This window comes from Candidatus Dependentiae bacterium (genome assembly GCA_026389065.1).
Taxonomy (GTDB): domain Bacteria; phylum Babelota; class Babeliae; order Babelales; family Chromulinivoraceae; genus JACPFN01.
The window spans coordinates 1-57,671 of sequence record JAPLIP010000033.1; the positions used below are offsets into that span (position 1 = coordinate 1).

The 57,671-nt window shown below is 36.3% G+C and carries 53 protein-coding genes and 1 other RNA gene (1 of these 54 running past the window's edge); 29 read left to right on the forward strand and 25 right to left on the reverse strand.

Annotated features, from left to right (window positions below; translation table 11 throughout):
* Window positions 1–44 precede the first annotated feature (44 nt).
* An RNA gene (gene rnpB / locus NTU89_01520) (RNase P RNA component class A) lies at window positions 45–419 on the forward strand.
* Between the two features lie 42 nt (window positions 420–461).
* Window positions 462–1,190 (forward strand): PASTA domain-containing protein, encoded by a 729-nt coding sequence (locus tag NTU89_01525; GenBank protein ID MCX5923224.1) that lies wholly within the window; start codon window positions 462–464, stop codon window positions 1,188–1,190.
* A gap of 3 nt (window positions 1,191–1,193) precedes the next feature.
* On the opposite strand, the gene uppS is transcribed toward NTU89_01525, so the two are convergent.
* Window positions 1,194–1,862 carry a polyprenyl diphosphate synthase gene (gene uppS, locus NTU89_01530; GenBank protein ID MCX5923225.1) on the reverse strand — a complete coding sequence of 223 codons (669 nt, stop codon included), beginning with the start codon at window positions 1,860–1,862 and terminating at the stop codon, window positions 1,194–1,196.
* Entirely contained in the window at window positions 1,859–2,503 is a 645-nt protein-coding gene (locus NTU89_01535) for a hypothetical protein (protein MCX5923226.1), read from the reverse strand. Before NTU89_01535 ends, uppS begins: the two co-directional genes overlap by 4 nt.
* A gap of 96 nt (window positions 2,504–2,599) precedes the next feature.
* Between NTU89_01535 and NTU89_01540 the strand changes: the two genes are divergently transcribed.
* The 4 genes from NTU89_01540 to NTU89_01555 all read left to right on the forward strand — a co-directional run bounded on the left by NTU89_01540 (window position 2,600) and on the right by NTU89_01555 (window position 7,129).
* Window positions 2,600–3,259 carry an HAD family phosphatase gene (locus tag NTU89_01540; protein MCX5923227.1) on the forward strand — a complete coding sequence of 220 codons (660 nt, stop codon included), beginning with the start codon at window positions 2,600–2,602 and terminating at the stop codon, window positions 3,257–3,259.
* Window positions 3,260–3,341: 82 nt separating this feature from the next.
* The gene (locus tag NTU89_01545) at window positions 3,342–4,712 is read left to right on the forward strand and encodes a hypothetical protein (protein MCX5923228.1); all 1,371 of its coding nucleotides are present in this window, start codon (window positions 3,342–3,344) and stop codon (window positions 4,710–4,712) included.
* 77 nt (window positions 4,713–4,789) lie between these two features.
* Entirely contained in the window at window positions 4,790–6,178 is a 1,389-nt protein-coding gene (locus NTU89_01550) for a hypothetical protein (protein MCX5923229.1), read from the forward strand.
* Window positions 6,179–6,190: 12 nt separating this feature from the next.
* Window positions 6,191–7,129: a zinc ABC transporter substrate-binding protein gene (locus NTU89_01555; GenBank protein MCX5923230.1), complete on the forward strand. Its 939-nt coding sequence runs from the start codon at window positions 6,191–6,193 to the stop codon at window positions 7,127–7,129.
* A gap of 2 nt (window positions 7,130–7,131) precedes the next feature.
* On the opposite strand, the gene NTU89_01560 is transcribed toward NTU89_01555, so the two are convergent.
* A complete protein-coding gene (locus tag NTU89_01560) occupies window positions 7,132–8,664 on the reverse strand; it encodes a hypothetical protein (GenBank protein ID MCX5923231.1) in 1,533 nt (510 codons plus the stop codon).
* A 288-nt stretch (window positions 8,665–8,952) separates the two neighbouring features.
* Between NTU89_01560 and NTU89_01565 the strand changes: the two genes are divergently transcribed.
* The 4 genes from NTU89_01565 to NTU89_01580 are packed head-to-tail and all read left to right on the forward strand — an operon-like array spanning window position 8,953 to window position 12,096.
* Entirely contained in the window at window positions 8,953–9,384 is a 432-nt protein-coding gene (locus NTU89_01565) for a hypothetical protein (GenBank protein ID MCX5923232.1), read from the forward strand.
* A 14-nt stretch (window positions 9,385–9,398) separates the two neighbouring features.
* A complete protein-coding gene (locus NTU89_01570) occupies window positions 9,399–10,145 on the forward strand; it encodes a metal ABC transporter ATP-binding protein (protein MCX5923233.1) in 747 nt (248 codons plus the stop codon).
* Window positions 10,146–10,150: 5 nt separating this feature from the next.
* Complete coding sequence (locus tag NTU89_01575) at window positions 10,151–11,254, forward strand: metal ABC transporter permease (protein MCX5923234.1); 1,104 nt, start codon at window positions 10,151–10,153, stop codon at window positions 11,252–11,254.
* Window positions 11,251–12,096 (forward strand): metal ABC transporter permease, encoded by an 846-nt coding sequence (locus tag NTU89_01580; protein MCX5923235.1) that lies wholly within the window; start codon window positions 11,251–11,253, stop codon window positions 12,094–12,096. Before NTU89_01575 ends, NTU89_01580 begins: the two co-directional genes overlap by 4 nt.
* Before the next feature lie 6 nt (window positions 12,097–12,102).
* Here NTU89_01580 and rsmA read toward each other — a convergent pair whose 3' ends face one another.
* From rsmA to NTU89_01595, 3 genes are read right to left on the reverse strand one after another with little or no spacing between them, the layout of a single operon-like run.
* Entirely contained in the window at window positions 12,103–12,897 is a 795-nt protein-coding gene (gene rsmA, locus NTU89_01585) for a 16S rRNA (adenine(1518)-N(6)/adenine(1519)-N(6))-dimethyltransferase RsmA (protein MCX5923236.1), read from the reverse strand.
* Window positions 12,898–12,900: 3 nt separating this feature from the next.
* Window positions 12,901–13,950, reverse strand: a complete 1,050-nt coding sequence (locus NTU89_01590) for a rod shape-determining protein (GenBank protein ID MCX5923237.1) — start codon at window positions 13,948–13,950, stop codon at window positions 12,901–12,903.
* 37 nt (window positions 13,951–13,987) lie between these two features.
* Window positions 13,988–15,280 (reverse strand): hypothetical protein, encoded by a 1,293-nt coding sequence (locus tag NTU89_01595; GenBank protein ID MCX5923238.1) that lies wholly within the window; start codon window positions 15,278–15,280, stop codon window positions 13,988–13,990.
* Between the two features lie 246 nt (window positions 15,281–15,526).
* Here NTU89_01595 and NTU89_01600 point away from each other — a divergent pair, with 246 nt between their 5' ends.
* Both NTU89_01600 and NTU89_01605 read left to right on the forward strand, forming a co-directional pair.
* Window positions 15,527–16,603 (forward strand): NTP transferase domain-containing protein, encoded by a 1,077-nt coding sequence (locus tag NTU89_01600; protein ID MCX5923239.1) that lies wholly within the window; start codon window positions 15,527–15,529, stop codon window positions 16,601–16,603.
* A 15-nt stretch (window positions 16,604–16,618) separates the two neighbouring features.
* On the forward strand, window positions 16,619–17,869 hold the full coding sequence (locus NTU89_01605; protein MCX5923240.1) for an exonuclease SbcCD subunit D: 1,251 nt from the start codon (window positions 16,619–16,621) through the stop codon (window positions 17,867–17,869).
* On the opposite strand, the gene NTU89_01610 is transcribed toward NTU89_01605, so the two are convergent.
* The 10 genes from NTU89_01610 to rlmB all read right to left on the reverse strand — a co-directional run bounded on the left by NTU89_01610 (window position 17,866) and on the right by rlmB (window position 28,710).
* A complete protein-coding gene (locus tag NTU89_01610) occupies window positions 17,866–18,858 on the reverse strand; it encodes a hypothetical protein (protein MCX5923241.1) in 993 nt (330 codons plus the stop codon). The two genes, NTU89_01605 and NTU89_01610, sit on opposite strands and share 4 nt — an antisense overlap.
* 5 nt (window positions 18,859–18,863) lie before the next feature.
* Window positions 18,864–19,877: a hypothetical protein gene (locus NTU89_01615; protein ID MCX5923242.1), complete on the reverse strand. Its 1,014-nt coding sequence runs from the start codon at window positions 19,875–19,877 to the stop codon at window positions 18,864–18,866.
* Between the two features lie 124 nt (window positions 19,878–20,001).
* Entirely contained in the window at window positions 20,002–20,532 is a 531-nt protein-coding gene (locus NTU89_01620; protein ID MCX5923243.1) for a pentapeptide repeat-containing protein, read from the reverse strand.
* A gap of 132 nt (window positions 20,533–20,664) precedes the next feature.
* Complete coding sequence (secA, locus tag NTU89_01625) at window positions 20,665–23,205, reverse strand: preprotein translocase subunit SecA (GenBank protein ID MCX5923244.1); 2,541 nt, start codon at window positions 23,203–23,205, stop codon at window positions 20,665–20,667.
* Between the two features lie 29 nt (window positions 23,206–23,234).
* Window positions 23,235–23,960, reverse strand: a complete 726-nt coding sequence (pgeF, locus tag NTU89_01630) for a peptidoglycan editing factor PgeF (protein ID MCX5923245.1) — start codon at window positions 23,958–23,960, stop codon at window positions 23,235–23,237.
* Window positions 23,957–25,150, reverse strand: coding sequence for a cell division protein FtsZ (gene ftsZ / locus NTU89_01635; GenBank protein MCX5923246.1), 1,194 nt, complete (start codon window positions 25,148–25,150; stop codon window positions 23,957–23,959). Before ftsZ ends, pgeF begins: the two co-directional genes overlap by 4 nt.
* A 20-nt stretch (window positions 25,151–25,170) precedes the next feature.
* Window positions 25,171–26,403 (reverse strand): cell division protein FtsA, encoded by a 1,233-nt coding sequence (gene ftsA / locus NTU89_01640; protein MCX5923247.1) that lies wholly within the window; start codon window positions 26,401–26,403, stop codon window positions 25,171–25,173.
* A 9-nt stretch (window positions 26,404–26,412) separates the two neighbouring features.
* Entirely contained in the window at window positions 26,413–27,096 is a 684-nt protein-coding gene (locus NTU89_01645) for a hypothetical protein (GenBank protein ID MCX5923248.1), read from the reverse strand.
* A gap of 143 nt (window positions 27,097–27,239) precedes the next feature.
* On the reverse strand, window positions 27,240–27,836 hold the full coding sequence (locus NTU89_01650) for a hypothetical protein (protein MCX5923249.1): 597 nt from the start codon (window positions 27,834–27,836) through the stop codon (window positions 27,240–27,242).
* 19 nt (window positions 27,837–27,855) lie between these two features.
* Window positions 27,856–28,710, reverse strand: a complete 855-nt coding sequence (rlmB, locus tag NTU89_01655) for a 23S rRNA (guanosine(2251)-2'-O)-methyltransferase RlmB (GenBank protein ID MCX5923250.1) — start codon at window positions 28,708–28,710, stop codon at window positions 27,856–27,858.
* A gap of 167 nt (window positions 28,711–28,877) precedes the next feature.
* On the opposite strand from rlmB, the gene alr reads away from it, so the two are divergent.
* Window positions 28,878–29,960, forward strand: coding sequence for an alanine racemase (gene alr, locus NTU89_01660; GenBank protein ID MCX5923251.1), 1,083 nt, complete (start codon window positions 28,878–28,880; stop codon window positions 29,958–29,960).
* A gap of 3 nt (window positions 29,961–29,963) precedes the next feature.
* Here the strand turns inward: alr and NTU89_01665 are convergent, their stop codons facing one another.
* The 3 genes from NTU89_01665 to pheT are packed head-to-tail and all read right to left on the reverse strand — an operon-like array spanning window position 29,964 to window position 33,428.
* A complete protein-coding gene (locus NTU89_01665) occupies window positions 29,964–30,650 on the reverse strand; it encodes a hypothetical protein (GenBank protein MCX5923252.1) in 687 nt (228 codons plus the stop codon).
* Complete coding sequence (gene lspA / locus NTU89_01670; GenBank protein ID MCX5923253.1) at window positions 30,650–31,126, reverse strand: signal peptidase II; 477 nt, start codon at window positions 31,124–31,126, stop codon at window positions 30,650–30,652. The genes NTU89_01665 and lspA overlap by 1 nt, the downstream gene beginning before the upstream one ends.
* A complete protein-coding gene (gene pheT, locus NTU89_01675) occupies window positions 31,110–33,428 on the reverse strand; it encodes a phenylalanine--tRNA ligase subunit beta (protein MCX5923254.1) in 2,319 nt (772 codons plus the stop codon). Before pheT ends, lspA begins: the two co-directional genes overlap by 17 nt.
* Before the next feature lie 160 nt (window positions 33,429–33,588).
* Between pheT and rpmG the strand changes: the two genes are divergently transcribed.
* The 3 genes from rpmG to murB all read left to right on the forward strand — a co-directional run bounded on the left by rpmG (window position 33,589) and on the right by murB (window position 35,751).
* Window positions 33,589–33,750 (forward strand): 50S ribosomal protein L33, encoded by a 162-nt coding sequence (gene rpmG / locus NTU89_01680; protein MCX5923255.1) that lies wholly within the window; start codon window positions 33,589–33,591, stop codon window positions 33,748–33,750.
* Between the two features lie 73 nt (window positions 33,751–33,823).
* Window positions 33,824–34,729, forward strand: coding sequence for a rhodanese-related sulfurtransferase (locus NTU89_01685; GenBank protein MCX5923256.1), 906 nt, complete (start codon window positions 33,824–33,826; stop codon window positions 34,727–34,729).
* Between the two features lie 44 nt (window positions 34,730–34,773).
* On the forward strand, window positions 34,774–35,751 hold the full coding sequence (gene murB / locus NTU89_01690) for a UDP-N-acetylmuramate dehydrogenase (GenBank protein ID MCX5923257.1): 978 nt from the start codon (window positions 34,774–34,776) through the stop codon (window positions 35,749–35,751).
* Between the two features lie 3 nt (window positions 35,752–35,754).
* On the opposite strand, the gene NTU89_01695 is transcribed toward murB, so the two are convergent.
* Window positions 35,755–36,420 (reverse strand): hypothetical protein, encoded by a 666-nt coding sequence (locus NTU89_01695; protein MCX5923258.1) that lies wholly within the window; start codon window positions 36,418–36,420, stop codon window positions 35,755–35,757.
* Window positions 36,421–36,503: 83 nt separating this feature from the next.
* Window positions 36,504–37,457 carry a hypothetical protein gene (locus NTU89_01700; protein MCX5923259.1) on the reverse strand — a complete coding sequence of 318 codons (954 nt, stop codon included), beginning with the start codon at window positions 37,455–37,457 and terminating at the stop codon, window positions 36,504–36,506.
* Between the two features lie 147 nt (window positions 37,458–37,604).
* Here NTU89_01700 and tgt point away from each other — a divergent pair, with 147 nt between their 5' ends.
* The 5 genes from tgt to NTU89_01725 all read left to right on the forward strand — a co-directional run bounded on the left by tgt (window position 37,605) and on the right by NTU89_01725 (window position 42,688).
* Window positions 37,605–38,738 carry a tRNA guanosine(34) transglycosylase Tgt gene (gene tgt / locus NTU89_01705; GenBank protein ID MCX5923260.1) on the forward strand — a complete coding sequence of 378 codons (1,134 nt, stop codon included), beginning with the start codon at window positions 37,605–37,607 and terminating at the stop codon, window positions 38,736–38,738.
* A gap of 1 nt (window position 38,739) precedes the next feature.
* Window positions 38,740–39,477: an RNA methyltransferase gene (locus NTU89_01710; protein MCX5923261.1), complete on the forward strand. Its 738-nt coding sequence runs from the start codon at window positions 38,740–38,742 to the stop codon at window positions 39,475–39,477.
* A gap of 36 nt (window positions 39,478–39,513) precedes the next feature.
* Window positions 39,514–40,818, forward strand: coding sequence for an APC family permease (locus tag NTU89_01715; GenBank protein MCX5923262.1), 1,305 nt, complete (start codon window positions 39,514–39,516; stop codon window positions 40,816–40,818).
* Between the two features lie 74 nt (window positions 40,819–40,892).
* Entirely contained in the window at window positions 40,893–41,591 is a 699-nt protein-coding gene (locus NTU89_01720; protein MCX5923263.1) for a hypothetical protein, read from the forward strand.
* Between the two features lie 197 nt (window positions 41,592–41,788).
* The gene (locus tag NTU89_01725) at window positions 41,789–42,688 is read left to right on the forward strand and encodes a hypothetical protein (protein MCX5923264.1); all 900 of its coding nucleotides are present in this window, start codon (window positions 41,789–41,791) and stop codon (window positions 42,686–42,688) included.
* Window positions 42,689–42,700: 12 nt separating this feature from the next.
* On the opposite strand, the gene mraY is transcribed toward NTU89_01725, so the two are convergent.
* A complete protein-coding gene (mraY, locus tag NTU89_01730) occupies window positions 42,701–43,765 on the reverse strand; it encodes a phospho-N-acetylmuramoyl-pentapeptide-transferase (protein ID MCX5923265.1) in 1,065 nt (354 codons plus the stop codon).
* 199 nt (window positions 43,766–43,964) lie between these two features.
* On the opposite strand from mraY, the gene NTU89_01735 reads away from it, so the two are divergent.
* The 8 genes from NTU89_01735 (at window position 43,965) to NTU89_01770 (ending at window position 54,526) form a co-directional block, all read left to right on the forward strand.
* Window positions 43,965–44,351 (forward strand): hypothetical protein, encoded by a 387-nt coding sequence (locus NTU89_01735; GenBank protein MCX5923266.1) that lies wholly within the window; start codon window positions 43,965–43,967, stop codon window positions 44,349–44,351.
* A 188-nt stretch (window positions 44,352–44,539) separates the two neighbouring features.
* Entirely contained in the window at window positions 44,540–46,363 is a 1,824-nt protein-coding gene (gene mnmG / locus NTU89_01740) for a tRNA uridine-5-carboxymethylaminomethyl(34) synthesis enzyme MnmG (protein MCX5923267.1), read from the forward strand.
* Window positions 46,350–48,224, forward strand: a complete 1,875-nt coding sequence (locus tag NTU89_01745; GenBank protein ID MCX5923268.1) for an ABC-F family ATP-binding cassette domain-containing protein — start codon at window positions 46,350–46,352, stop codon at window positions 48,222–48,224. The genes mnmG and NTU89_01745 overlap by 14 nt, the downstream gene beginning before the upstream one ends.
* Before the next feature lie 22 nt (window positions 48,225–48,246).
* Window positions 48,247–49,047, forward strand: a complete 801-nt coding sequence (gene lgt, locus NTU89_01750) for a prolipoprotein diacylglyceryl transferase (protein MCX5923269.1) — start codon at window positions 48,247–48,249, stop codon at window positions 49,045–49,047.
* Window positions 49,034–50,797: a DNA primase gene (gene dnaG, locus NTU89_01755; protein MCX5923270.1), complete on the forward strand. Its 1,764-nt coding sequence runs from the start codon at window positions 49,034–49,036 to the stop codon at window positions 50,795–50,797. Before lgt ends, dnaG begins: the two co-directional genes overlap by 14 nt.
* Window positions 50,794–52,680 (forward strand): RNA polymerase sigma factor RpoD, encoded by a 1,887-nt coding sequence (gene rpoD, locus NTU89_01760; protein ID MCX5923271.1) that lies wholly within the window; start codon window positions 50,794–50,796, stop codon window positions 52,678–52,680. Before dnaG ends, rpoD begins: the two co-directional genes overlap by 4 nt.
* A gap of 138 nt (window positions 52,681–52,818) precedes the next feature.
* Complete coding sequence (locus NTU89_01765; GenBank protein ID MCX5923272.1) at window positions 52,819–54,138, forward strand: hemolysin family protein; 1,320 nt, start codon at window positions 52,819–52,821, stop codon at window positions 54,136–54,138.
* Window positions 54,139–54,169: 31 nt separating this feature from the next.
* A complete protein-coding gene (locus NTU89_01770) occupies window positions 54,170–54,526 on the forward strand; it encodes a hypothetical protein (GenBank protein MCX5923273.1) in 357 nt (118 codons plus the stop codon).
* A gap of 67 nt (window positions 54,527–54,593) precedes the next feature.
* Here NTU89_01770 and NTU89_01775 read toward each other — a convergent pair whose 3' ends face one another.
* The 3 genes from NTU89_01775 to NTU89_01785 form a co-directional block, all read right to left on the reverse strand.
* A complete protein-coding gene (locus NTU89_01775; protein ID MCX5923274.1) occupies window positions 54,594–54,839 on the reverse strand; it encodes a hypothetical protein in 246 nt (81 codons plus the stop codon).
* Between the two features lie 6 nt (window positions 54,840–54,845).
* Window positions 54,846–56,405, reverse strand: coding sequence for a hypothetical protein (locus tag NTU89_01780; protein ID MCX5923275.1), 1,560 nt, complete (start codon window positions 56,403–56,405; stop codon window positions 54,846–54,848).
* A 59-nt stretch (window positions 56,406–56,464) separates the two neighbouring features.
* The coding region annotated (locus tag NTU89_01785; GenBank protein ID MCX5923276.1) for a hypothetical protein crosses the window boundary (this coding region is incomplete at its 5' end): on the reverse strand, window positions 56,465–57,671 show 1,207 of its 2,365 nt. The annotated region continues 1,158 nt past the right edge of the window.

Sequence of the window (57,671 nt, forward strand, 5' to 3'; positions counted from 1 at the left end):
AATGGCTTTTTGATTTAACATATCGATTATGCTAAACTAAAAATATGGCAGACAAGGCAATCGCTTGTAAATTTATTTTTATTAATTTATTTATGAGAGGAAAGTCCGGACTCCTTTCAAGCATGGTGCCTGCGCAGGCCCTTAAAAGCTTAACTCAGGGAAATTTGAAAAAGTTGACGGAAAGTGCCACAGAAAATAACCGCCATTATTTGTAAAAGTGATGGTAAGGGTGAAAATGTGTGGTAAGAGCACACAGATCAATGTAGTAATGCATTGGTATAGGCAAACCCCACCAGGAGCAAGACAAAGTAAGCAAGCAGGTCGCTTGATACCGTACTTGCGGGTATGTCGCATAGATAAATGGTTGCCACTGCACAGAAATGTGCAGAACAGAATCCGGCTTATTGTCTGCCATTTTTAATTTAAAAACTATCTAAAAAATTAAGATATTATTGAAAATTATGAAAATATTTAAAAAAATTAGTGATGTTTTAAAATATCTAGTTCCAATAATTCCATTTATCTGTTTCTTTTTAGGCTACGTGCTCAGCAACCTACTTGTTGGAAACCAAACATATAAAACTCCAGAACTCATTGGCTTATCGCTACATCAAGCAATTGAAAAAACTTCGCCATATCAAATAACCATACAGCTCATTGCAGAAAAAGAATGTCAGGGAGCTCCACAAGGAACAATAATAAGCCAAAAGCCTTCTCCCGGGCGATCGATTAAATCACATCAATCAATTTTAGTCATTACTACAAAACTTCCACCAGCCGCAAAAGCTCCAAATGTTCTTGGAAAATCTTATGGAGAAATTGAAAAAATACAAAAAGCTCAACATTTAAAATTTAAAACATATGGCATAAATTATAACGCACCAAAGGGTGTATGCGTTGGGCAAATACCACAACCATCGCAATCAGTCGTTGATAAAAAAATGATTTTATATACGGCTCAAGAAAAACAAAATAAATATATTATGCCAACACTGACAGATAAAGAAGTTGTTGAAGTTGTAGAATTCCTAAAAAGTCATTCTTTAACGGTATCAGTCTTTTGTCAAAATCAAAAAATTACAGAGCCTTACTCAAACGACATGACCATAATTGCACAAAAGCCTCTTGCTGGTTCAATTATTAACCTGCAAGACAATGCAACCATTCAATTAGAAGTTTGTAAAAAATAAAAGTTATTTACCGAAATTTTTCTTTGCTAAAACAGATTTAGCTATTGTTTCATGAAGCAACTGCTTGGTCAGATCTGGCCACAAACAATCTAAAAACTCAATCTCTGAGTATGCCGCTTGAAATAATAAAAAATTACTCAGACGCTTTACGCCCCCAGTGCGAATAATCAATTCAGGATCAGGAATATCTCCCATCCACATATGCTTTTTAAACAAATCTATGGTTACTTCTTCTGGCTGCAGTCGAATTAATTCTTGAACCGCAGCAATAATTTCTTGCTGAGATCCATAACTGAGTAAAAAATTACACTGTAAGTTTTTACATTCTGCCGTAGCTCGCTCAATTTCATCACATGAATTTTTAGTTTCTTGGGGCAAAACGGATCTATCGCCAACAAATTTAATTTTTACACCTTCTTTAACAAACTCTTTAATTCTAGATCTTGCTTCATCGATAAGCGCAAAAAGATAAGAGATTTCTTCTTGAGACCGTTTAAAGTTTTCAAGTGAAAAAGTGTACAAAGAAACATAAGATATTTTTTGTTCAATGCAGTATTTTATGACGATTTCAACAGTTTTTGCGCCTTGACGATGCCCAAGCCAAGGAAACATTCCGCGAGATTTTGCCCATCTACGATTTCCATCCATAATTAATGCAAGATGTGAAATCATAAAGGACCCGTTTGCACAAAGCTTTGATGCTTTTTAAGTGATTTAAAATAAGACCCCAAACAGACTACCAAATAATTACAAATGAGTATTCCACCAGCAATCAAAAGTCTTTCTATAAAAACAACAGGGATAAGCCCAATCCAAACACAAGCTGGAATTGATGCGGTGTACAGCCAAACAACTGATCCTACAGCGTGAGCAACAAATGAAGCGCTCAGCGCCCGAGACCAAGGTAAGTCTCTGACAAAAAATAATGCCATAGGAATAATCCAATACAAAGAATAAACCCATGCAACTCGGCCAACTTCATGATATGAAAATAAAACCATACAGGTTGCAGGCAAAATAATCGACGTTGCCCATTCTTTTTTTTGAAACGCTCTGCTAGAAAAAAACAACGGAAGCCGATGAAAAGCAAATCGGATTATTCCATAAAGTGATAAAACTTTCATAGAAAACATTTTTTTAGAAACACAAAGTAGCCAAACCCATCCTAAGCCAAATTGATCTGCAATCACTGGAGCTATCATGGATGACCACGAAAACGTGCAATTGATCGATCCAACAATTAAATTAAAAGGTAAGAAATGAGCCAAAACCACCAAAAAAGCAACTGGAATTATTTTTAGATTGTTTTTCATAAATTTTTACTTATTTTTATGATAATCTGATATACAACAGTCATAATTGTACCTTGATCTATAATCATTGTACAGCTACGTAAAAAGGATTTTTTAATGAAATACAAAGCAATCATTTTCGATATGGATGGCACTATCATAACCACCGAGTCTGCATGGGAAAGCGCTACAAAAGAAATGCTCAAATCAAAAGCAAACTTAAGCGAAAAAGAATGCATGGCTATTTTGCCAATGCTTAAAGGCGCATCACTTTACTCAACATGTGCATTTGTAAAAGATACGTTCAATACCAAAGAAACGCTTGAAGAATTGATTGCAGAAAAAGAAAGCCTTGCATTTAAACGATTCAAAGCTGAAGCGCGACTCATCGAAGGATTTGATCGTTTTCATAAAAAGCTTTGCGATTTAAATTTAAAAACAGCAATCGCAACAAACGCGAACCAAAGATCTCTTGATAGAATTTTACAGCACATTCCGCTTGATAACTTTTTTAAGCATCATATTTATTCAATCGATATCGTTAATAAAGCTGCAAAGCCAAAACCAGATATTTATCTTCATGCTGCAAACATGTTAGAAATAGACCCTCAAGATTGTATCGCTATTGAAGATTCTGCTCATGGAATCACTGCTGCAAAAGCTGCTGGAATGTTTTGCATTGGAATCAACACCGGAATGGATCGCAACGCTATTTCTCATGCTGATCATATAATTGAAGCATATGACGATTTGGAAATTGAATCATTTATACAGTAACTTGAAAACGACAACATGCATGCTATGATGACCAATATATTTTAGAATCTTTATACTTCAACAATTTAGGCAAGTGATATTTATGATCGATCAATACTTATTATTTAGCGTTCTTTTCGGTATGGCTTTTTTTTATCTAGCTCTTGGTGTCTGGTCTGCGCTTGGCGTAAGAACACTGCAAAGTTATTTTTTGGCAGATAGAAGCCTTGGAGTTTTTAAGTTAACCTTTGCTCTTGTTGCAAGCCAACTTGGCAGTGGAATGATTTTAGGAACTGCGCATAGAGCATACCATATTGGATTTTGGGGGATTTTATACACCCTGGGAATGAGTCTTGGTTTTATTATTTTAGGACTCGGCCTTGCATCACGCATGAGATCTTTAAATATCAGCACCACGGCTGAACTATTTGAAACCCATTATGGATCATATAAATTACGGCTTTTAGCCTCAGCGCTTTCAATTTTAAGCTTATCGGGAATACTTCTTGCTCAAATTATTGCATCAAAAACTTTATTTCTGGGCTTAAAAATTACCGATCCTTACGTTTTAATAAGCTGCTGGATGTTTCTTATTTTTTACAGCATGCTTGGCGGCCTGCATTCAATTGTAATTATAGACATTTTACAAGTTATCTTTATCTTTTCTGTTTTTGTATTTTTATTTTTTACCTCACTGCCATCTTCACCCCGAGCACTTATAAACATTGCAAAATTAACACTTGTTCAAAATCATTTCTTTGATGTAAAAACAGACTTATATGCATTTTTACCACTGCTTTTTATACCAACTCTTTTTTCACTTATTGAACAAGATCTTGCTCAAAAATTCTTTGCAGCAAAAACAAAGGCCACTGCAACTATTTCTGCATTTTTAGCGGCATTATTTTTAATTGGTTTTTCATGCATTCCTATATTTTTTGGAATTTTAGCACGTATCAAACATGTCATTGTTCCGCAAGGAGCAAGTCCACTCATTTCTATACTTTTTTTAGTATCAAGCAAACTATTTTTCCTACTTGTCATATGCGGAATAATTGCAGCAATTAGCTCAACAGCAAGCTCATTGCTTTGTGCGATTAGTTCAAACGTTGTTCAGGATTTTAGTAAATTCCTGCCCCTAGAAAAAGGCAAACTTTTTACGACAAGGTTGATTTCTTTTTTCATTGGATCAACGGCTCTTATTATTTCTTTTTTCATAGAAAGTGACGTTCTTTTGATTTTGGAAAATAGTTATCGCATCTCTGTCATCTGTCTTTTTGTGCCAACAATGATTGCTTATTTTGCTCGATCACTAAATCCTTTGACCGCATGGAGCTCGATACTGTGTGGAGTCTTTGGACTTATAGGAGTGCAGTTTTTTGAGATGAGCGCGATAGCCAAAGACGTCATACCATTAACATTATCTTTTCTTGGTTATCTATGTGCGCAGATTGTTGTTTGGATAAAAAAATAAATATCTCTTTTAATAAGCAATGCAAGCTATGTATATTTACAAAAATTATTACAAACATTATAAAAAGCAGGCTTAATATGACTATAACGAAATTATGTTTAGGGCTTTTACTTTTTACAAACATTAGTCTTTTCGCGCAAGAAGAGCTAGATAAGACAAATAAAGATATTTGGATAACGGTCCTTATTCATGGATCTTTTTCGCTCAGACCACACTTGACCATTAAAAACATGGTAAAAATGCTTACCGATACCATCGAAGAATCTGTATATTATCGCTCAACTGAAATTAATCGCCGAGATCCTTTTTTCTATAAAAATCAAGCGATGGCAGGACTCGGGCTACATCGAATCGACATAGAACACCCTCACAACAATGCCGCAGCGCCAATTCTTGCTGCATCATTTGAAGAAATTTCAAGACACATCGGCAACAATCCTTCTGATCAATATTATACTTTTGGATGGAGTGGGCTTATAAGCAATAAGTTACGATATCTTGAGTCAGCTTTCTTACACCAAGATCTTGAAAAATTAATTACAAAGCTAAAAAAAGAAGGGCTTAATCCAAAAATACGACTTATTGGTTACAGCCATGGTGGAAACCTAGCGCTACAGCTTGGAGCTTTGCACTCTACAAAGCCAAAGGCTCATCAATTTTTTGTCGATGAACTCATAATCTTTGGAACCCCAATCCAAATTGAAACAGACTTCTTAATAAATAGCCCTATTTTTAAAAAGGTCTATAACTTTTACTCACGATCTGACCGCGTTCAAATGCTTGATTTTTTTTCATTTAAAAGATTTTTCTCACACAAAAAATTTAATAAACGTCGTAATTTTAGATTACCAGACAAGCTTACGCAGATTAGAATTAAAATTACTGAATATGAACCAAAATCAAAAGACATAGAATTTGATAAATTACCAACCGATGAAAAAGATTTAAAACGATATTTTAACGAACTTAACTATGATCCTGGTCACTTTGAGCTGTGGTTTATGGGCTGGACTATTTTAACCTATAGAAAAACATTTCCGCTACAACCACTTCCAGTATTAACTTTTACGCCTATTTTTCTAAAGTACATTCAAGAAAATCCAAATATGCCTCGAGATATCGTTGCCCATATAAAGCCACAATTTAACACGATAGAATTTCTTCCGTATCGCATGAATAAAAAAACATTTAAAGCTACATACCCTTTCTTTGATCCGGTATTGTTAAAACACATGACACAGCATGCGTTAAAATTTATTCCAGATGATTACAACATCCAAATTTACAATCAAAAAGTGTATGGTGCTTTAAACATTGCAGAATATGAATGGAAAGAGATTCGACGACTTCTTTATCTTGAAAGAACAGACAAGCAAAAGCTTTCTGAGTCAATTAATCTTCATAAAAATGATCCGGTGTACGTTGGCCACCTTCCTGCGCCAATGAATCACCCAAATAAAAAATAATGGAAAAACTTTATGAGATTTAAACAACTTTTCGCACTACTCACCATTATTTTTTTAGCACTCACAGCCGCTTACTTTAAACTTGTCATTATCAAAAACCCAGATAAATCATCCAAGCCATTGGTGGTATGCACAACCACAATTATTGGAGATGGCATAAAACAAATCGCAGGCGACACTATTGATCTTGAGGTTTTAATGGGCCCTGGGGTAGATCCTCACCTGTACAAACCAATCGAACAAGATGTATTTAAAATCTCACAAGCACACATTATTTTTTATAATGGACTACACTTGGAAGCTCGAATGAGCCAACTATTTGAAAAAATGTCTTCACTCAAAATTACCGTTCCCATCAGTCAAGCAATGCCAGAAAAAGATTTAATAAAGTCTGCTGAGCATGACCAATTCGTAGATCCTCATGTGTGGTTTGATCCAATTTTGTGGTGTTACGCGATTGAAACCATTACGCACACGCTACAAAAACATTATCCAAAAAATCATGATTTATATGAGCAAAATAAAAAGGCCTACATAAAAAAAATTCATCAAACTTATGATATAACTAAAGCTCAAATGCTAAGCATTCCAAAAGAAAGACGAATTTTAATTACAGGCCACGATGCTTTTTCATACTTTGCAAAAGCTTATGACTTTAAGGTTATTAGTTTGCAAGGCATCAGTACCGCAAGCGAAGCTGGTACCCAAGATGTACAAACCCTTATTAATTTTATTTATCATCATCAAATACCAACAATTTTTGTAGAAACTTCTGTTCCATCTCGAAACATTCAAGCTCTGGCCCAAGGCGTACGATATCTTGGAATGGATGTGCAAATTGGTGATGAGCTTTTTTCTGATGCTCTTGGCTCACCTGGTACACTTCAAGGCACATACCTTGGAATGCTTCAATCAAATGTCGGAACAATCTACAAAGGCCTTAATAAATAAGCTTATTTTTCTTCTGATAAGCCTTCTGGTAAAAAATCGGCTAGTGTAAACTTTGAGAATTCTTCACAAAGGGATTCTTCCAGTTCACCTAATTTATCCACAGAATCTGAGCCATTTTTGTCCCTTAGATTTTGAGGATTTTCTTTTTTTTGATCCTCAATAAACTTGTTTAATATTTTCTTAGCACTGCGTTGAAAAGCATGACCCTTACACGCAGCTCCTTCACACTCTGCACGCTCTATGTATGGCTCATAATCTTCTTTTGAAAAATAACCTTTCTCTGTTGTGAAATAATGCCCATCTGTTTCGTGAGGTCCATAAGGAAATTGTCCTGGCTCATCAGCAACAGACCTTAAACAATCGGGGCAATCAAAATATCCAGCAGCTGCTGCATCAGCACCAGTTTCAGCTTTCATACGGTCTATCTTGGTAAGTTGATCCTTATACATATCATAGGTATTATAAATAAGCTGCATCTGTTCATCGAACTCTTTAAATCCAATTTCTCTCTCTCCATCGTAAACTGGAGATAAATTCTTCGTCCTCACTACAAGCGAAGGATGCAATCCATAAGGATCATGTTCCTGTCTTTTTTTTGCCCTTTCTGTAAGTCCTTTTAAATTCTCTTGAAGGCTTTCAGACTTATCGATAAGCACGCGTTGCTTTTTCAGCGCATCACTACTACCTATATGTCCATGAGACTGACAATAATGCTCAAGCTCATGACGTAATGTTGCGATCAAAACACTTTTGCTCCATTTACGATAATCATTCTTTATAATTATACAATCTAATGCCGGATTAAAATGCGCAGACGAGTTATCTCCAAGTATCCTGGATCCTGGTTTTTCTATCCTAACAGGCACATCCTGCATTATTCCTAAATCTTTTTTCATTCTCAAAACAACTTGATAAAGCTCTGGATCAACCGTTGCAACATCGTCTGTTTTGGCCCAAGTTTCTTCTCTTTTTTTAAGCATTTTTTCTTCTTTTTTGGCATTGTTTTTAGCTTCTTTTTCTTCTGCTGCCTTTTGTTCTTCACTGATAGAAGTTTCTTTTTGCTCTTCACCGATAGGATTTTCTTTTTCCTGCTCGGCTAATTGATCAACTTTTTCTTTTTCAGGCAAAGTCAGGCTATCTACCAATTCTTTATCGTCACGAGAAATGCTTTTTTGATATTTATCAAATCCTGCAACTCCAGCAGATAAAGCAATACCTGCAGCTGGATATTTAAATGTCTTGCCTTGGTACCATTTTGCCCTTGGATTTTCTTGTCCTCCTGCGCCAGATTCTGATTTTTGTTGATTGCCTTGCCCTTGATCAAGAGGCTTAGCTAAAGCAATCGATTTTGCATCATTTATAGCATTCTGGGTTGGCCAAGGCCTTGCAGAAAAAGCTCTCGAAGCGCCACTCATTGCAGCAACTGACTGAGCTGCCTTAGAGCCTGTTTTTGCAGTTAACTGTCGCATGCTAAACAGTGACCCATGGATGGCAACAAGTGCACATATTGAAATTGAAAATAGCTTTGAATTCATTTTGTTCCCCCTAAAATTAAAATACCATTGCTAGCAGGCTATCAAATCCGCCAAACTCAAAACAAGAGTTTTTAAAAGCGTATAAATTGAAATCCAATTGCAAATTATACGAAAGAGACCCAATGGGCCGATCTGATCGTTGCGACAGAGTCGTACAAATTTCAAAAACTAGAATTTTAAATTTTATTTTTTATAAATAAAGAACCTCTATTGCCTTAGGTTTCAAAAAAATTATAAAAAAGCTATAATCAACTATATAAATACTCATTTTTTACCTACGAAAAGATTATGAAAAATAGCACCATTTTTATTGTTTTTATGGCCACAATTGCAAGCTCAAAAATAACTCCCAGTGATACAAAAAATACACTTAAAAAACTTTTTTCTTTTAGCCTACAAAAATCAGAAGCTCCAAAAAGTGAACGCGAAAGACTTTTGAGCTTAACAAATGAAGATTTATATAACGAAAGAATGAAAATTGTAGCGCTTGAACGATCATGGTTGGTTGATATTGAGTATTGCAGTCGCAACACTAAAACAGCGACACCAACAATAACATCAACTGATATTTTTAAAGCTTATAATGCATATGAAAAGCTCGAGGCTGATTGGATAGATGCGCATGCAATGAATGCATCACTTAGAGAAGAAAATACGCCATCGAACAATAGTTTCTTTGCAAGCCTTATAAACTCTCCTTTATTTAAAAGCAAAAAATAGTCTGAAAATATATGATGGATCCAAAAAGAATTGCCATTTCTATAAAAGATCTTACCGTTGCTTACCATGAAAAGCCGGTAATTTGGGATCTTGATTTTTTTGTTCCTGAAAAAACTATTTTAGGAATTGTTGGACCAAATGGTAGTGGAAAAACAACGCTTCTTAAATCAATTTTAGGAATTATAAAACCAACCACTGGTTCTATAAAAATTTTTGATGATGCATATAATCGCAAAACTCATAATATTGCATACGTTCCACAAAAAAGTTCTGTTGATTGGTCATTTCCGATAAACGTTTTTGACGTTGTGTTAATGGGCCGATATGGCCACTTTTCATTTTTTAGTCGACCAAGCAGAAAAGATAAAGAAATTGCACAAAAGTCTTTAGAAATGGTAAACATGCAAGAATTTGCCTCAAGGCAAATTAGTCAACTTTCTGGTGGTCAGCAGCAACGAGTCTTTCTTGCCAGAGCGCTTGCTCAACAAGCAGACATTTTTATCTTAGACGAGCCTTTTGCTGGAATTGACATAGTAAGCGAAAAACTTATTTTGCAGATTTTACATGATCTCAAAAACGAAGGCAAAACAATAATTGTCGTGCACCATGATTTAACAACTGTAAAAAAATATTTTGACTGGACCTTTTTAATGAACATAAAACATATAGCGCTTGGGCCAACTCAAGATGTTTTAACCCGTGAAAACATTGCTCAAACATTCCAAACAAATAATCTTTTTAGCAACATAAGCGACATGTAATTTTTATGATTATCTTTGATCAAACGCTACTCATTATTCTTCTTGGAACAGGACTTCTTGGTATAAGTGCTGGAATTGTTGGCTGCTTTATTTTATTACAAGAAAAAAGCTTATTTGGTGACACGATTGCTCACGCAACTCTTCCTGGAATTTGCGGTATATTTTTACTTACAGAAAGTAAGCTGCCATGCATTATTATGATTGGTGGAATTTTTTCTGCCACAATTGGATCCATCGCAATAAATTATATTACAGCTCACAGCTCGCTTAAAAAAGATACTGCCCTTGGAATCGTTCTCGCTACATCTTTTGGACTTGGAACACTACTTTTAAGCAAAATACAAACAAGCCCAAACGCAAACCAAGCAGGAATTACCAAATACTTACTTGGAAATGCTTCAACAATGCTCAATAGCGATCTGTATTTTATAACTGGCGCAACGATCATAATTTTTCTGAGTTTAAAACTTTTTTGGAATGAATATAAAATATTTTTATTCAATAAGGATTATGGCGAAAGTATTGGCGTGCCAACCAAATGGATATCTTTTTTGCTTAGCATTATTACCATTATTACCATTGTTGTCGGGCTACAAACAGTTGGCGTAATTTTAATAAGCGCACTGCTCATAGCACCAGCCGGCGCAGCAAGACAATGGACAAACTCGTTATCAACTATGGTTTTTCTTAGTTCTTGCTTTGGACTTTTTTCTACCACTATCGGCACACTTTTAAGTAGCTCGATACCACATCTTCCAACTGGACCAACGATTGTAATCATTGCTTGCTCGATTACATTTATTTCTATGCTTTTTTCCCAAAATGGAATTATCACGACCATTATAAAACAAAAAATACAAACTAAAAAAATTAATGCATTAAAAATGCTTTCACATTTTATGCTTTTTAACGAAAGCAAAACTGATCCTTTCCATGCGCATGACCTGGCTGCACTTAAAGCTCTGGGGAAAAAGGGTACAAGCTCAACACTTACGTATCTGCAAAGCCATGGACTCATTGAGCCAACGCAGAAAAATTTTTGGAGGCTTACTCCAAACGGCTTAGAAACACTAAAAAATGAACTAATTATACCAAAGCAAAAACTATGAATATTATTTACCTACATCTTTTGATAACAGCAATGTTGGTCGCAGTTTCATGTGCCTTGCCAGGAACGTTTTTAATTTTACGCGGCACAAGCTTAATGAGCGATGCGCTAGGCCATGCTATTTTGCTTGGAATCGTTATTTCTTTTTTTGTAGTAAAAAATCTACACTCACCATTGATTTTTATTGGTGCAACGATCACGGGGCTTGCCATGATTGCACTCATAGAGCTTTTAATTTCCAGCAAGCGATTAAAACCTGATGCGATTATAGGAATCATTTTTCCACTTCTTTTTTCTATCGCAGTTGTTTTAATTAATTTATACGCAAGCAGTATTCATATCGATATAGACGCAGTACTTTTAGGCGAGCTGTCATTTTCACCATTTAATAGTTTAACGGCATATGGATACAATCTGGGACCATGCAGCATTTGGATTATGACATTAATTTTAGCTATAAATATCGCGACTATCGCACTGTTTTATCCAGCCCTAAAGATAACTACTTTTGATAAAGACTATGCAACTCTGCTTAATTATCATCCTGCTTGGATAAATTATGGGTTAATGACGATAACCTGTTTTACAATTATTGGCGCCTTTGAATGCGCCGGAGCAATTTTGGTTGTTGCATTTATGATTATTCCACCGGCAACAGCTTATCTTCTAACAAAACAATTATCACACATGATTATTATCAGTTGTCAGATTTCACTGATTGCAGCGGTCAGTGGTTGCATTGTCGCCAATCTATTAAATGCTTCGATTGCCGGATCAATTGCAACCATTAACGGTTTTATTTTTTTTATGACTCTAGCTTTAAAAGGCAGATTTAAATTCTAATTAAATCTAGGCATCAAGAATTTGCCAAATATTAAGCATTTCATCCATAGAAAGTTCTTCAGCTCTACGCTTGAGCGTTGCATCATCAAGTTTTTTTATATCAAAATGAGACTGAGCTAGATTGTTCCTAAGGGTTCTTCTTGGCTGACAAAAACATAATTTAATAAACTTCCAAAACTCTACATCGTTTGGAATTTCTTGGACTTCTTTTTTTGGCTTAAAATAAAGCAACCGAGAAAAAACATTAGGTGCTGGATAAAAAGCCTCAGGGGCAATTTTATCCAGCAATTTCCAATCAAAATAATGCTGAAAATATAATGAAGAATAACCATGGCCCCTGCCAGAAGTTTTTACAATTTTTTGTGCCACTTCTTCTTGAACCATAACCACACCCTCTAAAAACATTTCTCTGTTTTTTTGTAATAAATACAAAATAGGAAATGTTATTTGATAGGGAAGATTTGCCAAAAGAACCCATGGAGCTTGTGACTGCAGCTCATCCCATCTTTCATCCAAAACGTTATTTAACGTTATTGATAATCGATTATCAGAACCATATTTTTCTTGTACATGATTTGCCCACTGTTCATCAATTTCAAAAACTTGTAATTTCTTACAAGCTGTTTCTAAAATAGCGCCAGTCAAGATTCCTTCGCCGCACCCAATTTCCATAACAGAAATAGTGTCATTGAGCTTGACAGCATCAACCATTCGATCAACATAAAGTCGATTCTTTAAAAAATGCTGTCCGTATCTTTTTTTTAATTCTATGCCCTGTAGGTATGGCTTATTATAATTCATATATTAATCAATCAATGCGTCTTTAAAAAATTCAAGCTGTTCAAGTACTTTTCCAGCACCTTCAACAACGCAAAGTAATGGATTTTTTGCTATGCGCACTGGGATTCCTGTTTCTTTTGCAAGCAATTTATCAAGACCACGAAGTAAAGACCCTCCACCAGCCATGACAATGCCGCGATCAACCAAATCTGAAGATAATTCTGGCGGGGTATTTTCTAATGCAACACGAACAACATCAACAATATTTGATATTGTTTCAAGAAGTGCTTCAGTTACTTCTGCATCAGTAAGCGTAATTGTTTTTGGTACACCAGTTACCAAATCACGACCCTTTACTGGAAGAGACTGAGATTCTCCCACTTCATGCATAACTGTACCAATTTGCATTTTAATAACTTCACCAGTACGTTCACCGATCAACAAGTTATATTTTCTTTTGACATACGCAACAATTGCACGATCCATTGCATCACCACCGACACGAATTGATCTACAAAAAACAGCACCACTTAGCGTAATAACTGCTACTTCTGTTGTTCCACCACCAATATCTACAACCATGCTACAAAACGGTTCATGAATCGGTAATCCTGCTCCAATTGCAGCCGCCATAGGCTCCATAATTGTCATCGGCTTATCGCGAGCTCCTGCTTGCTTAGCAGAATCAATTACCGCACGACGCTCCACTTGAGTAATCCCTGATGGAACTGCAATGATCATACGAGGTGCAACTAATGTTCTGCGATTATTGTGAACTTTACGAATAAAATAACGAAGCATGCTTTCTGTTAATTCGAAGTCAGCAATAACTCCATCACGAATAGGACGACATGCTGTAATACTTTCCGGAGTCTTACCAAGCATTTCTTTTGCTGCTTTTCCCGCAGCAAGTACTTTTTTGGTGCTATTTTTAATAGCTACAACAGAAGGTTCGTCTAGAACAATTCCCTTGTTGCGAACATAAACAAGCGTATTTGCTGTTCCCAAATCAATTGCAATATCATTTGAAAATAAGCTAATCCAGTTACGCGCTGGTATAAAGCCTTTAAACATATCTTTGATCATCTTGGTCTCACATTAAAAATTAAATTTAGAAATTAAAGTTGCAGCCAATAGCCACTTTATTTGTTTGTGCAAATCCCCTTCCTGCCAAATGATTCATTGGTATATCCCACGTAAAATAAACAAGCGGATTATATTGCCATGATTTATCATGACCAATGTCATAAAATAAGCGAATGCTCGCATACTCCTGAATCCACCCTGAATAATAATTTAAATCTTTAACCCTTGGTTTAAGAGTAGAGTTTTTTATTTTTGGCATAAAAGAATCATGCCCATGAATCGTTATGGTGTATTTAGCCTGTATCCCAAAGCCTGCACGCAAATCTTCAAATACAAAATAAGGTGCTAAACTAAAAGTAGGCTCTTGATCTACATAAACAGAATCGACAACTGGCGCAAACAGTGGCTGCTCGTTTGCTTGCTTTCCAGTGCCATAAATAGGAAGACGCGCTTTAATTGTTTTATCTACTCTTTGAGTCAGTCTAGCCTGAACTCCAAATTTTAAATCATCTCGCAATTCAAATTCAACGCGAGGAGCAATGAACCAACCCCACGTTCCATAACCACCACCCAAGGGAACTGATGCTAGGTTGTGAATATTTTGACGAGTGCCGCAAGGAATAATAATTCCAAAATAAGAACCCCAATCTAATTTTTTAAATTTAAATCGATAATCATAAACATCGTAAATATTAAGATAGACAACCACATCACCAACACCAACTTCATGCATAGAAGTTCCAGTGATATCTAACTCTTGATACATTTTTTGCATAGTTTGAGTAAATAGAGCTTGGTTTCCAGGATTAGTTAAAAATAATTTTGAAATGGTTTCTGGAGTAGGAACAACTGAAACAGATGCGTTTAAATTCATAATGAAAGCAGAGCCACCAATACCTATGTGATCGGTAAGTGATGCATAACCCGAAAACGCAACACCTTGACCTTCAAGGGTTGATGGCATAAAAGCCGTAATTTCAGAGTTCCAAAGCCAATCTGCAGGAATTGGATTTGTTTTACCAGCAGCAGAAAGAGCCGCCCCAACACTTGCTAATTTTAATTCACCAAAAAGTTCTGGATAGTAAACAGACTGATCATCTCTTGTAGCTTTTGATTGTTGGCGAAATGCTTTTCCACCAGCAACAACAAACCCTTGCACGTCTAGATTTGAATGCCTGCTATCAGAACCTGTATATAATTGATCAAACCAAGGAAAGTATCTATTGTCCCAGACCATTGTATAACTACTTTGGCAGGCAGTTAAAACTAAAAGAAATTTAACTAGAAAATAACGCCTAAAACTTGTTGCTACGATCACTTTTTATCCTTAGATACAAACATTTTTTAAAACAGAAAATTGTTATTCTTATTTTAAATCATTTTAATGTTTTTCAAAACTCTTTTTGTCAAATAACTAAAAAAGACAAAGCTTTTTATAAAATAAAAAATTATATTGTCATCATTCTATATTTAAATCTATACTACACTTTAATAGTTTTTTCGGCGAAAAAATTTTAGTAAAAAACTATTATATAAAAATGATATGTTTTATAAAGGAGCTCTTGTGTTAGAAAATTTGCAAGCAATCGTTCTTGCTGGTGGAATATCAGAACGCTTTCAAACCGGAAAAACCAAACTAATTGAAAAAATCTGTGGTACCGAAATGATATTGTACCCAGTTAATTTATTAAAATCTTTATCCATTCCAACAACAATTGTTGTTGGCTTCCAACACGATAGAATTAAAAAAATTATTCAAAGCAGCAATCCTGAGGTAACTTTTGTTTTGCAACTTTCACCTCTTGGGACAGGTCATGCAGCAAAATTAACAAAAGACATTTGGTCTGAAAATCATATTCTTTTAATGAATGGCGACATCCCTTTAATCACTCCAGAAATTATTAACAAACTATATCGCCAACACATTAAAACAGATGCAGACATTAGCTTTATAACAGCCCATGGAATAGATCTAGATTCTAAAAAGTATTCTCGCGTTATCATTAATGATAATAAAATTCAAGTATCAGAAGAACCCAACACAGACCAAGGCGATGATGCTGATCAGTGCTGTATCAGCGCAGGAATTTATATAGCAAAACGCTCTTTTTTAAATACTTATATTGATAAACTTTCAAAAAATGAGTCAACAGGCGAATTTTATTTGCCAGAGCTTGTAAAAATCGCAAGCGACAATCACTGTAAAATTATAACCACCTCTGTCTCTTTTGATATTGTTCGCAGCATCGATACCCTTGCTGATCTTTGGGCAATTGAACATATCAAGCGATCACAATTAATGTTACACTGGATGGATCATGGGGTTAGATTTGCAAACACTTTAAATGTTTTGATAGATGAAACGGTCACCATTGAACCAGGATGCTACATAGGCTCTGGAGCAATGCTTCTTGGACACACAAAAATTAAATCTCGAAGCTCTATTGGCGCATATACGCAAATAGAAAATAGCACAATAGAAGAACAATGCACAATCCCGCCGCACATGATTATTTCTCAGTCAAAAATTACAAAAGAAATGAAACTTTCATCATTTACACAAATTGACAAATACAGCGAACAAGATGTGTCAGAAGTAAGTTTTATGGGCGCAAGAAAAATACAAGAAACAATTTTATAAACGGCAACACATTTCATGATTAGATTTATTCATACAGCAGACATTCATTTTGGAATGGAGAATTATGGCAGAGTTGATCCCGAAACAGGGATTCACTCTCGCCTACTAGATTTTAAAAAATCTTTTGATGCTTGCGTTGATTATGCAATTGCACAAAATGTAGACCTTTTTGTTTTTGCAGGAGACGCTTACAAAACCGCAAATCCAAGCCCTACGCAACAGAAGCTTCTTATGCAGTCTTTTATGAAGCTTTACAAAGCAAGTATTCCTGTCGTTATAGTTATTGGAAATCATGACAATCCACTCAGCTATGGAAAAGCAAACGCTCTTGATATTTTTGCCCACCTACCAATTGACGGATTTCATGTGTTTTCAAAACCAGCAAGCTTAGTTATTCAAACAAAATCAGGGCCAATCCAAATTGTCGGAATCCCTTGGCCAAACCGTCATAACGTTTCAATTAATTTCACACATTTTGCACAAAGCGCTACAGATCTTACAAAACACATATCTGACTCTCTAGCAACAATTATTGAAACTATGGCGCGAAAACTAGATCAAAATATTCCTGCTGTTTTAGTTGGACATTTAACCGTAAGCTCTGGAATTTTTTCTGGTTCAGAAAAAAGAGCAGTTTATGGACATGATCCAATTTTACTTCCATCGCAGCTTGCCGTAGAACCTTTTGACTATGTTGCCCTTGGTCACTTACACAGATTTCAAAATGTAAATGACAAGGGAAATATTCCAGTTATTTATTCTGGATCAATTGATCGAATTGATTTTGGTGAAAGAAAAGAAGAAAAAGGATTTTGCGACGTTATAATTAATCAAAAAAACGATGTGAAATATAATTTTATTCCGCTTGCAACAAGGCCGTTTATTCAAGTAGATGTTTCTTTAAACGAGCAAGATGATCAAACAGAGCAGATTTTAAAAGCCCTGGCAAAGCATACTATTCAAAACGCTATTTTAAAAATCACCTATGAGATTCCATCAACGCTTACCGACATGGTTGATGTAAAAAAAATTCAAAAATATTGCTTCGACGCTATGCATATTGTCGGCATAATCCCAATCAGATCTGTGCAAACAAGGGCGCATCGAGATCTTTTAAAAAATGAAATGAACCTTGAAACTCTTTTACAAACGTATTTTGAGTCACAAGATTCATTAAAAAAACGAGCTTTAATTTTAACAGAAAAAGCTTTAAGACTTGATGAGCTTAAACAAGCTGTTGATGGCGATTGTCATGAAGAAATTTAAGCACTTTCTTGATTTAAGAAAATAACATCAACAAACTCACTCACAGATTTATTATAATCAGAAAGCATTTTTTCTAATTTTTTACGATTTAAGCTATCAATAATTGCAGATCTTCTATCTTCTAAAGATTTTATACTTGCAGATTCTTTTCCAACAAGCTTATATAGCTCAAATGCTCCATCTTCTTCTTCAACGACAATTTGACCATCCGTCATTTCTAAAATAAATAATTTATCTGGAGCTATTTCATCATCGGCTAGCCTGTTTACACTTCCCCAAGAAATTGAGTCATCTGCCGACTCACCGGTTGCAACAAATTTATTTACTTTTTCTTTGACTTGCTCTCTAGATGATTTTGCGTACGGAACTTTTATAAATTGGATATCACTCCAACCATTAATAAATTCAGGATATTCATTAAAATAATCATTGATCTCATCATCTGTAGCCACCAGCTGAGATTTAAATTTATAGTGCATAAAAAACTCTTGGACATATTGATCATGTAGCTGGGCTAGACCTTCTGCAGCCGTTCTTCCAACCTCTGCAAACATATCTGCAAGGTCTAAATCTGTTAAATTATTTTGCTTTTTTAATCCTTCAACATACTTTTCTGCAGCAGAAGCTTCCATTGGCATTTTTTCTGATACGACTTGCTGAGCAACAATGTCTTGCTGAATTTGTTTGGGAAGATCTACAAACTTTCCATCAAGCGCACGCTTCCAAGAAACGTCTGTATTTACAATTGGCGTATTTCGCTCTGGTCCGCAAACAACACACTCTATTTGATCCATTAAAACATATTCTTGCTGCTCAAGAGAACTTAAATCTGATAGATGCTCTACGGTAGGTTCAACTTCTTTTTGATCTAAAAATTGATCCGGCAAGACGAACTCTGTATCAACTGGATCTAAAACAATGGGTTCCGCCTGAATAACTCCAGGCAGAACCACACACAAACCTACTAAAATAAGTTTTATTATTTTCATACTTTTTATTTCACCATGTCTAAATCATCAGATGATTCTTGTTGCATACCTTTTTGAGACTCTTCAATAGATGCACGTTTTGCATTTTCTTTGTCTTCAAAGTATTTATGATTTTCAACAACATTCATTTCTGTTTTTAATTTATTTACAACGCTCTCAATTTGTTTATCTTTGCGCTGATCTGTTAACATTTTTTTCAAACCATGTTGAACTTCTGGCGTTTTAAGATCGCGATATTTTGTATCAGATTTTCCAGAAGCAAAAAGAACCCAATATGAATTATCGCCAGCACCAACAATTCTAACTGATGGGAATTTTTTAAGATCAAGCACAACCGATTTAATTGAATCACCCACTTGGCTTTTTTCATTAATTACAGAGTCGCCTGCTTTATGATCATGCTGCTGAGCTGCCGCTTTAAAAGCAGATGCTTTTTTAATATCTTTTACTTTATCAAAGAATTTATCAGCTTTGTCTTTTGAATCAAAACGAACATAGACGGTTTCAACGCCACCAGGAGAAAGAGTCAATGCAGGAATTACATCTTTTTGTTCTTCATAGAAACTTGAAAGATCTGCATCGCTGATATTTACAGGATGAGCTTCATCGAAATGTTTCATATAAAGCTGTAGTTCCATTGCGTCACACAACTGATCTCTTTGCTTTTTAAAGTCTTCAGTTTTATCAATGCCTTCTTTTTTAGCCCAAGCTTTCATCATCTCAGCTGTTGCCATGCCTCTGAAAATAAAATCTTTTTCTGCATTTGGCATCATCTGAAGAAGCATTCCAATCTGTGGATTTGCTTGCTTAGCCATCTCTAATTGCTCTTCGTATTTTTCAACCGTTAAAGCAGGAGTCCCATTAATTGATAATAAAACATTGCTCGCAGATTCTGATTTTGTTGATTCTTCTTTGCTTGATGAACCACCAAATGGCCACCATGCACAGCCTGAAAACAGTGTTAGTCCAGAAACTACTAATATTGCAGACACTACGCGATATTTATTTTGAAACTTCATGAATATGATCCTCTAAAAAATAAGATAAAATTTACTACTTCTTGTTAACAGATCATAACAAAATTACCTTTAGATGCAAAGATCATTTTTGATAGAAAAAACGTTGCTTTTCATACAAAAACTCTTACTGCTTTTTAGGGCACTGACATAAAAAAACCTGACCTTTTTGAGAAGTCCATGATTTTCCAGAACAGGTTGACCCGTCTGGCATAGTAGCTCCACAAAAAACCGCTGTTGCCACGCCAGTTGCTCCTGCAAAGATAGCATTTGTAAGATTTGCTTGAGCAAAACTTGCAAAGGAAACATCAGCTCCTGAAAAATTTGCTCCTGTTAAAATAGCTCCTTTAAAGCTAGCCGATCTTAAGTTTGCCCCAGAGAAATTACTCCCCGTCAAATCAGTTTTTTGACCAAGAACTTCTGTTAAAAAAAGTATTCCTGTAACCTTTGAGCAAGTGTCATGATTCGCATTTCCAGCTATCGCATTGCTAAAATCAATGCCCTGCAAAAGAGTTCCAGCGCCTCTAAAATCACAGCCAGAAATATTAATAGATTTCCCCCCAGAAGCATCTTTCTTTAAAAGCTTAATCTGATGAGGGTTGTAGGCCTCAAGCCTAAAGAATGCCAGCGTCATAAAAAAATAGATTATTAACTTCATAGATATTTCTCCTCTTTTGACAAAAACCACTTTTAATAAAAAATGTAGCATGATGAATTTTTCTCATCATGCTACATTTTTTAAAGCCTAAGCAAATATTTATTTACGACAAAAATTTTGAATTTCAAAAACCTATGCGCAACATTTTTTAAACTTTTTACCAGATCCGCAATGGCAAGGCTCATTTCTTCCAACCTTATCTTCATCTCTTTTAACTTGTTCTGGTTTTTTTTCCGCTTTTTCATTGTCAGCAGAAACCATGTGCATCGCGTCCATTTCTTTTTCGCGACGATCAATCAACTTTTGTTGATCAAACGCTTCAGGTCTCATGTGGAAGATATGTCTAACAATGTCACTTCTAACCTCTTTCATCATCTCTTCAAACATAGAGAATGCTTCTTTTTTATATTCAATTAATGGATTTTTTTGGCCCCATCCACGAAGCCCAATACCTTCTTTTAAATGATCAATATTAATCATATGCTGCTTCCAGCTGTAATCAATTGTTTCAAGCATAATCCATTTTTCAGCGTCCTGAATCTTGTCTGCGCCCACTTGATTACGAAACTCATCATATTTTAACAACACAAAATTAATAAGATCTTTTAAGAAATAATCCGAGTTAGTTACTAAAAATCGTTCTTTTTGAAGCATGCTTAAAGGAAGACCTGTTCCCAAAGAGAGTGATTCAAAAATTTGATCCATTTGCACCCTTGTAACTTCTCGATTGTCACAATGAGCGGCAACTAAATCACTCACCGTATCATCAATAAAATCACGCACAATTTCATAAATATTATCAGAGTTTTTTAAAATATCTTGGCGCAACGTATAAATCACATTTCTATGCTGATTTAACACATCGTCATATTCAATTAAGTTTTTACGAGATTCAAAATTATATTTTTCAACTTTTTCTTGGGAGCCTTCAATTGATTTTGAAACAGATCTAGATTCAATTTGCTCATCTTCTGTCATCCCAGCTTTTTCCATATAGTATTTCATTGAATCACCACCAGAAAAAACTCTAATCAGCTCATCTTCTAAAGAAATATAAAATCTTGATTCGCCAGCATCACCTTGACGACCAGATCGTCCACGCAACTGATTGTCAATTCTACGACTTTCATGTCTTTCCGTTCCAAGAACATATAATCCACCTGCGGCTAGCGCATCAGGATGAAGTTTAATATCTGTTCCGCGACCAGCCATATTGGTTGCAATGGTCACATGACCAGGCTGTCCAGCATTCAAAATAATTTCAGCTTCTCGCGCATGTTGTTTCGCGTTTAAAACATCATGAGGTATTCCCTCTCTTCGCAAGACATCGCTGAGCTGCTCTGATTTCTCAACGGCAATGGTACCAATTAAAACTGGCTGACCTTTTGCATGGCGCTCTTTTACATCCTGAACAATTGCTGAGTATTTTGCTTTTTCTGTTAAAAAAATCAAATCATTTTTATCATCACGAATCATGTTGCGATTTGTTGGAATAGCAACCACGTCAAGTTTGTAAATTTTTGAAAGCTCTTCTGCTTCTGTCATTGCAGTACCGGTCATTCCAGCTAACTTCTTGTATATTCTAAAGAAATTTTGAAGAGTTATAGATGCAAGAGTTTGAGACTCTTGCTCAATTTTGACATTTTCTTTTGCTTCAATTGCCTGATGCAGCCCATCGCTGTAACGACGTCCAGAAAGAATTCGTCCAGTAAATTCATCAACAATTAAAACTTCGCCATCTCGAACTACATAGTCAACATCAAGCTTAAAAGCAACGTTGGCTTTTAACGCCTGCATTATATGATGCAAAACATTTACATTTTCAACGGCATATAAATTTTTAATATTTAACCGAGATTCAACCTTGTCATGACCTTCTTCGGTCAATTGAATAGACCGAGCTTTTTCATCAAATTCATAATCTGTAGTTTTTACTAAATCATGAACAACGCCTTGAGCTACTTTATAAAGATTTGAAGATCTTTCTGCAGCACCTGAAATAATTAAAGGAGTTCTAGCCTCATCAATTAAAATTGAGTCACACTCGTCAATGATAGCAAAGTGAAGTTCCCGTTGAACATAATCTTCTTTGCGAAATTTCATATTGTCGCGTAAATAATCAAAACCTAATTCATTATTTGTTACATATAAAACATCACAATTGTATTGCTCTTTTCTTTGTGCGTCATGCATATCGTTTGTAATGACACCAACGGTTAACCCTAGGAATTCATAAAATGGTCTATTCCATTCAGAGTCGCGCTGCACTAAGTAATCGTTAACGGTAACTAAATGAGCCCCTTTTCCAGCAAGAGCATTTATGTAAAGCGCCAAGGTTGCTGTTAATGTTTTTCCTTCACCTGTTTTCATTTCTGCTATTTTACCTTGATGTAAAACAATGCCACCCATGAGCTGAACATCAAAAGGTCTCATATTTAAAGTTCGCTTGCATGCTTCACGAGCAACAGCAAAAACTTCTGGTAAAATATCATTTAGATGCTTACCATCAGCTAATTGTTTTCGAAACTCAGTTGTTTTTAATTGAATATCTTGATCAGAAAGCTGCTCCGTGATTTGCTCAAGCGAATTAATTTTATCAACAGTCGCTTGTAATTTTTGAACGGCTCGTTGATTTGCGCTTCCAAAAATTTTAGTCAGAAATTGTGTTACCATAAAAGCACCTTTAAAATATCAGTTTCATATTATTTTAACGCTACAACTGTTACTTGACGCCCAGCTAAATCTTTATCTCGCCTAGCAGAGCAAAAACGAACATTGCATATTGTACATAGATCATTGGTAGTGTATATCTTCTCTGGCCGTATGCCAAATTTTTTCAATCCTTCATACAGGTGTAAACGATTATTAAAATAGATTTTACCACCTTTTTTAACAAAGCTATTTTGCCCATAATCAAACTTTTTAAAATGATCTAAAAACTCTGGAGTAACTTCATAACAACAATCTCCAGCGCTCCATCCAAAAAAGGATTGTAAGTCGCTAAGCTTTGTTCCATAGGCCTGCTGCATTTTAACAATTGTGTTTTTAGCAACTTGCCCGACAGTTCCTTTCCATCCAGCATGAGCAGCTCCAATTGCTTGATTTACATTGTCATAAAAAACTATTGGTACACAGTCAGCGGTAAGAATAACCAGGGCGCATTTTTTTTTATTTGTTATTAAAAAATCGCCCTGATACTTAAACCAACTTTCAAAACTATCTTTATATTGAAGCTCTTCAACTTGTTCAACGCAAACTCCTTTTGAAGAATGCGTTTGATCAAGAACTATAAATGTTTCAAAGCCTAAGCTGTTTACCAGTGATTTTAAATTGGCGCTATATCGCAAATCTTTAATATCATGCATTGATATTTCATGCTGTTTATCGAAGAAGAATATGCTTACAAAATCACTTACATCATTGATCATTGTCCATCAACACCCTGGTCCATGCCATGATCAGCGCCATGATTTGATGGATCCTGTTTTCGTAAATAAGCAGGAATCTCTAAAGAGTCTGACTGCGCAAAATCATTTCTTTCAACCATTACTCTTGCTAGTTGAGGCTCGTGCTGCATTATTCGTTTTTCTTCTGGTTTTGGCTGTGCAACAGATGGCATAATTTTTTCCACTGGTACCTGCGCAGCTACAGGAGAAAATCCAGTTGCTACAACAGAAACAACAACTTCATCACCCATTGACGGATCTATAACTGAGCCTAAAATAATATGTGCATCTTTATTTGATTCATCATAAATAACATTTGCAGCATCATTAATTTCATGAAGTGATAGATCAGGGCCACCACAAATATTCATCAGTACGCCACGGGCACTTTTAATATCCATATTTTCTAGTAGCTGAGACGATATTGCTTTTTTTGCAGCTTCAACAGCTCGATTATGACCAGAAGCGCTACCCGTTCCCATCATTGCAAGGCCCATGCCTTTCATGATTGCGCGCAAATCTGCAAAATCAACATTGATATGACCAGAACGAGAAATAATAGAAGAAACACTTTTAATTGACTGCATAAGCAATTGATTAATCATTTCAAAAGAATCAATCATCGAAACTGATCGATCTACAAGGGTTAAAAGTTTCTCATTGGGAACAATAATTAAAGTATCAACATCTTTTTTAAGCTGATCAAGTGCTTCTTGGGCAACTATCATTCGACGTTTACCTTCAAAAGCAAAAGGCTTTGTTACAACAGCTATGCTTAAAATTCCGCGATCTTTTAAAGCTTTTGCAATGACAGGAGCACCACCAGAACCAGTACCTCCGCCCATACCAGCAACAATAAAGACAATGTCTGCATCACCAATTTGTTCCATGATGCGCTCAAGATCTTCTTCTGTTGCTCTGCGTCCAACCTCTGGATTGGCACCACAGCCAAGACCCTTAGTTGCTTTTACGCCTAATTGAATTTTACAAACTGCCTTTGATTGTCGCAGTGCTTGCATATCAGAATTTGCAACCACAAAATCAACACCATCAATACCAGAACTAATCATGCTATTCACGGTGTTTCCACCAGCACCACCAACTCCAATAATTTTAATTTTAACGAATGTTGAATCTTGCTGTGTTTCATTAAGAGTATCTAGCTCTATCATTACCGCTCCTTAAAGCTATTTTAAAAAAATTTATCTACCCAAGATCTCATTTTTGTAAAAACTCGCTGTACCATTGGTCCTTCCATTTGGTCTAGCCCTACTTGCTTATTTTTTCTTAAAGCATATTTCAAAAGTCCATAACCGGTTGCATGTATTGGACTATTTAATGATCCAGAAAAACTACAATCAACCATCGGTCTTCCAATTCGTACTGGCAGCCCCAATGTTTTTTTTGCTAATTCATCAATACCTTTTAAAAGTGATCCTCCTCCAGTAAGAACCAATCCTGCAGTCATGACAGATGAAAGAGATGACCGCTGAATATCATCTTGCAAGATTACAAAAAGCTCTAAAGCCCTTGCGTGTAAAATATAGCCCGCCTGCTGTTTGCTTACTTTATGGACTACGCTACCATGTACTGATTCAATTTCAAGCTCTTCATCTTCATCTTGATACATACGGCCCACAAATCCATGTTCCCGTTTAAATCGCTCAGCATCTTTAAGAGTTGCTCTAAGCCCAACAGCTAAATCTTTGGTAAAATAATTACCAGCAAGTGGAATCACTTTAGTGTAACGAATGCTACCTTGTTGATAAATTGCAAAGTCTGAAGTTCCACCACCAATATCAAGCACTCCTACGCCCAAAGCTCTTTCATCTGAGCTTAAAACGCCATCTGCAGATGCTAATTGCTCCAATACGATATCTTTAACAACAATGCCTGCAAGTTCACAACATTTAATTAAATTTTGTATAGAAAAAACAGCACCAGTAATAACATGTACCACGGCCTCCAACCTGACACCATGAAGCCCAATTGGATTTGTAACCCGATCTTTTCCATCAACCATAAAATACTGCGGCAAAGCATGCAAAACTTTTTGACCTTCTTCAATTGGCACAGCTTGCGCAACAGCCAAAACGGCTTGAATGTCTGATGGCAATACTTGTGTACGCTTGATTGGCACAGCCCCATGAGTATTAAAAGATTGAATGTGAGCTCCAGAAATTCCCACATATGCATCAGTCACCGAGCATCCAGCCATAAGCTCTGCTTCTTTTACCGCTTGCTTGATTGACTGAACCGTTCTTGCAACATCAACAACAACGCCCCTGTCAAGACCCTCAGACGGAGACCAACCAATTCCAAGGATCTCGACAGTTTCGTCGCTTGTTTTTTGTGCAATGAGCACAGATATTTTAGTAGTTCCTACATCAATTGATGTAATTAAAGAATGAAAAACTTTTGCCATAACTTCCCCCTATCTGACAATAATTTGGTTTTTAAATCTTAAATCATATGAAACGTTCTTTTTTTTACTTTTTACAGGCAAAGACTCACAAATTGATTTACAATGCTCTATGTCTTTTTGACTTGGCACATGCTGCATAGAACAAATCAAAGTAAGATTTGATTTACCCTTTTCTTTTAAAATGATTTCTGTATCGCAAATCCAATTGATTCCAAAACCTTGCTGAATTGATTCTGGAAGTTTTTCAAAAAATTGACGCATGCCCAAAATATTTGGTTCACAGCTACAGCTCAAAAGAGGAAGCTTTGCAACAATTTCCGAACTGAAATGATCTTTTGGGATAATTACATCGCTATCACAAGCCACAAACTTATCGTTGAGTAAAAAAAGTGGTTTTTGCAATTCTAAAGAAAAACAAATTTTATCTGTCTGGCATAAATGTACTTTCATAGAGCTCACCTCTGGAAACTGCTCACTTATTTTTAAGATTACGCCTTGAGGATCTTTAGTTGTTGCATACTGCGAGCAAATAGAAGAAGTTACATTGTTTTGAAAAGACTGCGACAATCCTTCATCTAGTAAAAAGACACACTGCTCTGGCAGAATTTGCTTAATATTTGTTTGAGTCTTTTTTATTAAAAAATACCCAAGCAAACAAATCAGAAATAAAACAAAGTATCTAATTACCTTCACCGCGCCCCCTAACTTGAAGCAACATTTAATTGATTACTTTGTTTCTACTCGCTTTGATAAAGCAAAGTCAAGAATCTCGCTAAAAAAGAAAGGCTCTTGCGAATTGATAGCGCAAGAGCCTTTAATAAAATACTATTTTAACACTAAACTTTAGTTATCATTCGATCGATAAAAGTTCCATGTTTTTTATCAACCCAATCTTCTAAGGCCTTGCGATACTCATTTTTTAATTTTTTATATAATTTATCTTTTTTATCGACACCCATCATGCGACCTTGAAGCATATGAAGTTCTGTCGGAGTTCCTTCTTTTAAAGACAAGTCCATGTGATCAATTAGCCATTGATCTTCTGAGATAATTTTTAAAGTCTTTGCAATTGCAGAGCAGGCTTTATTTGAAGGACCCTCTTTTACAATCGCCATTTCCCACAACTTTTTCAATTCTTTAAAAGAAGTTGCATTTTGACCATAAACTACCAACTTTAATAGATCACCTTGATACAATAAAATCCATTGATTCAAAAATAATCTACGCACCATAGAAACCTGCGAAGAGTTAACCCCACGGGTTAAAAAGGCCTGAACCGGCATATCAAGCTCAATACTTTCATAGGTGCTAGCCGGCTGCTCGATAGAAACTTCTGCAGGCTGCTGCAAGAATAAATCCCATATAAAAAAACTGGCGGCAAAAAACAGTAAAAAACTAACTACAAAAGTAAAAACAATATTACGAACTTTCATACTCTCTCCTTACAAAAAATTATTGAATTTTTTTAAACTGATTCCCCATTAAAAACATTAAAATTCCAGCAGCAACAGAAGCGTTGTAAGAAATATCAGCTCTACGCTGTGGAAGTAAAATCCGAGTTCCATATTTTAAAACTTCTTTGGAAACCCCAGACTCTTCACTGCCAATAACCAAAGCGGCCGGAGACTTAAATTCTACGGTAGATGCATTTTCACCAGCGCCCAAAGTTGCTAAATAAATACCATATCCACGATTTTTTAACTCTTGCATCACAAAACCCATTGATGGAGCAATAAAGATTCTTGCATGCTCTGACAAGCCGGCAGAAGCTTTAATTGCAGCAGAAGTAAGAGGTGCGCTGTTTTTACTACAAAGTACAATTCCATCAACGCCCGTACAATAAGCAGATCTTATGATTGCTCCCAAATTTCTAACATCTTGAACACCATCAAGAACAACCAAAAATGGAAACTTTTGAGGTTCAAACATATTTTTTTCAAATGGGAACGGAGAAACAAAGAGCACAATTCCTTGATGATCAGTTGACCCTGTCATATTTTCAAGAACTTCACGCGTCACAAACTGAATAGGAATATGTTTTGGCAAAAGCTCTTGAATAGCTGGCCATGATTTGACCGGAGCTTTTGTGGTATAAACCATGCTTATTTTACGACGTTTTGCCTGTAAAGCTTCAAGGGCTGCATGAACTCCATAAATAAAATCAGCATATTTTTCAGGAGAATTTCCAGGGGTAATTCTTGGTGTACTTTTTGGTATACTTTTTTTTGACGACACCAGAACACTTTTATTTGAAGCAACACTTCTTTTTAATGATATATTATTTTTTCCAGACTTGTTATTTTTCATAACACCCTTGCACAAAACAGATAAAGATATATTTAAGAGTATCAAATCAAGACCATATTTTCTAGAATTTAAATAAAAATAAGGTTGTAGAACCGATTCTTTTCTGTTTTAATCATATAAAATCTAAAAAATATTTTACTCTCATCAAAAAAAGCGCTGATAAAAATATGAATTACACGACCTGGATAGAAATTAACAAATCAGCCCTCGAACACAACGTCAATCAATACAGACTTTGGCTTCCAAAAGAAACTGAGATAGCACCAGTGGTCAAAGCAAATGCCTACGGACATGGACTTACAGAAATAGGCATGCTGCATGAGCAAAACAAGCTTATCACCAGACTGTGTGTTGCAAATACACTAGAAGGCATATATCTAAGAAAAGCTGGCGTCACAAAGCCAATTTTAGTTCTTGGGTTTATAAATACTGATCTTCAAGACATTGCTCAGTACAATTTAGATATGATCGTATCAGACCTTGCAATAATAAAAGCGCTCAACAAGCTTGGCGAAAAAAACAGTAAAAAAATAAACGTACATTTAAAAATAGACACTGGACTATCGAGGCTTGGGATTTTACCAGCAGAGTTTCCAGTCTTTGCAGATATGATTAAAAATTCGGTATTCTTAAACCTTCAAGGCATTTGTTCACATTTGATAGAAGCTAGCAATCAAGAATCGGTTCACCTTCAAGAAGAGCTTCTATCTCCTTTTTACCAAGAAGATATTGAAATGCACACTTCAAACTCACACGGCAGCTTGGTCAGTAAAAATAAATATTCTTTTGCTCGCATAGGAGCTGGAATTTATGGATATTTACCAGAAGCAGACCCAACCCTTCAAAGTTTATTACAACCGGTTTTAGCTTTAAAAACTAGAGTGATTGGACTAAAAGAAATTCCTTCAGGACAAACCGTTGGATATGGTCGCACATACACTGCAACCCAGCCAACAAAGTTAGCAATTTTAGGCATGGGATACTACGAAGGCATCGATCCTGACCTTGCAAATACCGGTCGGGTTTTAATGCGGGGCCAATTTGCTCCAATTGTTGGAAGAGTAAATATGAACTATTTCACCGTTGACGTAACACACATTGCACAAGTTAAGCGCCACGATGTTGCAACTGTTTTAGGAAAAGACGGAAATCATTCCTTAAGCGCTTATGACTGGCGTATCGGAGCTAAAAAGAATGTTCGAATATTTTTAGCTAGGCTTAACAATACCATCCCAAAAATTATCGTTTAAAATCTACAATGCTCGACAGGCAACAACCATATTAATCGATGCTGGTTTTAATTTGATAAAAACCTTTGCCGCCTCAATGGCTGTTGATCCTGTTGTGCAAGAATCATCAACCAGCATTATGTGCTTTCCTTTGATATCAAAATCAAACTTTTCAAGCTCAAAAGCTCCTTTTACATTGCATCTACGATCCACTTGTTCAACCTTTACTTGATACTCAGTCTTTTTAACGCGCTTTAAACAATTAATGACCGGGATAAAAGATTTGCTTTTCGAAAACTCAGAAAGTTTATCAGCAATCAACGAGGATTGGTTAAATCCACGCTTCATCAAGCGAGTCCAATGCAAAGGAATAGGAATAAGGCAATCCACCTGAACCATTGAAATAACCGACTTTTTCCATATCAATTCAGCAACCTTTTCGATAACTGATGGATCGCTGCGATATTTGGCAAAAAGCATCGGCCTGAGCGGCTCTGTGTACCTAGAAACCGCATAGACCGTTAAAATATAATTATCATTTAATTGAAACATTTTTGGAGCAACCGGTTCAAGAGACTGCTCGCATTGATTGCACAAAATAACACGAAACGGACAATGAGCACGACATGAAAAACAAAGCGGCGGAGATAAAAAATATGCCAAAACTTCATACAAAAATTTAGGCCAATAAAAAATCGCTCCCAAGCTCATTATTTTTCATCTCGTAAGAAAAAATAACTCAAACACATAGCGCCACAAGTAATTGCCACATCAGCAACGTTAAAAACTGGAAAATACCAATCAAATGCATGCAGCTGTATAAAATCAACTACCCCTACAAAAAAAAGTCTATCTATAAAGTTTGAAACGCCGCCAGACAAAATAAGAAAACAAGAAGCAAGCATTCCACTATGCAAGGCAACGAGTCGTATGTACCAAGCAAAATAAATCAAAATCGAGGCAATTAAAAACATTCCTAAGACAAAATAAAAGCCATCAAGCCCGCTACCAATGCTCCACGCAATGCCTTGGTTGTAGGTAAGATAAATATTAAAAAAAGATGTTATTTCTTGTGACTCTACCTGACCGGACACAACTAAATACTTTGTGACTCTGTCTAGCAAAAATGGTACACAAAAAAACAATGAGAACAATCTTATTTGCAGCCAACTAACGTATTTGCGCATCATGTTTCTTTACCGCCTTTGTGACAGATTCTACAATTTCATCTAAATCTTTTTTTGTCATCGTTTTTTCTCGATTGCTCATAGTATAACGAAACGTGACAGAGCGATGATCAGGCCACTGATCTTTTTCAAAGAAATCAACCAGCTCAACCGACAAGATAAGCTCATGTGCTGCGATGATATCTTTTTTTAGCCTATCAACGGTAACTTTTAGAGGAATTAAAAGACTCATGTCATAAGAAACATCTTGATATTTTGACCAAGGCTTAAACTGCTGACTATTGAATGTGGCAAGCTCTAAAAGCTCACCATCTAGCTCAAAAACAAACGCGCTTCCTGAAATAATTTCATGCATCCACTTTCCTGACATCATCCCCGCAAAGCCAATACATTGATCTCCCACTAAAAGCCTTGCAACCTTGTGCTGATCATACCAAGCTGGAATAATTCCATCCGGTTTTTCCCACACAACATCTATCTTACACAAGTCCCACAAGCCTTGCAGCTCTTGTTTTACGACGTAAAAATCAACATCTTTTTTATCAAAAATTATACCAGAGAGAGATTTTTTCTCATTGATTACTGATGGCGAGGACAAATCATCGCTTTTTGACCATGTGCGATTATACTCAAATAATCGAATATGATCACTATGAGCAGCATTACACTCAACGCCCTTGAGCAAATGGGGCACAAGCGAAGTAACCAAAGTGGTCCAATTTTCAGACAAAGGATTTCTGACTTTAACAGCACTTGAGATATCAACCTTCAATCGCTGCACAAAAGATTGATCATAGAGCAAATAATCACGTACTTCGTGCATTGCCATGCCATAAGCTAAATGATTTTTAACTTTTGAAATGTTATCAACAGCATTCAAACTAAATGGGGCTATTGACCTTGATGGCAATTGTTGATCAACATTTTCAAACCCATACGACCGAACAATTTCTTCTAAAATATCTTCTTGTATGCCAACATCTTTTGTTGTTCGATAGGTCGGTACAGTAACGCGATACGAAAATCCTTCCATCTCAACACAAAAGCCCAGAGAGGACAATGTTTTCACGATAAAATCTTTTGTCATGGGCATGCCGATTCGAGCTTGAATAAATTCATGAGAAATTTCACAAATTATTGGCTCATAAACTGCACCAACAGAAACAATTGGGTCACTTGAGGGCTTTAACATTTCTGATTGCTGAGCAAGGTATAAAAATCTTTGAATTGAAACTATGTTTTGCATTGGATCTAGATGTTTTTCAAATCTAATAGACGCTTCAGTTCTTAATTTAAAATGTTGAGCAGATTTACGAATAGTCAAAGGATCAAAGCCAGCAGCTTCAAGAATAATATTTTTAGTGCTGCCTGAAAGTCCAGAATCTTTACCACCCATTATACCAGCAAGTGAAACAGGTGACTGGTTATTTGCAACAACTAAATCTTGCTCTGTTAATTTTAACATCTGTCCATCAAGTAAATGGAGCATTTCACCTTTTTTGGCTTTTCGAATTAAAATTTCTTTATTTGCAAAATCTTTGGCATCAAAAACATGCATTGGATGGCCAGTATCGAACATGACATAATTTGTGAGATCGACAACGCCACCAACTGGCTTTGCGCCAAGACTAAGCAATCGAATCATTATCAAAACAGGACAATCTTTTTGTGAAATATTGTTGCTCTCAAGTGCTGCAAAGCGAGTGCATGCAGCATCCCTGATTAAAACAGAAAGAGAATTTTTTAGATCGTTTGAATGAATTATTGGCCTGTTTGCTAAAACATCACTCAATGGCTTAAGTTTTATATGTAAAAAAGCAGCTACTTCACGAGCTATGCCATAATGCCCCCACAAATCAGGACGATGATTAATTGATTTGTTATCAACATCTAAAACATAATCTACAGGTGCTATCTTATCTCTCCATGAACCATCTGCAGCATCTTTTTGACTGACATAGACAGCAGGAATAAGCCCATCTCTTTCATTACAAAATTCTGACATGCTCATCCATCTTAAAGATGCATGTTCTTGAAACACCATAAACATTTGGCCCACAATGGCATCAGACCTAAATGGCAACTCAGCCGTCTTTCCAAGCTGAGGACAGATACATGTAATTTTAGTTTTCTCAATAGAAACCACTTGTGCCAAAAACATCTTTTCTGGCTGACAAACAACCCGCTCAAATGATTCAATTTCAGCTGTGCGCGTGTTAAATAAATGAACTAAAGAATCAACGTTAATTTCGGCCAGAGAACAATCCAGATAATCCACAAGCCAGGAAAGCAATATTTTCACAAAAAGCCTTTTTTATAAGAAGAAAGTACAATCCAAAATAGTATAAAACAAAACAAATTTCACACAACTACAAATCCTTGAGAACATCCTAGACTAATTAGTAGAATGGCTTTATAATGAGAGAAAAATAGTTATTATTTCCACTAAAGGATTTCAAACCATGGCAAAAAAAGGCAATCGCCAAATTATTAAGCTTAAAAGCTCACAAAGCCCTCATTTCTATTCAACTTTTAAAAACAAAGTGAATACAACTGGTCGCCTTGAACTTAAAAAATATGATCCTGTTGTTAGACGTCATGTCATGTACAAAGAAGAAAAATAAATAAAAACACGAATAAGTTTCGTTTATTTTATTTATTTTTTTGCATTTCTTAGCTCAAGAAAGAAATATATTCATGGGAACAATTCTTTTATTCTACAAGTATGTTGACATTCAATATCCTGTTAACATTCAAAAATGGCAAAGAGAGCTTTGCTCAAAATTAGGCCTAACCGGTCGAATTATCCTTGCGCATGAAGGAATAAATGGTACCGTTGGCGGAACCGATGAGTCTACTACCGAATATATCAAAGCACTCAGCGAGCATCCTTTGTTTGGAGATATCGATTTTAAAACAGCGGATGGCGGATCCCAGGCATTTCCAAAAATGAAAATTTTTGTGAAAAATGAGATCGTCAACCTTGGAGTTGATCCTACTCAACTTACAGTTAAAGACGGTGGAAAACATCTTACTCCAGAGCAAGTACACGAGCTTCTATCAAACCCACCTCAAGATTTAGTTATTTTAGACACCCGAAACAACTATGAATCAGCTGTTGGAACATTTCAAGGGTCAATAACTCCTGACATTCGATACTTCAGACAATTTCCACAATACATCGATGAAAACGTTGATCAATTCAAAGACAAGACCGTTTTGATGCACTGCACTGGCGGTGTGCGATGTGAACGAGCAACAGGCTATCTTAATCAAAAAAAAGTAGCTAAAGAAATTTATCAAGTTTCTGGCGGAATACATCGATACATTGAGAAATTCCCAGATGGCTTTTTCAGAGGAAAAAATTACGTATTCGATCAAAGAATTACCGTAAAAGCAAACGATGACATCTTGGGAACCTGCTTACACTGTAAAAAGCCAAGCGATGAATATTTCAATTGCTTAAATGCACTTTGTAACAAACATTTCACTTCTTGTGGCGACTGCATTACATCATTTAACAAAGCTTGCAGCCAAACATGCCAAAGCTTACTTTTACAAAAAAACACACCAGAAAGAACGCCTCTTCAAAAAATAACTTAATTTCAGCATCTGGTTTATAGATTAAAAGTCTAAAAAAGGACAGAATGTCAATTCAAGCAGATCAAAAACAAGATTTTAATATTCCTACATCTTTCAACATCCAACAAAATATTTCATTAGCCGATAAAAACTGGTTCAAAACTGGTGGATCTGCAAAGTTTTATTGCGAACCAACAACCCCACAACAGTTTGCCAGCGCCTTATCATTTGCCCATGAAAACAATTTGGAAGTATTTGTCCTTGGTCAAGGGGCTAATGTCTTGATAAGTGATGACGGGTTTGACGGACTTCTTATCCACCCAATGCTCAAAAACATTTCTGCAACTCAATATGATCAGCATACCGCAATGGTTAAAGCTGGAGCAGGCACAACATTTCATGACCTAATTTTATACTGCCTTGATCACAACCTAACAAACCTAGAAGAGTTTAGCGGCATTCCAGGAACGGTTGGCGGATCTGTCTACATTAACCTTCACTACTACGAATTCTTGTTAGAACAGTTTATTGTCAACGCTCAGATCATTTGCAAAAAAACAATGCAGATTTTAACCGTTGACCCTGCTTGGTTTAAATTTGGATATGACGCATCAAGACTTCAAGAAAAAGAATTTTACCTACTATCTGCCACTTTTCAGCTAAAGCACGCAACCGATTCTCAAGTTTCTTTTGCCAGAGGACGCAGACAAGAAATAATTCGACACAGAGAAAGAAGATACCCGCAGCTTGGCACTTGCGGCAGCTTTTTTAGAAACTTTCTTCCAGAAGAAATTGCAAACACAGGCAATACGCTTATTTACGTTGCTTATTATTTAGATAAAGTTGGAGTAAAGGGTGAGCTTAGCATTGGTGATGCTATAGTTTCATACCAACATGCAAATATGCTTGTAAACAAAGGCAAGGCGACAAGCTCTGACATTATTAAGGTTGCTCAAATCATGCAACAAAAAGTATTTCAGCAGTTTGGAATCAAGCCTCAAGCAGAATGCCAACTTGTCGGCTTTAAACAAAATCCATTATAAGGTTTATGAAAAAATATTAATTTTAACCATTCTTGGACATCCTTTTGCCTGAGCATACGCTGGCTGTCTATTATTTTGCTGTAAACCAATTTGGCCTAAAAATGACGTCTGTGATTCTAGCGACGGCAAAAGAGAAATCTGTGAATCAATGTCAGACGAGATGGTAACCTGAAAGCTTTGTGTTACTGATAAAATCGCAGCATCTTGAGACCAAAGTTGCATTTGCTGATCACCGTTGTACCAAAGCTGAACCACTACTTTAACTTGATTTGAATTAGTGGCTTTTATCAAAGGCATAACAACATCCGCCAACATAGGATCTGCTGAAATTAAAATACAGTAACCTCCCATAGCCACCCACCCGTCAGAGACCATTTTGTCTGTAAGGGCGCTACCAGAATACTTTTGATTGGTGACTAGATCACTTTCTTTGGCAGCCTGTTGCCTTAGCCAAAATGACTGATTGTTAAAGAACTGCAAAGACTGGCTAGTCGTCAAATTAAAGCCAATTGCGCCAGAATCAGCATTTGAGCAATCTTGTTCACCGGGAGCAGAGCATAAAAAATTATTTTTTGTAATACCCGATTCAATGAGCCCGTTAAAAATAACTGGATACGTCTGAATTGACATCAACGCACTAAGCATAAATGTAAGCGTAAAGTTTTTCATCTCTCTCCTATTTTTATTAATATCAATTTTTTACAGACTATCCATTATACTGAGCTCCGGTCAATCACTCATTTTAAAAAAAGTTACCGATCCTTATCCATATGCGACCAGAGAACTTTGCCTATTCCATCACCACAATCTTGCACAGCAAAGTCTTCTTTTCCCTTTTGCTCTTCAATTAAAACAGAAAGAGAGATATCTTCTTCGCCTGGATTTTCCGATGCGTCAATCCAAGGCTCAACAACTTCACTTGCGTCTTCTGTTCTCATTTTTACAAATTCTGCAATATAATCGACCTTGGATGAATCATCAAGCCTAAGCTCTCTACTTCCATTGTTTGCACAAAGAAGATCGCTATACCTTCTGGCAAAGGTTATATAAAGCTTCATAATACTTTCTAGCGCTGGCTGATTATACGGATGCGCCTCTAGTGCTTTTTTATGCATAACATGAACATTAAAGGCATGATTATTCTGAAAATATACCAACCCTCCATCTAAATGATCACACTGCTCTGAATATGTTAATTTAAAAAACTCAGGATAAACATGAATAAAAATCCCTCTAAAATCAATAATATTATCACTGCTATCATCAGACTCAGATGGTTGTTCATAAATAATTGGAATAACACCACATCCACGACTTGATAAATATTTCTGTATACCATCTACTGATTCCTCTTTTTCATCTACAAGCCAAAAGGAATTACTAGATTTATCGCTTGGCCAAAAAAGCTCTCTTTTTATATTGTTTACTTCTGTTTTCCAATAAGATGGCGCCATTTGAATTTGCGCGCAAAATGATTTTATAATTTTGTCTTCCTGATTAAATAAGACAGCGTGATAAAAATCATGAACTTTTACTCCCTTTGGTCGACTTAATGGATAATCGCCAATAATTTTACCAACCGGCAGAAGAACTGGAGATTTTTCTTCAAGAACCAAAACTGGAGAATCTGCCCTTGATGCACGAGCACCATCCCTAAGCCTCTTTTCACCAACAGAGCAATAAGCCTCAATAGAAAAAAAACTCAAATAAAACGCAAAAAATAGATGATTTAAAAAACCTAACCGACAACACATAAAAACTTTCCAAACTGATATAAAATTTGTAGATATGTAAACCCTAAAGATTTTGGTATACTATCAGAAAATTAGTCCCTTTTAAAGCAAAAAAAACAGATGAATCCTTATTTCTTTTTCGAAATTATCTATCAATCTAAAAAATCCAGAGCTCGAGTTGGTCGAATACACACTCCACATGGCATCATTGATACGCCAAGCTTTGTAGCGGTTGGAACCAACGGAACTCTCAAGGCTCTTGATAACGTTGTGCTTGAAGAGCTCAATCAGCAGCTTATGTTTTGTAACACATATCACCTTTTGCTACACCCTGGTCCAGAAGTTGTTCAAGCCGCAGGCGGACTTCATTCTTTTATTAATCGCAAAAAACCAATCATTACCGATTCTGGTGGATTTCAGGTTTTTAGCCTTGCATACGGAGGCGTAGCAAGCGAGCTAAAAAGCAAGGGTCAAAAAGATCAAAAAAATTCTGTTCTTAAAATCAATGAAGAAGGCGTAACATTTAGATCTTATAGAAATGGCGACCTGGTTAAACTTACTCCTGAATCATCGGTTTTAACCCAAAAAGCTTTGGGTGCTGATATTATAATTCCACTAGACGAGCTTCCACCCTACCATATTGATAAAAAAGTCTTAAAAGCATCACTAGACAGAACTCACAGATGGGAAAAAAGATCCCTTGAGCAACACTTACAAAGCCCGCAACAACAGGCAATGTATGCCGTCATTCATGGTGGAGTTATTCCAGAATTTCGAAAAGAAAGCTGTGAGACTTTAACAAAGTTAGCTTTTGATGGATTTGCAATTGGGGGCAGCGTTGGAAAAAATCGCGAAGAGATGGTCCAAATGCTACAATCAACTATGCAATATCTACCAGAAGATAAACCAAACCACCTTCTTGGAATTGCAGACCTACCATCAATTGAGTCAATAATTCCTCTTGGCATTGATACTTTTGACAGCTCGCATCCAACCAAATGTGCGCGACACGGACATCTATTTACATCGCTTGGAACTAAAAAAATCGCTCAAACTGCCTGGAAAAATGATTTTGGACCAATTGACCCAAATTGCCTATGCAGCACATGTAAAAATTACTCAACAAGCTTTATTCATCATTTGTTTAAAGCAAACGAACCATCGTCTCATACGCTTGCAACAATTCATAATATTGCATACATGAACGATTTAACGCTCAAATATCGAGAAAAAATTTTAGCAGGAGATCTATAAAATGATCATTCAGTCTTTGACCAATCCAAAAGTTAAGCACATTATTCATTTGCACACAAAAACGTATCGCTATGAACACAGACAGTTCATTGCCCAAGGACTCAAAACCTGCATATCACTTATGCAAGGCGGTTATCAGCTTCACTCTATTTACCTAAACCAAGAAACATATGAGCGCCATGGAGATAATTTTCCTACGGATGGAATTGTTTTAGTAACTGATGCTATCATTGATAAAATCAGCACAACAATGACTCCAAGCGGCGTTGTTGCAGTTTTTGAAATGCCTGAAAACAAAGCCGTCGCTACTGGAAATGCAATAGCATTGTACAACGTTCAAGATCCTGGCAACCTAGGAACTTTAATTCGAACGGCTGCAGCAATGAACATAAAAACAGTTTTTTTAATTGAAGGCGTTGATCCATACAATCCAAAAGTTATTCAAGCAACTGCTGGTACAATTGCGATGGTAAACGTTGTTCAAACAAAATGGGCAGACTTTAAAGAGCTGAGCAAAAATAATAAAACATGCGCTCTTGTGGTGCATGATGGCAAAAGCCCCGATTTAATCGACTTAAAAAACAATATTTTAATTATCGGAAACGAATCACAAGGCTTACCAGAAGACATCATTAATGATTGTGATGAAAAAATGACCATTCCTATGCCAGGAAATACAGAAAGCTTAAATGCTGCAGTAGCAGGATCAATTGCTATGTATTTGAAAAATAAAGAATAAGAAAACTGTAAATAATTACGCTCATAGATCTATTTTATGAATAATCATGAAAGGCCAAGCATGAACAGCTCTCACAAAATATCACTAAAATCAGCGGTGCTTATTAATCTAAACATTATGGCTGGTGCTGGCATTTTTGTTAACGTCGTTGATATAACAAATGCTTTAAGCACGGCTGGAGGGCTGCTTTATCTGCTTGTTGGATTATTCATGTTTCCTCTCGTTTTTACTTTTGCAAAGCTGGTAAACATTTATCCAGTTGGCGGATTTTATGCTTTTGCTAAGCCAATGTCGCCATTTCTTGGATTTTTTAGCAACTGGACTTATTTTTTTGGAAAGCTTGCATCAGCATCCCTTCTTTTATATGTTGCTGCAAATTTTTTAAAACAACTTTTTCCATCAGCACTCGAACAAATCGATGCTTTGTGGCTCTCAATGATCATTTTATCTTTTTTCATTTATCTAAACTTCCTAAATGTTCGCATTGGCGCAATGATTCAAAACTGCTTTTTTGCTGCAAAATCAATTCCAATGCTATCAATGATTATTTTAGGAATATATTATTTTGATATAAACATTATTACATCATCAAGCAATCTATGCCCATCCGCATTTATAGCCTCTTTGCCACTTGCTTTATACTGCTTTTCAGGATTTGAAGCAGCTTGCTCAATTAGTAGACAAATGCATAATCCTGAAAAAAACGCTCCAAAGGCTATATTCTATTCTTTCTTTTCTATTATCTTGCTGTACGTTGCCTTCCAAACACTCATTTCAATGATGCTTATGCCAAACATTGAATCGATAAGCTCATACACACAAGCTTACCCCTACTTTGCAAGCCTTATTCCAACTACTCCTTGGCTACAATCAAAGCTAGCAACGATTATCACCTTTTTAATTGGGTTTTCCGCAATGGGCGCAGCCTACGGTCTACTATTCTCAAACTCATGGAACTTGTACACCCTGGCTCAAAATAAGCACACCTTTGCACACAATAAAGTAAGCAGCCTGAACCAACACAATGTTCCAGCAACGGCTGTTTTGATAGAAGGCCTATTTTGCGTGTTTTTCCTACTTGCTACAAATGGCAACAAAACACAGCTTTTACAGATCTCTACCCTTGGATGTACAATTACATACACAATTAGCACTCTTGCGTTCTTATCTTTAAACAAATGGTCAAGCATTACAGGACTACTTTCGCTCATAACTTGTTCTGGGTTTATAACTGCTTGTATCATAAGTTCTATCAAATATAACTTTGTTGCTTTGCACCTTTTAGGGATCATGATGGCTCTGGGAGCAGCTATGTATTATTGGTGTGAAAAAAACAGGTAGGGGCTTTTTACAGTCGTTTCATGGTATGGCATCCTTAAATCATATTAAAAGATATTTTTTCTAAGGAGGAAACCATGAAAAAACTATTATTCAGTACACTAATCTTAATGTCAGCGACTAATGCAATTATTGCACCACCTGTTGTTAAACCAGTAGCAGCCGTAGCTCCCGTAGCCGCAGCTCCTGTGGTAGCAGCTTCAGCATCATTAGCTGATCAAATTAAAGCAATCTTAGCACAAATCGCTCCAGGTCTTGTAAAAATTGATTCTAAGGTACAATCTATTAAAGATGCCTTTAGCGCACTTGAAACAGGACTTATAGGCGAAGACAAAAATCCAATTGATCCAAAAATAATGGATCTTAATACAAAAAAAGTATTAGTTGAATCTTGTAATCTTATCGATAAAGCAGTTCAAGGCTTAATCGATGAAATTGATCCTGGTCATTATCCTTATTGGATGATTAAACCAACAAGCATAACAATTATAGATTTATTAGAAATGCAATCAAAAATTGCGACCTATAAAGAATCAATTGAAGGCCAAAGTAATCTGAACATGATTATGAATCCTTTGAAGAAAGCTTCTAAAAAATCCTTAAATTGGGCTTGTGAAAACAAACTAAAAACAGCAGGAATTATTGTAACTGCATGGATACTTCACAAAAATAGAGTTTTCGCAGACGGCATACCCTATGCTTATGAAAATGGGACTAAGGGACTATTTGCTACTGCAAAATTCATCTTTATGCCTATCGAAAAGAAACAAACTTAACCTCGTCCTTCTCTGAAAAATCCCCGGCTGTAATGGCTGGGGATTTTTACATGAAAAAAACAAAATAGCCAAGGGGGCCTTGCAGGCTTTTTCTAGCTATGGCAAACTATTATCATAAAATAAAGAGTAGCAATCTAGTGAAATAAGAATCAAAAATTTAAATTACGAATTATACATTCAAGACTTAGGGGTCTACCGTGAAAAAATTACTAGTTTCTTCTCTTCTACTCTGTACTGGTTTTAGCATATTTAGCGCAATGGCGCCAAATCCTGCTCCACAAGCAGTGCTTGTTCCTATTAAATATATGCCAGCAATTGGCTGCCTAGAACTTTGTGATAAAACTAACTTTAGGGGTGAGTGTACCCGTGGCGTTATCATGCATGCTCTTATGCAAAACCCAGCTCTTCAAGCCGAACTTCAAGCTGTTGTTAAATTTGATGGACAAGGTCCAAATCTTCGCAGCTATCAACAAATTATGGATAATTTAAAAAATTCAACATCATCTGCCGATGCATTAGCAGCCCTTCAAGCCTTTGAGCGAGTTATTATGCACCTGTACGACTTTAGAGCTTATGCATATGGAAGCTACAAGCCAGGTTTAAGTATTTTTGCAACTGGTATAAAGTGGAGCTGGATAAACCCAGCAAACTATTTCAATCCAAAAAACTATATCAGCGATAATGATCCTGAACTACACCAGCTTTTAAGTGAACTTTCAAACGTAGCAAAAGTAACCAGCCTTCATAGCACAATTGAAGGCGAAAGAATGTCTCTTACTGTATATTCATATCGCAACTGGCGTAAAAATCTGACTATTGCATGTACAGCATATTTAATCACAAATCTTTGCGCTCGTGGATGGAATGATTCTGTTTTAAAAGACATTAAATATCATGGTCTGCTAAGTATTCCAAGCGTAACGGTAAAAACAATTAAAGACGCGGCAAGCCTGACAGGCTCTATTTACAGTGGCGGAAAATACGTAGCAGGAAAAGCATGCAAAGTTGCCGCACCAATAATGAATGTTCTTGTTAATGGAGTTGGTAAAAAAGAAGATAAAAAAGAATTAGACCCAAAAGCTTCAAAAAACAAATAACTAAAGCTTGTGCTAGCGAACTTTAAACATCGCTGCGGCAAGCAAACATAAAATTAAGGTGATTATGCCAAAGCGCATGGTCACCTTTGATTCTTTCCAGCCAATCATTTCAAAATGATGATGAATTGGCGCCATTTTCAAAAGCTTCCTTTTAAAAATCTTGATGGAAGCTATTTGAAGTATCACAGACATCGCCTCAAGGACAAATATTCCCCCAGAAATAGGCAACAAAAGCTCTTGTTTTGAAACTATTGCCATCATTGCCAGGGCAGCTCCAAGAGACAAAGAACCAACATCCCCCATAAATATCTGAGCTGGATGAGCATTAAACCACAAAAAGCCTAGCACAGCTCCAAACAAAACACCGCCCACCACAACAGCCTCACTGCAGGCAGCAAAGGGTATCTGTAGATAGCTTGCAAAAGTATAATGCCCAGCTAGATAAGAAACGCCTGAAAAAAAAGCAACATTAAGCAGTAAAACACCGCAGGCTAAGCCATCTAACCCATCGGTTAAATTAACCCCATTACTCGTACCCACTAAAATAAAGATTATCCAAGGTATGAAAAATAGCCCAAGCTCAGGATTTATATGCTTAAGCAATGGTACACAAATCGCCGAGGACGGGTTTTTTAGCCAAACCCAACTTGTTGCTACGCAAAAAGCACAAAGTAGCTGTAATCCCATTTTTAAACGAGCAGAAATGCCACCTTTATACCAAATTTTATACAAATCGTCTAAAAGGCCGATTAGACCGAATAAAATCAAGGTCAAGCTAAATATCCATGCCTCTGGCCTAGATAAATCGCACCACATAAAAAGATTAAACAGTACCACCTGCAAGATAAAAAGGCCTCCCATTGTGGGCGTTAAGCCCTTTTGAGCGTGACTTTCTGGTGTGAATGGCCGAGCGCTATTTTGAAAAAATCTTCTAGAAAAGGCTATAAATCGATCTCCAAGAATAATTGACATGAAAAATGCTGATAAAAGGCCCATAATTGCGCGAAAAGAGACGTAATGCACGATATTTAGGGCAGATACATACGGTTGAATCAAGATAGAAAGATGGTACAGCATAGAGAAAAGTCCTATAAAATAAGGTTTTTATATCTTTCAGCATAGCGTCTCAATCATGAAATTCAACTGATTTTGTAAAATTTACCCCCAGCCTTTTGCCCTAAAAATTCCTTCCTGTAAGATATTAGTATTGCAACTGGAATTGCAACCTTATTGAAATAGATTTAAAACGAAACATAAACCTTGAAAAGGGCTTATTATGAAAAACAGTAAAAAACTATTATTACTTTCAGTGCTTGGGCTTTTAGCCTGTGCGCCAAAAGTATCAGCAGACACAGAGACCGACAGAATAATTAATGAAACTGTCTCAGCAAGTATCAATAACATCAAGGGAATAGACAACGCTGCATTGAAAAAAGCATTGTCTGAGATTAAGTCTCAGCTTACCGCTATCATTGCCGCATCTCCAAATGCTGCTGAATATAAAGAGCTCCAAACGGCTCTAGGAAAATTAAACCCAGAAGCTTTGTTTGCTTCTTTGGCATGTATTCAAACAATTTTGTCAAAGATTCCAAGCGAATCAAAAGATTTAATTTTAACTAAAGTTCCACCAGCATTCCACAAACTTGTTTCTCCAAAGAAATAAGATTTATAAAGTCATTTTCCCAGAGGCTGATCCAACGATCAGCCTCTTTTTTTGTGTCCTTTTTAAAATCAAGTTAATTCAGATCTTTAAAAAATCATGACTTGCCAAAAAACCAATCTGGTAAATTTGTGATAAAACCCACTTTAGGGTATACTTTTTATACATAAACCCCCTTAAAAAGTATGATCATGAATAGTGCAAACCAATCTTTTGATGTAATCGTCGTTGGTGGCGGACATGCTGGCGTTGAAGCCGCATACGCCTCTGCAAAAATGGGCTGCAAAACCCTACTGCTCACTCTTGATAAAAATAAAATTGGCCTCATGCCTTGCAACCCTTCCGTGGGTGGCGTTGGCAAAGGTCATATTGTTTTTGAAATCAGTGCGCTGGGGGGACTTATGCCACAGATGTGCAGCAAGACTTATCTGCAAGCACGAATGCTCAACACAAAGAAAGGCCCTGCGGTTCAAGGACTTCGCTTACAAATTGACAAAGACGCCTACTCTGCCCTTGCAAGCAAAACACTGCAAAGCACACCAAATTTAATTATTTTAGCTGAAATGGTTGATGAGGTAATGGTTGACGAATTTGGATCTGTGCGCGGAATTCGTTGCGAGTCTGGAACCATTTTTGATAGCAAACAAGTGATCTTAACAACGGGTACTTTTTTAAACGGCCTCATTCATGTTGGTGAAAAAAACTATCCAGCTGGTCGTCGCGATGAAAAAGCAGCAACACAACTTTCAAACTTTTTAACAAAATTAAATCTTAGACTTGGACGCCTTAAAACTGGAACTCCTCCAAGACTTTTGACAAGCACCATAGATTTTTCACAGCTTGAAAAACAGGAAACAGAGACGCTTGATAGCTTATTTGAATTTGATCCTATCGAAGTAAAAAACACGCACGATTGCTACATTGCAAGAACAAATGAAAATACTCATCAAATAATTCGCAACAATTTGCACAGATCTGCTATGTACAGTGGGAACATCAAAGGCGTTGGGCCAAGATATTGCCCTTCTGTTGAAGATAAGATTTCTAGATTCACAGATAAAAACAGTCATCACATCTTTGTAGAACCTGAAACAAATGAGTATGTCGAAGCTTACCCGAGTGGTATTTCAACTTCGCTACCAGAAGACGTACAATCTGATTTCATTCATTCAATTGCTGGTTTTGAAAATGCAAAAATTGCCAAGTTTGGCTACGCGGTAGAATATGACTTTGTTCACCCTGATCAGCTCAGCCATGGACTTGAAGTAAAATCAATTCCAGGTCTTTTTCTGGCGGGACAAATTAACGGAACTACCGGATACGAAGAAGCCGCCGGTCAAGGAATTATTGCTGGAATAAACGCTGCATTAAAACACAAACAAGAACCTCCATTTATCCTGGGGCGACATGAAAGCTACATTGGTATCATGATTGACGACCTTGTAACCCTTGGCGTTGATGAGCCTTACAGAATGTTTACATCCCGAGCAGAACATCGATTGATGCTACGACAAGACAATACATTTTTAAGACTCATGCCCAAAGCGTATGACCTTGGACTTATTGAAGAGGATTTATATCAAAGATTTTTAAGCGAGCGATGCGAACTTGAAAAAATGATTGAAGAGATCGATAAAAAATTTAACAATTCAAAAATGGCTGAGTTTTTAAAACTAGAACCAACAGCCCTAGAACTTGCTCAAATACTTGGATACAAAACATCTTCTCGCAACGCTCTTTCAATTTTATCCCATGTAAAATACAAAGATTACATCAAGCGAGAGCTCAGCGAAATTGAAAAAGTTAATAAATATAAAAATTTACCATTGCCACAAGAAGAGCTTATAAAAAGCTGTCCTGGCATTTCTATTGAACTAAAACAAAAATTAATACGCCACAAGCCTGCAACGATTGCTCAGGCTGGACTTATTCCAGGCATCACTCCCGCAGCAATCGCGTTACTTATTTTATTGGCTCGCAAGCCCGAATTGATGAAAAAAAATGATCTATATTAAAAATCTTGAACTGCAATTTGGTAAACAAGTTGTTTTTAACGAAATTAATTGCACAGTAAATAAACAAGATCGCGTAGGGCTTGTTGGTAGAAACGGAACAGGAAAATCAACGCTTCTAAAAATTATCGCTGGTCAAATGGGCGTTGATGGTGGCGAAATCGACATTCAGCGTGGCGCAAAAGTAGCTTACATGCCACAAGAAGTTGTGATCGCTTCAGACAAAAGCGTTGTTGATGAAATGATGGCAACGTTTGAATATCTGTACGATATGGCACAAGAAAAACTAGCCCTTGAAGAAATCATTCACCATAGCCCAACAGCTCAACAGGTAAATCGCTATGCAGAGCTAGAGCACGAACTTATGGAGCACAGCTTTGACTCAAAAAAAGCACAAGCTCAAAAAATTCTAACGGGTCTTGGTTTTGACGATAGAAAACAGGCTCAACTCGTAAACCAGCTCAGCGTTGGTTGGAGAATGCGCGTTGTTCTTGCAAAATTACTTATACAAGAAGCTGATTTTTATCTTTTTGACGAACCAACAAACCACCTTGATCTGTCTACTAAAAATTGGTTCTTACACTTTTTAAAACAAGGTGACTTTGGATACATGCTTGTTTGTCACGATAGACACTTTTTAGAAGAAGCGTGTAATAAAACATTTGAACTTTCACTTGGAAAACTAACTGTTTACCACGGAAACTACACTTTCTATCTTGAACAAAAAAAGATGCGCACCGAAGCTCTTGTACAAGCATATGAACAGCAACAGCGTGAAATAAAACACAAGCAAAGTATCGTTGATCGCTTTAGGGCTAGTGCAACAAAAGCTTCTATGGCTCAAAGTATGATCAAGGCTATTGATAAAATTGAGCGAATAGAGCTTGAACGCAAACCAAAGACTATGTCGCTAAGAACTCAGCCGGTACAAAGATCTGGTCAACAAGTTTTAATTGTAAAAGATGTTTCATACGGATTTGACAGACCTCTTTTTAAAGATGTTTCATTTGAAGTTCAACGTGGGGACAAAGTCGCACTAGTTGCTCCAAACGGAACTGGTAAAACAACGCTTTTCAATTTAATAGCTGGTAAATTAAAACTACAAAAAGGAACCGTTGAATTCGGACACAACGTTGTTTCTGCCCTTTTTGATCAAGATCAAGAACGCGTTTTGGATCCTCACAAAACTATTGTCCAAGAAGTAACGAGCGCTTGTCCGAAAATGACAGAAGCTCAAATTCGAGCAACCCTTGGAGCACTTCTATTTTCTGGCGACGATGTTAAAAAATTAACAAGCGTGCTCAGCGGTGGAGAAAGAAACCGTGTTGCGATGTCTAAGATTATTTTAAGCAATGCAAATCTATTTTTGCTTGATGAACCGACAAACCACCTTGATATTGAATCTAAAGAAGTGATCCTAGAATCTTTACAGGGATTTGAAGGGACAATTCTTTTTGTTTCTCACGATCAATATTTTACAAACAAGCTCGCTACAAAAGTAGTTGAACTTACTGAAACTGGCGTAACCCTTTTCTTTGGAAACTATGAAAGCTATCTAAACACAAAAGAAGCTGTTCAGGGAAATCGAGAAGCCAAAGAAGAAAAAAAATCAAATAGTGGACCGGCTGTAAAATCTGAAAATAAAAAAGATCTATTTCTTATGCAAAAAAAAGCTAAGAACATGAAAAATAAAATTAGCAATTTAGAGCGTCAAATTCCAACGATTTTAGCAAATATTGGAAATGTAGTTTATGGATCTGATGAGTTTAACAAGCTTCAAGACGACTTAAAAAAAGCTCAAACAGACTTAGCTACAACGACTAAAGACTGGGAAGAGCTACAAACGCAAATTGATAAAGGCTAGGCAAAAAACTAAGCGAGGATTCATGTCAATAAATCCAATATTTTTACACATATGGGGCCCGTTATCAATACACGCCTATGGAGTATTTATTGCCCTTGGAACATGTATCTTTGCGATGCTTCTTTTCAACGACGAAAAAACAAAAAAAATAATTTCTACTGATGAATTAGCAACATTCATTCAGCTATTTATACTATCTGGTTATTTTGGCGGAAGAATATGGAGTATGCTTTCAGAGCCAGAACCGATTGATGATTATTTACTTTTATTAAAGTTTTGGGAGCCGGGACTTTCTGTGCTTGGTGGAATTTTGCTAATCGTTATAACCCTATCTACTTATGCATACATAAAAAAAATTCCAATTTTACAACTTGGAGATCGTATCTGCCTATATGCTCCGATCACGCAAGCATTTGGAAGAATAGGATGTTTTTTTGCTGGATGTTGCTATGGAAAAGCTCTTAAGTCTTGGTGGGCGGTAACTTATACACATCCTTGTCATATGGCGCCACTGAATCAATCTTTGCATCCAACTCAACTTTATAGCAGCTTTCTTCTCTTTAGCATCTTTTTATATTTATTTTTCATAGCTCAAAAAAAATTTAAAAAAGATGGTATGATTTTTTGCATATATATTTTATGTGTGAACCTAGAGCGAATAGTTATTGATTTTATTCGAGATGATAGAACTTTTACATCAAAAACTGGGATTTCCTCATTAATTTCTATAAATCAATGGCTTGCTATTTTTGTAAGCATTGGGGCAATTTTATGCATGATATGCATAACAAAGTGGACAAAAAAAACAGATGGATCTATTTAATTTTATAAAACAAAATGTTGATATTGTTTCAGTGATCGGTCAGTACACGAGCTTAAAAAAAGCAGGCTCGATTTACTGGAAAGGTCGCTGCCCTTTTCACCATGAAAATACTCCTTCGTTTAGCGTAAGTCCGCACAAAAATATATTTTACTGCTTTGGTTGCCAGGTAAATGGCGACGTTATTAATTTTATTGAAAAAATAGAACATCTTTCTGCGTTTGAAGCAGCTCAACATTTAGCAGAACGAAACAATCTTGAAATACCAAAAGAAATAAGTAATACCGCTCCACAAGCTGCAGATAAAAGCCACTATAAACTTTGTCAAATAGTTGCCCAATGGTGCAACTCAATGCTTGTGAAACATCCTCAGGCTACGGCGTATCTAAAAAAACGAAATATCTCTCCTGCAACAAGCGCACAGTTCACACTTGGATTTTTTCCATCAGGACCACAAGGGATTAAACAATTAATTTCTCATATTGCTCCTCTTGGATTTTCAAGCAGCGATTTGATGGAGCAACATATTGTATTTCAAGGAAAAACAGGTCTTTACTCACCCTTTGAAGATCGTATTATCTTTCCAATCAGAGACCACCTAGGTCAAACCTGTGGCTTTGGCGGACGAATTTTTTTACCACATGATGAGCGACCAAAATATTACAACTCAATGGAAACTCAACAGTTTAAAAAGGGGAAGTTGCTTTTTGGATTTGATTTAGCAAAACAGGAAATCCATAAACAAAAATCAGCTTTTTTGGTCGAAGGATATACTGATTGCGTTGCAATGCACCAACATGGATATAAAAATGTGGTTGCGACCCTTGGAACTGCCTGCTCAGCTGATCACCTTACGCAGCTCGCTAAGCATGCGCAAACCATGTACCTTTTGTATGATGCTGACGCTGCAGGAAAACAAGCAGTTTTAAGACTTACCTCATCTTGCTGGCAACTGGATCTAGATCTTAAGGTAGTCACACTACCTGCAGGACAGGACCCTGCTTCTATGCTTGAACAAGAGCAAAGCCTAACTCCATACGTTTCAAGCGCTATCGACATTTTCACATTTTTTCTACAAGCTCGAGCTGATGGGTTTGTTCAAGGATCTATGAAAAATAAAATGACTACGCTTCAAGAATTATTTGAGCTTATTTCACAAGTTCCAGACAGCCTCAAGCAAAATATTTTGCTTATGAAAACGGCAGAAACACTTCAGATGCCTTTAGAAATAATAAAAAAAGAGTATACTAACAGATATGACCAAACAGAAAAAGCAAGCCTTATAGAGCAAGAAAGCACTCAAAATTCACTGGTCCAAGATAAGCTTGAAGAACAGATCATATCAACAATAATTTATGATCCAACGGTGCTTACCCAAGACTATGAGACACTGCTTTTAGCATGTCTTTCTCAGGGTGCAACCAACATTGTAAAAAAGATAATTGATCATAGGGAAAAAAGCAAAGCAAGCAATAGTCAGGCACAGAGCTCATACAACATGTCTGAAATTTTAAATGAGCAAGAATTAGAGCAAACTAAAGAGTTGCTGTTTATGGTTGAAAGTGCAAACATAAAACTCACTTTTGAAAACCTTATGCTGCAGTTTCAAAAAAAATATTGGAAATCAATAGCGTCACACATAAAAATAAACATCACTCAAGCAACAAGAGACGGAAATCCAAAAGAAGTACAGCGACTCATGAATGTTTTTGAAAAATTAAAATTAGAACTATGTAAGAAGGGACGTTTATGATCAAGAAAAAAACAAACTCTAAAAAAATAACTAAAATAACGATTAATAACGAAGATAAGCAAAGTATCATCAAAAAGATCGTTGAAGATGGCCAAAAGCATCGTTACATCACCTATGAAACAATCATGGAAATCGGAGAACGCCACAAATTCACCGAAGAAGATACAAACGAACTTTTAAAAGAACTTGATAAAAAAAACGTTGAACTTATTACCCAAGAAGAACTTTTAAGTGGACATGGGGCAACAGATAGCGACGATTTTATCGAGCAAGATGAAAAAACAACACATAAAGCCGCAAGCAAACTTTCTGTAGCTTCTTTACAAGATGAAGAAGAAGAAATAGAAAGCGACGATACAATTAAAGATGATGGCGAAGTTGTAAAAGAAGCTCCTGAAGTTCCACAAATTGCTGACGGTGTGAAATGTTATTTAAGAGACATTGGAAAAATTCCATTGTTAAACAAAAAAACAGAAACCGTTATTGCTGAAAAAATAGCAAGTGGAAAGCGTGAATCAGTTGAAGCGCTATCAAGATTCCCAATGATACACAAAGAAATTTTAATCATTGCAGATCGTATCAACAAAAAAAATATCGCGCTTAAAGATATTATTCAATTTACTGAATTTGATGAAGAAAACTTACCAAAGCTTGAAGAAGAGCGCGCAGCTCTTTTAACAATCATTAGTAAGATCAAAAAATTAATTCTCAATGAATCTGCGATTTATCTAAGCTATCGAGACAAACTTTCTTCGCCTGCAAGCAAAAAAGAAATGTTTGAAAAGATCAAAGAGAATAAAGAAAAAACAAGTGAAGCTATTTTATCTATCAAACTTTCTAATAAACTGATTAGAAAGCTTGGTAAAAAAATAGAAAAGCTTATGAACAAAATCTCTGAGCGTAAGCAGTTTATAAAAACAACCGAAAAGCAGATTGCTGATCTTAAAAAGAAAAAAGGTGTTGATAACACTGAAGATATTCTTGATCTCGAAACACAGCAACGAATTGCTAAAAAAGCGATTAAAAACACTGAAAACGAAATTGGGCTTCCGCACGAAATAACTATCAAATATTATACTATTTTTGCGAAAGGGCAGCTCAAGGATAAGCTTGCAAAAGCGGACTTAGCAAAAGCAAACTTACGACTTGTTGTAAATAATGCTCGAAAATTCATTAACCGCGGACTACACTTCTTAGATCTTATCCAAGAAGGAAACATTGGATTAATGAAAGCCGTAGAAAAGTTTGAATTTGAACGTGGTTACAAATTCTCAACCTATGCAACATGGTGGATCAAACAAGCAATTACTCGCGCTATTGCAGATCAATCTAGAACAATTCGTGTTCCAGTGCATATGGTTGAAACGCTTAATAAAATCAACAAAATTAAGCACATCTTTTTACAAGAACACGGAAGAGAACCGACCCACACCGAACTTGCAAAAAAATTAAACATTGACGAAAAGAAAATCAAAAACATCATTAAAATCTCTAGGGAGCCTATTTCTTTAGAAACACCAATCGGTGATGGAAATGATGCTTCTATCAAAGATTTAATTGTAAGCGAAGATGATTTTTCATTGTCTGACTCTGTTGCAAGCAACGACTTAAAAGAAAAAATCAGAGAAGTTCTAAAAACTCTTACTCCTCGTGAAGAAAAAGTTTTGAAAATGAGATTTGGTATCGATGTTGCATCTGAGCATACTTTAGAAGAAGTTGGTAAAGATTTTTCTGTTACTCGTGAACGTATTCGACAAATTGAAGTGAAAGCTTTGAAAAAATTGAAACATCCATCACGAAGCAAAAAATTGGTAACTTTCTTTGAAAAAGATATGAGCAATTTAGAAATTGAAGAAATTGATGAAGATGACTCAGACGAATAAACAATAGAAAATCGTATAGAAGAATTTAAAGCACCCGCGTAAAAACGGGTGCTTTCTTTTTCAGCAATTGTATTATTTATAAGATTAGATCATACTAAAAATCGTCTGTTTATAGTTTACTGATAAAAAAAGGACGCCGTGACTATCTATACACAAAAATTACTTTTTGATTGTGCTATTTTTCTAGCATCTTTAAGCCTTTGTGCTCTACTTGCATTCATGGAAACAAGTATCACCGCAATTCGATTATTTAAAATAAAAGAATTAGAACGCTCAACCGATAAATACAAAGCATTTTTTGCAACCCTTGAAAGCAAACCTCAATATGTCTTGATGACCATTTTGGTTGCAACAAACATGATGTGCATCACTTCTGCTATTCTTTTGCAAAATATTATTGAAAATATTTTTTCAGATTTCGACCTTCCTCAAGGCCTTGGTTTTACTGTGGGCATTGCCCTTGGAACAATTGTTGTATCGCTCATTGGTGAAATAATTCCAAAAAGTATTGCTCAAGCCAAAACAAATCCTCTTGCATCGTTAGTCTGGCTTGCAAATATTATTTTTTATATCGTATCTCCGCTCACTAACCCGCTTCTTGCAATCTCTCGCTATTTTTCTCGAACAGAATTTGATGCAAGCGAGCATCATGATCAAATCATTTCTGAACAAGAAATTCGCTTTTTAATAAATTATATAGAGAAAAAAGGATTGATGGAGCCTGACAAAACAAGCATGCTTCAAAATATTTTTCGCATGGAAAATACACACGTTAAAGAAATTTTAATCCCAAACAGCAGCATTATCAGCGTTGATATTAACAACGATATCAATATTTTGCTCTCACTGTTTAAAACATATCAGTATTCAAGATTTCCTGTTTTTGAAGGCAACCCAGAAAACATTATCGGCATTGTTTACCAAAAAGATCTATTTTTAAAGCTGCAACTAAATAAAACAGAAGCAAATCTTCGCGACATTATCAAACCAATTATTTTTGTTCCAGACAGCCTTAAAGTCAGCGAGCTGCTCAAAGAATTCAAAAGACAGCACATCCATATGGCTATGGTACTCGATGAGTATGGCAGCACGATTGGACTCGTTACGCTTGAAGATACTCTTGAAGAAATTGTTGGAGACATCACAGATGAGCATGATCCCAATGCGGACATGAGAAAGATCACAACAATTATTCATGATGAGCAGTGGTCTGTGGATGCAACAATTGACCTTGATCGGCTTGAAGATGTTTTACAGGTTCACTTCCAGGTTGAAACAGCAGTGACTCTTGGTGGATTTTTAACGGAACATTCACAGCGTCTTTTAAAAATTGGCGAAAACTTTTTTTATAAAGGATTTTGTTTCACGATAGAAAAAGCAAATGAAAAAAGAGTTCTGCAAGTTTTAATAAATCGCTCAGAGTCGAAAGCTGCTTGCTCTGAAAAACCAAAGTCATAAATAAAAAAGTACGACCCAAAAAAGGAGTATTATGAAGCTCAATTTATTATTGCTGGCATCAGCATTATTTTTCTCACAATTAATTGTGGCCAGCAAATCTGATACAAAAAAAATATCTTTAGAAATCATGGAAGCTTTATCTGATGATATCGCAGAATTGGTCATTGCAAAAAAACAAGAAAAAAACGACCCGGCAAAAACAAAGGCTCACTGCATTAACATCATCAAACACATGGCCAACATCATTGCCTTAATCGTCGAAACGATTAAAGAACGCAAACAAACTCGTTCCATTGTTTTATGGGATCAAAATGATCAAGATCTTTTAATTGAAGAAATTGCCCAAAAGATTCTACAAGAAATTGAGAACGATGAGAAAAAGCTTTAAAGAATTTAATTGATTTTTTCTTTAAGACCAACATGCCTATTTTTGCTTTTCTGTGTATTGCGCTTGCCTATAATTTAACATCTTCCCCAGCAATTAACTTATCTGCAATTTGATCTAGCTCTTCATAAGATCGCTCAAATTCTGGCCCCATTTCCATTCCACCTAAGGTTATAAGCAAATCTCTAAAATCCTGGTCCATCTCTCTACGATACTGCGAATATACAAAATATGACCAATTTCCAATATCGCCAACATCATCCATACCCTGTATTCGTTCTTTTAATTCTTTTCCAAACTGTTCTTTTGTGTACATTATTTTTTATCTTTCATTCAAGGCTGCACCCTCAAGTGTGCGCATGATTTTAGCTTGTGATCTTACAGCGCCACACACTCCACCAACAGCATGTATGACTTTTCCAGGGAGAACAAGATTAGTTCCAAATCTCGCTAAGGCCTCAACTCTTTCAGGGCCTGTAGAGTTTGCCATCTGATCACCAAGCTTATGCAAAGCCTGCGCAACTTCACCAAGCTTATGCAAAGCCTGCGCAACTTCCTCATTTCTTTGATCGCGTTTTAATTTATAGCTTTCAGGTGCCATAGATTCGTCTTCAACGCAGTTTAGGGCAGCTGTTTCAAGGGCAAAGCAGATTGTTTTACCAAGGTCTTTACACGTTTCAATTGGACGGGAAGCCATATGAAGAACATCTGTAGCGCCATAAGCTATTCCATAAACAACGCCTTGCGCGTAAGGCAGTGCAGCCGTAGCTATCTCACGCGACAACCGAAGCACTATCCAATCAACATCCATGAGCTGAGACGCTAATAAAACTTTTTGGTTTTTATTTGCATCGTAAGCGGCATCTGCAAAATCAACAACGTTTGTTTGCAAATTGCTTTGATATGCAAAATTTGCTTGCAAAGTTGCTGCTTGTGACAAAACATCACACACCTCACCATGTAATTGTTGCTGCAAATCGGTGCCAAAAAAAACCTGATAATTATTATAATCAATGTCATGAGCAGCTAAAAAACCAACCGTTTGCGGAGTTAAATAATAAGCTTGATCAAACTGTTTGTAATCTTGCTCAATGGTTGACGACAACGCTTCTTGACGATCTTTCCACTGCTTTTCAAGCCCAAGGGCTGGACAGTTGGCAAGATCGAACTCACACGCTTGATGCTCTTGTTTTATCATCTGCTCATAAAAAACTAACGCCTCTTGTTGCTCTTTGGCTTCTTGCTCAAGAAGTGCATGAGATAATCTTTTTTCTTCTTCTATGGCAAGTTGCTGTTCATCAGTCTTTTGATCACTGAGTAGCCGAAGCTCTATCTCTTTTTTTCTTGCAGCTTCTTGCTGCCTTGCGGCATCTTTATTGTTACGATCAAGAGCTTCTTGCTCTGATTTTTGTTTTGCTTTTTGGATTTTGTTTCGTTTTTTGATTTTCTCTTGGACGACTTTACTATATTTTTCTACCTTGCTCGGTCGCTTCCACCAAGAATTTTTTAAATATATTTGCCATAGTTCTTTAATTGCCTGATCAGACAACCTTAGATCATTGAAACTTTTATGTATAAAATCCTCATATCCAAGTCGCATGGCATGATCAAATTCATAAAATCCCATGTTAAACTTTTCACGGTAGATACTATCTTGCACTTGTATGTAGGCAGCTATTTCAATTTGCTCACGCAGGCTTAAAGCGCGACCTGTAAAGGGTGATTGCATCATCGAATCAAATCTTGAATTCGAATTGTTTTTGCAAGAGTTTTTAGAATCAGAAACTGCAGAAACAGTACTGTGACAATCTGGCTTAGCTTGAACAGACAATGCTGATGAAAATAACATTACAGATATAAAAAATATTTGATTATATCGCATAGGCATGCTTATCAGCCCCCAAAAGAATTAATAACAACCTCGACAGAAAGAAAAAATCCCTAAACCTGTAGGCGCTTTTCAAATGGATTTTCTAGATCTTTTAGAAACCTGCTCAAGCTGTCCATGTCGCCAGAGGTTGAAGATTTACTTGCAAATTTGCTATTTGAAGGCGCATTGCTAAACCATCCAACTTTCATATCATCACCAGTTTTGCGTGGCAGATGAACCACTCTGTCATCTAGTTCGATGTTGTCGCCACTGCGTCCAAGATCAAACGCAGGAAGTTCTGATATTTTTTCTTCCATGTATTCTGCTGCTGACTGTTTTCTATCGCTGTTGAAAAACCAACGAGTGATTGGATCTTTTAAGTTATCAAAAGTTTCTTCTGTTTGCGCAAGTTGATCAATCATAAAATCTGCTGCTGCTCGAGTTTCTGCGCCCATGCCAACGTTAGTTCTTGGCTCAACAACCGTTACTCGCAGCAAAATATAAAGCTGATCTTTGGTAATCAATTTTTTACGAGATGCAAACAAATTACCAATAACTGGTATGCGTTCAAAAAATGGTACTGAGCGTTTTGAAACTGTCGTACTATCACTAATCAGCCCACCCAAAATTAACAAATCTCCATTTTTCATAGAAACGTTTGTATTTAAAGTTCGTACAGTTTGCGTTCCAGAAGCTGCATCATCAACAGACACCCAAGTTTGTAACGTTACACCAATTTGCAAGTTGACAGTATTGTTTTCACTAATAAGTGGTGTAAAAGTTATACTAACTGGTGCTGATTGCTGCTGATAGTTAACCGTAGGGTTAACAGTACCACTTACTGCTCCTGCAAGAGTTTTTGTAACCGTGCTATTTACAGAAGCTTGCTGATTATTTTGAACCATTAAAACAGGACGGGTAAAAACCTTGGATGACTGATGCGTTGAAAGCAGTTGGAAAAATGCCCACACGCCATTGGTTCTTGCTTTGCCACCATTAATCATAAAGACGGTACTTCCATTAACTCCGTCAGCTGCGCCAGATGATCCAGTCAGGCATGGAGAAGCTGGATTTGAAATAGAGGTTGAAGAAGCAGAGTTAGAATAAACACCAGCAGGATTTAAAATATCCGACAAGTCCCCGGTTAAAGTATAAGTATCTGGATTTCCAGTCGCTGAACAAGACGCACCCGTTGCTATAATGTTGTTAATTAAGAGTCCTGCTTGTGCTTGCATGGTGCTTGGAAAAATAGTTGGCTCAAGCCCACGCGTTCTAATT

Bases quoted from the DNA above. Each gene is read 5' to 3' on its own strand.
- mraY (MCX5923265.1), bottom strand. From the start codon at position 43,765: ATGCTGTACCATCTTTCTATCTTGATTCAACCGTATGTATCTGCCCTA.
- NTU89_01540 (MCX5923227.1), top strand. From the start codon at position 2,600: ATGAAATACAAAGCAATCATTTTCGATATGGATGGCACTATCATAACC.
- NTU89_01620 (MCX5923243.1), bottom strand. From the start codon at position 20,532: ATGAAGTTAATAATCTATTTTTTTATGACGCTGGCATTCTTTAGGCTT.
- rpmG (MCX5923255.1), top strand. From the start codon at position 33,589: ATGGCAAAAAAAGGCAATCGCCAAATTATTAAGCTTAAAAGCTCACAA.
- rsmA (MCX5923236.1), bottom strand. From the start codon at position 12,897: ATGAATTATAATAAGCCATACCTACAGGGCATAGAATTAAAAAAAAGA.
- NTU89_01610 (MCX5923241.1), bottom strand. From the start codon at position 18,858: ATGAAAATAATAAAACTTATTTTAGTAGGTTTGTGTGTGGTTCTGCCT.
- mnmG (MCX5923267.1), top strand. From the start codon at position 44,540: ATGAATAGTGCAAACCAATCTTTTGATGTAATCGTCGTTGGTGGCGGA.
- lgt (MCX5923269.1), top strand. From the start codon at position 48,247: ATGTCAATAAATCCAATATTTTTACACATATGGGGCCCGTTATCAATA.
- dnaG (MCX5923270.1), top strand. From the start codon at position 49,034: ATGGATCTATTTAATTTTATAAAACAAAATGTTGATATTGTTTCAGTG.
- NTU89_01565 (MCX5923232.1), top strand. From the start codon at position 8,953: ATGAAAAATAGCACCATTTTTATTGTTTTTATGGCCACAATTGCAAGC.
- NTU89_01605 (MCX5923240.1), top strand. From the start codon at position 16,619: ATGATTAGATTTATTCATACAGCAGACATTCATTTTGGAATGGAGAAT.
- NTU89_01715 (MCX5923262.1), top strand. From the start codon at position 39,514: ATGAATAATCATGAAAGGCCAAGCATGAACAGCTCTCACAAAATATCA.
- NTU89_01770 (MCX5923273.1), top strand. From the start codon at position 54,170: ATGAAGCTCAATTTATTATTGCTGGCATCAGCATTATTTTTCTCACAA.
- rpoD (MCX5923271.1), top strand. From the start codon at position 50,794: ATGATCAAGAAAAAAACAAACTCTAAAAAAATAACTAAAATAACGATT.
- NTU89_01685 (MCX5923256.1), top strand. From the start codon at position 33,824: ATGGGAACAATTCTTTTATTCTACAAGTATGTTGACATTCAATATCCT.
- NTU89_01780 (MCX5923275.1), bottom strand. From the start codon at position 56,405: ATGCGATATAATCAAATATTTTTTATATCTGTAATGTTATTTTCATCA.
- NTU89_01775 (MCX5923274.1), bottom strand. From the start codon at position 54,839: ATGTACACAAAAGAACAGTTTGGAAAAGAATTAAAAGAACGAATACAG.
- NTU89_01665 (MCX5923252.1), bottom strand. From the start codon at position 30,650: ATGAGCTTGGGAGCGATTTTTTATTGGCCTAAATTTTTGTATGAAGTT.
- uppS (MCX5923225.1), bottom strand. From the start codon at position 1,862: ATGATTTCACATCTTGCATTAATTATGGATGGAAATCGTAGATGGGCA.
- murB (MCX5923257.1), top strand. From the start codon at position 34,774: ATGTCAATTCAAGCAGATCAAAAACAAGATTTTAATATTCCTACATCT.
- NTU89_01575 (MCX5923234.1), top strand. From the start codon at position 10,151: ATGATTATCTTTGATCAAACGCTACTCATTATTCTTCTTGGAACAGGA.
- NTU89_01695 (MCX5923258.1), bottom strand. From the start codon at position 36,420: ATGAAAAACTTTACGCTTACATTTATGCTTAGTGCGTTGATGTCAATT.
- ftsZ (MCX5923246.1), bottom strand. From the start codon at position 25,150: ATGATAGAGCTAGATACTCTTAATGAAACACAGCAAGATTCAACATTC.
- NTU89_01615 (MCX5923242.1), bottom strand. From the start codon at position 19,877: ATGAAGTTTCAAAATAAATATCGCGTAGTGTCTGCAATATTAGTAGTT.
- NTU89_01525 (MCX5923224.1), top strand. From the start codon at position 462: ATGAAAATATTTAAAAAAATTAGTGATGTTTTAAAATATCTAGTTCCA.
- lspA (MCX5923253.1), bottom strand. From the start codon at position 31,126: ATGCGCAAATACGTTAGTTGGCTGCAAATAAGATTGTTCTCATTGTTT.
- NTU89_01550 (MCX5923229.1), top strand. From the start codon at position 4,790: ATGACTATAACGAAATTATGTTTAGGGCTTTTACTTTTTACAAACATT.
- NTU89_01650 (MCX5923249.1), bottom strand. From the start codon at position 27,836: ATGAAAGTTCGTAATATTGTTTTTACTTTTGTAGTTAGTTTTTTACTG.
- NTU89_01580 (MCX5923235.1), top strand. From the start codon at position 11,251: ATGAATATTATTTACCTACATCTTTTGATAACAGCAATGTTGGTCGCA.
- NTU89_01720 (MCX5923263.1), top strand. From the start codon at position 40,893: ATGAAAAAACTATTATTCAGTACACTAATCTTAATGTCAGCGACTAAT.
- NTU89_01545 (MCX5923228.1), top strand. From the start codon at position 3,342: ATGATCGATCAATACTTATTATTTAGCGTTCTTTTCGGTATGGCTTTT.
- NTU89_01590 (MCX5923237.1), bottom strand. From the start codon at position 13,950: ATGTTTAAAGGCTTTATACCAGCGCGTAACTGGATTAGCTTATTTTCA.
- rlmB (MCX5923250.1), bottom strand. From the start codon at position 28,710: ATGAAAAATAACAAGTCTGGAAAAAATAATATATCATTAAAAAGAAGT.
- NTU89_01745 (MCX5923268.1), top strand. From the start codon at position 46,350: ATGATCTATATTAAAAATCTTGAACTGCAATTTGGTAAACAAGTTGTT.
- alr (MCX5923251.1), top strand. From the start codon at position 28,878: ATGAATTACACGACCTGGATAGAAATTAACAAATCAGCCCTCGAACAC.
- NTU89_01560 (MCX5923231.1), bottom strand. From the start codon at position 8,664: ATGAATTCAAAGCTATTTTCAATTTCAATATGTGCACTTGTTGCCATC.
- secA (MCX5923244.1), bottom strand. From the start codon at position 23,205: ATGGTAACACAATTTCTGACTAAAATTTTTGGAAGCGCAAATCAACGA.
- ftsA (MCX5923247.1), bottom strand. From the start codon at position 26,403: ATGGCAAAAGTTTTTCATTCTTTAATTACATCAATTGATGTAGGAACT.
- NTU89_01735 (MCX5923266.1), top strand. From the start codon at position 43,965: ATGAAAAACAGTAAAAAACTATTATTACTTTCAGTGCTTGGGCTTTTA.
- NTU89_01555 (MCX5923230.1), top strand. From the start codon at position 6,191: ATGAGATTTAAACAACTTTTCGCACTACTCACCATTATTTTTTTAGCA.
- NTU89_01710 (MCX5923261.1), top strand. From the start codon at position 38,740: ATGATCATTCAGTCTTTGACCAATCCAAAAGTTAAGCACATTATTCAT.
- tgt (MCX5923260.1), top strand. From the start codon at position 37,605: ATGAATCCTTATTTCTTTTTCGAAATTATCTATCAATCTAAAAAATCC.
- NTU89_01570 (MCX5923233.1), top strand. From the start codon at position 9,399: ATGGATCCAAAAAGAATTGCCATTTCTATAAAAGATCTTACCGTTGCT.
- NTU89_01535 (MCX5923226.1), bottom strand. From the start codon at position 2,503: ATGAAAAACAATCTAAAAATAATTCCAGTTGCTTTTTTGGTGGTTTTG.
- pgeF (MCX5923245.1), bottom strand. From the start codon at position 23,960: ATGATCAATGATGTAAGTGATTTTGTAAGCATATTCTTCTTCGATAAA.